Annotated in this window: 57 protein-coding genes, 1 pseudogene and 1 riboswitch (1 of these 59 cut by a window edge); of the genes and pseudogenes, 33 read left to right on the forward strand and 25 right to left on the reverse strand. The window is 70.9% G+C overall.

The genetic code is table 11. The features are described 5' to 3' along the window. Positions 1-147 carry the 5' portion of a LysR family transcriptional regulator gene (locus tag ABZ904_RS11400; RefSeq protein WP_361822617.1) on the reverse strand. Its footprint begins 777 nt before the window's first position, so 147 of the gene's 924 nt are visible here — the first part of the coding sequence; the start codon lies at positions 145-147; its stop codon lies off the left edge, out of view. A gap of 70 nt (positions 148-217) precedes the next feature. Here ABZ904_RS11400 and ABZ904_RS11405 point away from each other — a divergent pair, with 70 nt between their 5' ends. The 5 genes from ABZ904_RS11405 to ABZ904_RS11425 all read left to right on the forward strand — a co-directional run bounded on the left by ABZ904_RS11405 (position 218) and on the right by ABZ904_RS11425 (position 3,046). After that, positions 218-1,105, forward strand: a complete 888-nt coding sequence (locus ABZ904_RS11405) for an SDR family NAD(P)-dependent oxidoreductase (protein ID WP_361822620.1) — start codon at positions 218-220, stop codon at positions 1,103-1,105. 176 nt (positions 1,106-1,281) lie between these two features. Further along, positions 1,282-1,704, forward strand: a complete 423-nt coding sequence (locus tag ABZ904_RS11410) for a hypothetical protein (protein ID WP_361822623.1) — start codon at positions 1,282-1,284, stop codon at positions 1,702-1,704. Positions 1,705-1,905: 201 nt separating this feature from the next. Then, entirely contained in the window at positions 1,906-2,157 is a 252-nt protein-coding gene (locus ABZ904_RS11415) for a hypothetical protein (RefSeq protein WP_361822624.1), read from the forward strand. A gap of 204 nt (positions 2,158-2,361) precedes the next feature. Then, positions 2,362-2,766, forward strand: coding sequence for an SHOCT domain-containing protein (locus ABZ904_RS11420; protein WP_359391377.1), 405 nt, complete (start codon positions 2,362-2,364; stop codon positions 2,764-2,766). Positions 2,767-2,848: 82 nt separating this feature from the next. Then, positions 2,849-3,046, forward strand: a complete 198-nt coding sequence (locus tag ABZ904_RS11425) for a hypothetical protein (RefSeq protein ID WP_359391375.1) — start codon at positions 2,849-2,851, stop codon at positions 3,044-3,046. Between the two features lie 40 nt (positions 3,047-3,086). Here ABZ904_RS11425 and ABZ904_RS11430 read toward each other — a convergent pair whose 3' ends face one another. Further along, entirely contained in the window at positions 3,087-5,777 is a 2,691-nt protein-coding gene (locus ABZ904_RS11430; RefSeq protein WP_360998265.1) for a LuxR C-terminal-related transcriptional regulator, read from the reverse strand. Between the two features lie 839 nt (positions 5,778-6,616). Here ABZ904_RS11430 and ABZ904_RS11435 point away from each other — a divergent pair. Together ABZ904_RS11435 and ABZ904_RS11440 are read left to right on the forward strand one after the other, a co-directional pair. Next, positions 6,617-6,973, forward strand: coding sequence for a DUF779 domain-containing protein (locus ABZ904_RS11435; protein ID WP_360998297.1), 357 nt, complete (start codon positions 6,617-6,619; stop codon positions 6,971-6,973). Between the two features lie 76 nt (positions 6,974-7,049). Beyond that, entirely contained in the window at positions 7,050-8,279 is a 1,230-nt protein-coding gene (locus ABZ904_RS11440) for a phosphodiester glycosidase family protein (protein ID WP_361822627.1), read from the forward strand. A gap of 2 nt (positions 8,280-8,281) precedes the next feature. Here ABZ904_RS11440 and ABZ904_RS11445 read toward each other — a convergent pair whose 3' ends face one another. From ABZ904_RS11445 to ABZ904_RS11465, 5 genes are all read right to left on the reverse strand, one after another. Continuing rightward, positions 8,282-8,476: a hypothetical protein gene (locus tag ABZ904_RS11445; RefSeq protein ID WP_361822629.1), complete on the reverse strand. Its 195-nt coding sequence runs from the start codon at positions 8,474-8,476 to the stop codon at positions 8,282-8,284. Positions 8,477-8,847: 371 nt separating this feature from the next. Beyond that, positions 8,848-9,957 carry an acyl-CoA dehydrogenase family protein gene (locus tag ABZ904_RS11450; RefSeq protein WP_361822632.1) on the reverse strand — a complete coding sequence of 370 codons (1,110 nt, stop codon included), beginning with the start codon at positions 9,955-9,957 and terminating at the stop codon, positions 8,848-8,850. Next, positions 9,954-11,135, reverse strand: a complete 1,182-nt coding sequence (locus ABZ904_RS11455; protein ID WP_360998271.1) for an acyl-CoA dehydrogenase family protein — start codon at positions 11,133-11,135, stop codon at positions 9,954-9,956. Before ABZ904_RS11455 ends, ABZ904_RS11450 begins: the two co-directional genes overlap by 4 nt. Then, entirely contained in the window at positions 11,132-12,103 is a 972-nt protein-coding gene (locus tag ABZ904_RS11460) for an NADPH:quinone oxidoreductase family protein (RefSeq protein WP_359391363.1), read from the reverse strand. The genes ABZ904_RS11455 and ABZ904_RS11460 overlap by 4 nt, the downstream gene beginning before the upstream one ends. 202 nt (positions 12,104-12,305) lie before the next feature. Further along, positions 12,306-12,878 (reverse strand): XRE family transcriptional regulator, encoded by a 573-nt coding sequence (locus ABZ904_RS11465; protein WP_359391361.1) that lies wholly within the window; start codon positions 12,876-12,878, stop codon positions 12,306-12,308. 91 nt (positions 12,879-12,969) lie between these two features. Between ABZ904_RS11465 and ABZ904_RS11470 the strand changes: the two genes are divergently transcribed. The 8 genes and pseudogenes from ABZ904_RS11470 to ABZ904_RS11505 all read left to right on the forward strand — a co-directional run bounded on the left by ABZ904_RS11470 (position 12,970) and on the right by ABZ904_RS11505 (position 20,743). Next, complete coding sequence (locus tag ABZ904_RS11470; RefSeq protein ID WP_361822637.1) at positions 12,970-13,905, forward strand: NAD(P)/FAD-dependent oxidoreductase; 936 nt, start codon at positions 12,970-12,972, stop codon at positions 13,903-13,905. Positions 13,906-13,934: 29 nt separating this feature from the next. Continuing rightward, entirely contained in the window at positions 13,935-15,473 is a 1,539-nt protein-coding gene (locus ABZ904_RS11475) for an ATP-dependent DNA ligase (RefSeq protein ID WP_361822640.1), read from the forward strand. Next, positions 15,470-15,940, forward strand: coding sequence for an NUDIX domain-containing protein (locus ABZ904_RS11480; protein WP_361822643.1), 471 nt, complete (start codon positions 15,470-15,472; stop codon positions 15,938-15,940). Before ABZ904_RS11475 ends, ABZ904_RS11480 begins: the two co-directional genes overlap by 4 nt. A 72-nt stretch (positions 15,941-16,012) precedes the next feature. After that, positions 16,013-17,398 (forward strand): NADP-dependent succinic semialdehyde dehydrogenase, encoded by a 1,386-nt coding sequence (locus ABZ904_RS11485; protein ID WP_361822646.1) that lies wholly within the window; start codon positions 16,013-16,015, stop codon positions 17,396-17,398. A gap of 25 nt (positions 17,399-17,423) precedes the next feature. Continuing rightward, entirely contained in the window at positions 17,424-17,654 is a 231-nt protein-coding gene (locus ABZ904_RS11490) for a DUF6213 family protein (protein ID WP_359391349.1), read from the forward strand. Between the two features lie 197 nt (positions 17,655-17,851). Then, a pseudogene (locus tag ABZ904_RS11495) lies at positions 17,852-18,928 on the forward strand (type III polyketide synthase); the annotation flags it as partial. 35 nt (positions 18,929-18,963) lie between these two features. After that, complete coding sequence (locus ABZ904_RS11500) at positions 18,964-20,178, forward strand: cytochrome P450 (protein WP_359391346.1); 1,215 nt, start codon at positions 18,964-18,966, stop codon at positions 20,176-20,178. Between the two features lie 7 nt (positions 20,179-20,185). Continuing rightward, entirely contained in the window at positions 20,186-20,743 is a 558-nt protein-coding gene (locus ABZ904_RS11505) for a cupin domain-containing protein (RefSeq protein WP_359391344.1), read from the forward strand. Positions 20,744-20,767: 24 nt separating this feature from the next. On the opposite strand, the gene ABZ904_RS11510 is transcribed toward ABZ904_RS11505, so the two are convergent. Continuing rightward, the gene (locus ABZ904_RS11510) at positions 20,768-22,000 is read right to left on the reverse strand and encodes an acyl-CoA dehydrogenase family protein (RefSeq protein ID WP_359391342.1); all 1,233 of its coding nucleotides are present in this window, start codon (positions 21,998-22,000) and stop codon (positions 20,768-20,770) included. A 189-nt stretch (positions 22,001-22,189) separates the two neighbouring features. Here ABZ904_RS11510 and ABZ904_RS11515 point away from each other — a divergent pair, with 189 nt between their 5' ends. Continuing rightward, the gene (locus ABZ904_RS11515) at positions 22,190-22,846 is read left to right on the forward strand and encodes a TetR family transcriptional regulator (RefSeq protein ID WP_359391340.1); all 657 of its coding nucleotides are present in this window, start codon (positions 22,190-22,192) and stop codon (positions 22,844-22,846) included. Between the two features lie 69 nt (positions 22,847-22,915). Here ABZ904_RS11515 and def read toward each other — a convergent pair whose 3' ends face one another. Then, a complete protein-coding gene (gene def / locus ABZ904_RS11520) occupies positions 22,916-23,455 on the reverse strand; it encodes a peptide deformylase (protein WP_359391338.1) in 540 nt (179 codons plus the stop codon). Between the two features lie 143 nt (positions 23,456-23,598). Between def and ABZ904_RS11525 the strand changes: the two genes are divergently transcribed. The 4 genes from ABZ904_RS11525 to ABZ904_RS11540 all read left to right on the forward strand — a co-directional run bounded on the left by ABZ904_RS11525 (position 23,599) and on the right by ABZ904_RS11540 (position 27,929). Next, on the forward strand, positions 23,599-24,837 hold the full coding sequence (locus tag ABZ904_RS11525) for a MurT ligase domain-containing protein (protein ID WP_359391336.1): 1,239 nt from the start codon (positions 23,599-23,601) through the stop codon (positions 24,835-24,837). Between the two features lie 19 nt (positions 24,838-24,856). Next, positions 24,857-25,585: a glutamine amidotransferase gene (locus ABZ904_RS11530; protein WP_359391333.1), complete on the forward strand. Its 729-nt coding sequence runs from the start codon at positions 24,857-24,859 to the stop codon at positions 25,583-25,585. Between the two features lie 234 nt (positions 25,586-25,819). After that, positions 25,820-26,845 carry a 6-phosphofructokinase gene (locus ABZ904_RS11535; protein WP_359391331.1) on the forward strand — a complete coding sequence of 342 codons (1,026 nt, stop codon included), beginning with the start codon at positions 25,820-25,822 and terminating at the stop codon, positions 26,843-26,845. A 133-nt stretch (positions 26,846-26,978) separates the two neighbouring features. Further along, positions 26,979-27,929, forward strand: coding sequence for a cytochrome c oxidase assembly protein (locus ABZ904_RS11540; RefSeq protein WP_361822655.1), 951 nt, complete (start codon positions 26,979-26,981; stop codon positions 27,927-27,929). A gap of 8 nt (positions 27,930-27,937) precedes the next feature. Here ABZ904_RS11540 and ABZ904_RS11545 read toward each other — a convergent pair whose 3' ends face one another. Further along, positions 27,938-28,147, reverse strand: a complete 210-nt coding sequence (locus ABZ904_RS11545; protein ID WP_360998283.1) for a hypothetical protein — start codon at positions 28,145-28,147, stop codon at positions 27,938-27,940. Positions 28,148-28,297: 150 nt separating this feature from the next. Here ABZ904_RS11545 and ABZ904_RS11550 point away from each other — a divergent pair, with 150 nt between their 5' ends. Then, positions 28,298-28,456: a hypothetical protein gene (locus tag ABZ904_RS11550; RefSeq protein WP_359391325.1), complete on the forward strand. Its 159-nt coding sequence runs from the start codon at positions 28,298-28,300 to the stop codon at positions 28,454-28,456. A 3-nt stretch (positions 28,457-28,459) separates the two neighbouring features. Here ABZ904_RS11550 and ABZ904_RS11555 read toward each other — a convergent pair whose 3' ends face one another. From ABZ904_RS11555 to ABZ904_RS11570, 4 genes are read right to left on the reverse strand one after another with little or no spacing between them, the layout of a single operon-like run. Next, the gene (locus tag ABZ904_RS11555) at positions 28,460-29,665 is read right to left on the reverse strand and encodes a histidine kinase (protein ID WP_359391323.1); all 1,206 of its coding nucleotides are present in this window, start codon (positions 29,663-29,665) and stop codon (positions 28,460-28,462) included. Then, complete coding sequence (locus tag ABZ904_RS11560; protein ID WP_361822659.1) at positions 29,662-31,380, reverse strand: cation acetate symporter; 1,719 nt, start codon at positions 31,378-31,380, stop codon at positions 29,662-29,664. The genes ABZ904_RS11555 and ABZ904_RS11560 overlap by 4 nt, the downstream gene beginning before the upstream one ends. Before the next feature lie 9 nt (positions 31,381-31,389). Further along, a complete protein-coding gene (locus ABZ904_RS11565) occupies positions 31,390-31,746 on the reverse strand; it encodes a hypothetical protein (protein ID WP_359391319.1) in 357 nt (118 codons plus the stop codon). Positions 31,747-31,754: 8 nt separating this feature from the next. Next, entirely contained in the window at positions 31,755-32,513 is a 759-nt protein-coding gene (locus ABZ904_RS11570) for a LytTR family DNA-binding domain-containing protein (RefSeq protein ID WP_359391317.1), read from the reverse strand. 77 nt (positions 32,514-32,590) lie between these two features. Here ABZ904_RS11570 and ABZ904_RS11575 point away from each other — a divergent pair, with 77 nt between their 5' ends. The 3 genes from ABZ904_RS11575 to rocD all read left to right on the forward strand — a co-directional run bounded on the left by ABZ904_RS11575 (position 32,591) and on the right by rocD (position 35,250). Further along, positions 32,591-33,094, forward strand: coding sequence for an Lrp/AsnC family transcriptional regulator (locus ABZ904_RS11575; protein ID WP_359391315.1), 504 nt, complete (start codon positions 32,591-32,593; stop codon positions 33,092-33,094). Between the two features lie 126 nt (positions 33,095-33,220). Continuing rightward, positions 33,221-34,033: a dimethylargininase gene (ddaH, locus tag ABZ904_RS11580; protein WP_359391313.1), complete on the forward strand. Its 813-nt coding sequence runs from the start codon at positions 33,221-33,223 to the stop codon at positions 34,031-34,033. Then, the gene (gene rocD / locus ABZ904_RS11585) at positions 34,030-35,250 is read left to right on the forward strand and encodes an ornithine--oxo-acid transaminase (protein ID WP_360998289.1); all 1,221 of its coding nucleotides are present in this window, start codon (positions 34,030-34,032) and stop codon (positions 35,248-35,250) included. Before ddaH ends, rocD begins: the two co-directional genes overlap by 4 nt. 170 nt (positions 35,251-35,420) lie before the next feature. Here rocD and ABZ904_RS11590 read toward each other — a convergent pair whose 3' ends face one another. After that, the gene (locus ABZ904_RS11590) at positions 35,421-35,897 is read right to left on the reverse strand and encodes a TIGR00725 family protein (protein ID WP_361822663.1); all 477 of its coding nucleotides are present in this window, start codon (positions 35,895-35,897) and stop codon (positions 35,421-35,423) included. Between the two features lie 283 nt (positions 35,898-36,180). Here ABZ904_RS11590 and ABZ904_RS11595 point away from each other — a divergent pair, with 283 nt between their 5' ends. The 3 genes from ABZ904_RS11595 to ABZ904_RS11605 all read left to right on the forward strand — a co-directional run bounded on the left by ABZ904_RS11595 (position 36,181) and on the right by ABZ904_RS11605 (position 38,719). Beyond that, positions 36,181-36,369 carry a hypothetical protein gene (locus ABZ904_RS11595; RefSeq protein WP_359391307.1) on the forward strand — a complete coding sequence of 63 codons (189 nt, stop codon included), beginning with the start codon at positions 36,181-36,183 and terminating at the stop codon, positions 36,367-36,369. 239 nt (positions 36,370-36,608) lie between these two features. Then, positions 36,609-37,334, forward strand: a complete 726-nt coding sequence (locus ABZ904_RS11600) for a lysophospholipid acyltransferase family protein (RefSeq protein ID WP_361000329.1) — start codon at positions 36,609-36,611, stop codon at positions 37,332-37,334. 509 nt (positions 37,335-37,843) lie between these two features. Then, a complete protein-coding gene (locus tag ABZ904_RS11605; protein ID WP_361000326.1) occupies positions 37,844-38,719 on the forward strand; it encodes a LysM peptidoglycan-binding domain-containing protein in 876 nt (291 codons plus the stop codon). A 117-nt stretch (positions 38,720-38,836) separates the two neighbouring features. Here ABZ904_RS11605 and ABZ904_RS11610 read toward each other — a convergent pair whose 3' ends face one another. The 8 genes from ABZ904_RS11610 to ABZ904_RS11645 all read right to left on the reverse strand — a co-directional run bounded on the left by ABZ904_RS11610 (position 38,837) and on the right by ABZ904_RS11645 (position 45,680). Beyond that, positions 38,837-40,435 carry an alpha/beta hydrolase gene (locus ABZ904_RS11610; protein WP_359391301.1) on the reverse strand — a complete coding sequence of 533 codons (1,599 nt, stop codon included), beginning with the start codon at positions 40,433-40,435 and terminating at the stop codon, positions 38,837-38,839. 138 nt (positions 40,436-40,573) lie between these two features. Next, positions 40,574-41,338, reverse strand: a complete 765-nt coding sequence (locus ABZ904_RS11615) for an urease accessory protein UreD (RefSeq protein ID WP_359391474.1) — start codon at positions 41,336-41,338, stop codon at positions 40,574-40,576. Continuing rightward, positions 41,326-42,003 (reverse strand): urease accessory protein UreG, encoded by a 678-nt coding sequence (gene ureG / locus ABZ904_RS11620; RefSeq protein ID WP_361822668.1) that lies wholly within the window; start codon positions 42,001-42,003, stop codon positions 41,326-41,328. The genes ABZ904_RS11615 and ureG overlap by 13 nt, the downstream gene beginning before the upstream one ends. A 130-nt stretch (positions 42,004-42,133) precedes the next feature. After that, positions 42,134-42,808 (reverse strand): urease accessory UreF family protein, encoded by a 675-nt coding sequence (locus tag ABZ904_RS11625; protein WP_361822671.1) that lies wholly within the window; start codon positions 42,806-42,808, stop codon positions 42,134-42,136. Further along, complete coding sequence (locus tag ABZ904_RS11630) at positions 42,808-44,529, reverse strand: urease subunit alpha (protein WP_361000318.1); 1,722 nt, start codon at positions 44,527-44,529, stop codon at positions 42,808-42,810. Before ABZ904_RS11630 ends, ABZ904_RS11625 begins: the two co-directional genes overlap by 1 nt. Next, positions 44,522-44,833, reverse strand: a complete 312-nt coding sequence (locus ABZ904_RS11635; RefSeq protein WP_359391292.1) for an urease subunit beta — start codon at positions 44,831-44,833, stop codon at positions 44,522-44,524. The genes ABZ904_RS11630 and ABZ904_RS11635 overlap by 8 nt, the downstream gene beginning before the upstream one ends. 11 nt (positions 44,834-44,844) lie before the next feature. Continuing rightward, positions 44,845-45,147: an urease subunit gamma gene (locus ABZ904_RS11640; protein ID WP_361000315.1), complete on the reverse strand. Its 303-nt coding sequence runs from the start codon at positions 45,145-45,147 to the stop codon at positions 44,845-44,847. 257 nt (positions 45,148-45,404) lie between these two features. Continuing rightward, positions 45,405-45,680 carry a type II toxin-antitoxin system Phd/YefM family antitoxin gene (locus ABZ904_RS11645; RefSeq protein ID WP_361822676.1) on the reverse strand — a complete coding sequence of 92 codons (276 nt, stop codon included), beginning with the start codon at positions 45,678-45,680 and terminating at the stop codon, positions 45,405-45,407. A 153-nt stretch (positions 45,681-45,833) separates the two neighbouring features. On the opposite strand from ABZ904_RS11645, the gene ABZ904_RS11650 reads away from it, so the two are divergent. From ABZ904_RS11650 to ABZ904_RS11665, 4 genes are all read left to right on the forward strand, one after another. Next, on the forward strand, positions 45,834-46,469 hold the full coding sequence (locus tag ABZ904_RS11650) for an ATP-dependent Clp protease proteolytic subunit (protein ID WP_359391285.1): 636 nt from the start codon (positions 45,834-45,836) through the stop codon (positions 46,467-46,469). A gap of 7 nt (positions 46,470-46,476) precedes the next feature. Further along, positions 46,477-46,785, forward strand: coding sequence for a hypothetical protein (locus tag ABZ904_RS11655; protein ID WP_359391283.1), 309 nt, complete (start codon positions 46,477-46,479; stop codon positions 46,783-46,785). A gap of 454 nt (positions 46,786-47,239) precedes the next feature. Continuing rightward, a riboswitch (cyclic di-AMP (ydaO/yuaA leader) is annotated at positions 47,240-47,435 on the forward strand. A 3-nt stretch (positions 47,436-47,438) separates the two neighbouring features. Next, entirely contained in the window at positions 47,439-47,912 is a 474-nt protein-coding gene (locus ABZ904_RS11660; RefSeq protein WP_359391281.1) for a C40 family peptidase, read from the forward strand. Positions 47,913-47,991: 79 nt separating this feature from the next. Further along, entirely contained in the window at positions 47,992-48,525 is a 534-nt protein-coding gene (locus tag ABZ904_RS11665; RefSeq protein ID WP_361000310.1) for a DUF6328 family protein, read from the forward strand. Between the two features lie 64 nt (positions 48,526-48,589). On the opposite strand, the gene ABZ904_RS11670 is transcribed toward ABZ904_RS11665, so the two are convergent. Continuing rightward, entirely contained in the window at positions 48,590-49,048 is a 459-nt protein-coding gene (locus tag ABZ904_RS11670; protein ID WP_359391277.1) for an ATP-binding protein, read from the reverse strand. A 249-nt stretch (positions 49,049-49,297) separates the two neighbouring features. Here ABZ904_RS11670 and ABZ904_RS11675 point away from each other — a divergent pair, with 249 nt between their 5' ends. Continuing rightward, entirely contained in the window at positions 49,298-50,158 is an 861-nt protein-coding gene (locus ABZ904_RS11675; protein ID WP_359391275.1) for a helix-turn-helix transcriptional regulator, read from the forward strand. Positions 50,159-50,167: 9 nt separating this feature from the next. Further along, the gene (locus ABZ904_RS11680) at positions 50,168-50,392 is read left to right on the forward strand and encodes a DUF397 domain-containing protein (RefSeq protein WP_359391273.1); all 225 of its coding nucleotides are present in this window, start codon (positions 50,168-50,170) and stop codon (positions 50,390-50,392) included. A 143-nt stretch (positions 50,393-50,535) separates the two neighbouring features. Here the strand turns inward: ABZ904_RS11680 and ABZ904_RS11685 are convergent. After that, positions 50,536-50,862, reverse strand: a 327-nt coding sequence (locus tag ABZ904_RS11685; protein ID WP_361822682.1) for an aminotransferase class I/II-fold pyridoxal phosphate-dependent enzyme, incomplete at its 5' end; no start/stop codon positions are given.

The following is a 50,862-nucleotide window of genomic DNA, read 5'->3' on the forward strand; positions in this document are numbered from 1 at the left end:
GCCGGCGGCTCGTTCCAGCGACGCGATCTGCCGGGAGACCGCGGACTGGGTGTAGCCGAGGGCCGTCGCCGCCGCGGTGAGCGTGCCGCGTTCGGCGACCTCCCGGAAGACACGCAGTTCGACGAGGGAGACATCGGTGAAGTCCATGAGTTTTACGCATACCAGAGGTGAGGGACTTTCGTTGGACTCATGGTCGGACCGTTCCTAGCGTGGACGCATGACTTCTCCGCGCATCGCCCTTGTCACCGGCGCCAACCAGGGCCTCGGCCGTGCCCTCGTAGCGGGCCTGGCCGCTCGCCTCGGGCCGGACGACCTCGTCCTGCTGACCGGACGCAACCCCGAGCGGGTGGCCGAGGCCACGGCTCGCATCACCGCGGACCCCGCCACCCGGAGCCGGGTCGAGGGCCGGGTCCTCGACGTCACCGACGCCGGCGCCGTCACCCGTCTCGCCACCGGGCTCGACGAACGGTTCGGCGGGGTGGACTTCGTGGTGTCCAACGCCAGTGCCATGCTCACCCCGGACCGTTCCCAGTCCGAGCAGGCGGACGACTTCATCGATGTCGCCAACGGCGGCGCTCGCGCCGTACTGCGCTCGTTCCCGCCGGTGCTGCGCCCCGGTGGGCGATTGCTGGTGGTCGCCAGCTCCCTGGGCACGCTCGGGAATCTCACCCCCGGGCTGCGGCCCCTGTTCGACGGTGCCTCGCTCGACGAGGTCGAGAAGGCCGTCGAGTCCTGGCGGACGGCCCTGCACGCCGGTACGGCCGAGGAACTGGGCTGGCCGCGCTGGATCAACGTACCGTCGAAGGTCGCCCAGGTCGCGGCCGTGCGGGCGGTCGCGGCCGAGCGCCGGGCCGTGGACCTGCCGGCGGACCGGCTGATCGCCGCGGTCTGCCCCGGCCTGATCGACACGCCTCTGTCCCGGCCGTGGTTCACGGACTTCAGCGGGGCGCAGACGCCCGGACAGGCGGCCGTCGCCGTACTCGACCTGCTGCTCACCGAGGAGACGAACCCCGCAACGTACGGCGAACTAGTCCGGTTCGGCCAGGTCCTGGGCCGCTACGACGGGACACCGCCACGGCTTCCGGAGGGACTACTGATCCCGTAGCCGGATCGGGTCGCCGGCGGGGCAGGGGGACCCGAAAGGAGCCGCCGGCTTAGTCGATCGGGTGTGCGAGCCCGGCGTCGTCACCCTTCCCGGGTGAGGAACACGGCGCCCGTCCGGTGCACGCTCACTGGTGAACGGCTGTAGGCAGCAGCCGGGCACCGAATGGAGGTCCACTCATGGCCACCACCCCGTCGCACGACCGCTCGCCCGGCACCCTGGCGGCCGCGACCGGTCTGACCCTGTTCGCCGCCGTGATGCTCTTCATCTCCGGCATCCTCGACATCTTCCGGGGCATCATGGGCATCGCCCGGGACGACGTCTTCATCACCACCCCCAACTACGTCTTCAAGTTCGACCTCATGGGCTGGGGCTGGGTCCACCTGGTGCTGGGGGCGGTCGCCGCGGCAGTGGGCATCGGCCTGTTCGCGCTGTCCCCCTGGGCGCGGGTCCTCGGGGTGGTGATCGCGTCCCTGCTGATCATCTCCAACTTCCTGTCCATCCCGTACTACCCCGTGTGGTCGCTCACGCTGATCGCGCTGTACGGGTTCATCATCTGGGCGCTGTGCGTCGCGCCGAGGGACGCCACCACGCCGCGGTAGGCCGGGCCTGGTTCGCCCAGAGGGACGCTCCCGGGGTGCCGACCGCCCGGCGTACGGCCGCAATGGGAGGAACGGATCCCAAGGAGCGGGAGACCCCATGAGCGCCGTCCAGGACCCCAGCTCCCCCGAACCGGCACAGGAGTGCGAAGGCCCGGTCGGCCCGCGGCGAGAACGCGGGCGCGGCGCGGCACGGATCGCGCGGTGCACGGTCTCGGCGGTCCTGGCCGTGCTCGCCTGTGTGCTGGTGCCGGTCGCCGGTGGCTCACGATCGCGGCGCTGCTGGTCGTCGCGCTGGTCTTCGCGCTGTGGAACCACTCCACCGTGCTGACGGTCGTGCTCCTGGTGCTCGTCCTGCCGGCCGTCCTCGCCCTGGTCGCGCTGCTGGCCGCAAGCGGCAGGGCCACGGCCGACGCACTGACGCGAGGGCCACCCCCGACCAGGGACGCCCGCTGATCGGCCCTCACCCTCCGCAGGTGATGCCCGCACGGACGAGCCACCTCAGCCTGGGCGGCCTCCTCGTGCCCATCCTCACCTGAGGCCTACGGCCACCCGCACCGGGTGATGCCGGCGCTCCACGGCGGACCGACCGTTGGGTGCGTCAGAAGTCACCCCCCCGTCCGCGCCGTCGCACGGACGGGCCGGCGCCCGGAGGTCGTCGTGAGCAATTACCCCCTGCTCAACGCGTTCCTGACCATGCTGTGGTTCTTCCTGTGGGTCCTGTGGTTCATGCTCCTGTTCAGGGTCATCCACGACGTCTTCAGCGACGACGGCCTCAGCGGCTGGGCCAAGGCGGGCTGGACGGTGTTCGTGTGCGTGCTGCCGTTCCTGGGCGTCCTGGCCTATCTGGTCGCCAGGGGCCGGGGCATGGGCGAACGGTCCATGCGACGGGCGCAGGCCCAGGAGCAGGCGTTCCGTTCGTACGTGCGGGAGGCGGCCGCCTCCGGCCCCGCGGCCGGCACGAGCAAGGCCGACGAGCTGGCCCAGCTGGCCGGCCTCCACGACCACGGTGACATCACCGACGCGGAGTACGAGGCGGCCAAGGCCAAGGTGCTGGTCTCCTGAACGGCCGGTCCGGGCCGGCCCGCGGTGCCGTCCGCGGAGGCTGCCGGGGGCACGAGGAGCCGTACGATCGCAAGGGGTTCTCATGCGCTACGAGATCCGCGTCGACGGGCAGATGTCGGAGACGCTGACCAATGCGTTCCCGGAACTGGAGAGCGTCGTGGTGCCCCACCAGACCGTGCTGTTCGGCCAGGTCGTCGACGAGGCACAGCTGTACGGCCTGCTGGCGCGCTGCCAGGCGCTCGGACTGCACGTGGTGGAGATGCGGCGCCTCCCCGAGTGATCCGGGCACCCGGCGACCGGGCAGGCGCACGACGGGCGCGTCAGAGCAGATGCAGTTCGCGGGCCCGGCGCACCGCCTCGCCGCGGCGGGTCGCCGCCAGCTTGCGGTACAGGCTCTTCAGGTGCGTCTTGACGGTGTTCACCGACAGATACAGGTCGGCGGCGATCTCCTCCGTCGACATCATCTGCGCCAGCCGTTCCAGTACCTCGTGCTCGCGCTCACTGAGCGGCTCGGTCACCGGCGCGGAACCGCACTCGGCCGGGTCCGCCACCGGGGCGTGCCCGAACAGCGAGGACGGCAGCCAGTCGTGGCCCTGCGCCAGGTCGGGCCGGTGGCGCACCAGCCGGCGCAGCCACGGACCCGACTCCAGGAACGGCCGCCGCAGGTTCTCCGGCCGCGCCGCGGCGAGGGCCCGGGCGACGAGCTGCTGCGCCTGAGCCGCGTCGCCCAGAGCGTCGGCGATCTGGGCCCGGGCCAGCAGCGTCCGTACCGTGATGGCCGGTCCCTCGCCATGCCCGGCGGGGAGGGCCGCGAGCAGGTCATGTGCCGCTTCGCCGTCACCGGCGGCCAGCCGGGCACGGGCCGCGGCGACGACACTCTCCGGTCCGGCGGCCCGGTCCTCCTCGAGGACCTCGCGCGCGGCCTGTGGACGGCCCTCGGCGAGGTAGGCGCCGGCCATGGTGAGGGCCGTGCGGTCGTCGACCCACGGCGAGGGCTCGGTCAGGGCCGGTAGTCCCTCCTGGTCCTCGAGGAGACGGAGCGCCGCCTGCGGATGCCCCCGTGCGAGCAGGAGACGGGAACGCAGCAGCGCCAGGCCCACGCTGACCAGGGGGTCGCGGGGCAGCGTCGAGGAGGCGGCGTGGTCGAGGTGGGCGCGTGCCACGTCGAGGTCGTCGCGGTCGATGGCGACGGCGGCCAGCACGAGCTGGGCGATTCCGGTGCGGGCGTCGGGCGTCAGTCCCGAGCGCTCGGCTTCCGCGACCGCCTCCCGGGCATGTGCCTCGGCTCGGCCCGGCCAGCCACGCAGGAAGTCGATCAGGGCGAGCCGGCTGAGGCACTCGTGCCGCGGCAACGCCGTCTCCGGTCCCGCGTCCACCTTCGCGGCGGCGGACAGCGAGGACTGGGCGGCGTCGAACCGGCCCGCCCACAGCTGTGCCGAGCCCAGGTCGGTGAGCATCAGTGCGGGCAGTTCCGGGTGCTGGGCCAGCCGCTCGGCGGGCAGGGTGCTTTCCGCCGCCTCCACGTCATCGGCGGCCGCCTCGGCCAGGTCGGCCGAACCGGTCATCCGCGCTGCCAGGACGCGCAGCAGGGCGCAGCTCAGGCGCAGCGGCGCGCACTCGGAGGACTCCTCGGCGGGGAGGTTCTCCTCGACGCGGCGGAGGTGGGCAAGGCCGCGGTCGACGTCGTGGCGGGCCAGTTCACGGGCGGCGCGCACCAGGTCGGCGGCCGGCCCTGAGGCGTCGGGAGGCATCCGTGCGAAGAGGGCGTCGAGCTGCTCGGCGTCCAGTCCGGTCAGCAGCCGCCCGATCGCCAGCTCGTCGACGAACCGGGTGGCGGCCAGCTCCCAGTCGCCCGCGTCCGCCGCGTGCGGGAGGGCTTCGGTGAGCAGCCCTGTCTCGCTCAGCCAGTGCGCCGCCCTGCGGTGGAGCTCGGGTTCAAGCCCGGGGTGCCGGACGCGCAGATGGACCCGGAGGATCTCGGCGAACAGAGGGTGCAGCCGGTACCACGAATGGCCGATGGCCTCGACGAAGGCGTTGGCGCGCTGGAGTCCCGCCAGGATCGCTTCCGCGTCGTCCCGGCCGGTGAGGGCGTTGGCGAGCCCGGGGTGGATCTGTTCGAGGATGCTCGTGCGCAGCAGGAGGTCCTGGGTCTCGGCGGGCTGGGTGTCGAGGACCTCGGCCAGCAGGAAGTCGGCGAGCGTGCTCTGGCCGGCCTCGAAGTCCTTGAGGAAGGCCTCGGGGTCACCGGCGCCCTGCGCGGCCAGGGTGCCGAGTCGCAGTCCGGCCGCCCAGCCGCCGGTGCGCTCCGTCAGGGCCCGGGTCCCGTCCTCCGACAGGTGCAGGCCGTGGCGGCTCAGCAGCTCGGCCGTCTCCTTCGGGCGGAAGGCCAGGTCGGCGCCCCGGATGTCGGTGACCTCGCCGGCCGCCCGGTAGCGGTGCAGCGGCAGCAGGGGTTCCGTACGGCTGATGACGATCAGACGCAGTCCCTGGCCCGCGTGGCGGAGCACGAACTGGAGTTCTTCGGCGACCTCCGCCGAGGTGCCCACCCGGTCGAACTCGTCGAGGACCAGGACCAGGGGCTCCTCCCGCAGACTGAGCTGCGCGGCGAGCCTGGTCAGCAGCGAGTGGTCCACCTCGCCCGGGCGGGCCGGGCTGCCGATGTCGTCCCGGGCCGCCAGCCCGTGTCTCCACAGGGACTCCAGCACATAGGTCCAGAAGACACCGGGCCCGTTGTCCTCGGGCGCCACCGTCAGCCACGCCACCTGCCCGGGGGCTGCTCCCGACGCGAGCCAGTCGGCGACGAGCAGGGTCTTGCCGGCTCCCGCGGGCCCGTTGACCAGCGTGAGAGGCCCGCGCACGCCTTGCGTGAGCCGGTCCGTGAGACGGGGCCTGCGGACGAAGGCCTGTGGTGGGACGGGCACGCTGAAGCGCGCGGCGAGGACCGGATCCCCGTTCGGGGCGACGGGCCCTGCCGGAGGGTCCCGGTGGCCGCCGGATGTCGGACGAGGCATGGCACCCACCACGCACCCCAGCTCGTGTATCGGACAAATCCCCTTTGATCTTCGCCCCATGCCCGCGAAGCCGCAACGGAAGGGGTCCGCGCAGCGCGGACCGGCCTCGCGGGTCGTCGCGTCGGCGGACTCTCGGGCCGCGCCCCCTGTGCGACGGGCGGAAGCTGCACACGCGGGCCCCGTCTCGCGCACGGCGTGTGATGTTCGGGCCCTTGACCGGCAAACAGGCTGGTGAGAAGGGTGACCAGGGCCACCCGCATCCACGGCCGGACCGAGCGCGCCCCCTGTGGCACCACGCCCGGCCGGTGCGCCGGTGTGAAGCGCGGACCCGCGACGAACGCGCGGGTAGGACATCCAGCAAGTCCATGCAGGGCCCCGTCGCGCCTGGCTTCCCGACCTGGCACGCGACGGAGCCCGCCTCAGGCGAACCTGAAAGGAGGAGCGCGTGGCTGCGTCTCCGTCTGAGATGTGCCCGAACCACAGGAGCCCACACTCCCGGTGGGTTGTTGCCCTCGCGGTCACGGTGATCGTGCTGACCGCGTCGGGAACGACCCCGCAATGGATCGCCGTCGCGATCGAACTCTGGGCCTCCGGCCTGCTGCACCGCGACTGACGAACCGCCGTGCCCTCGTCCGCGCACCAGGACGGGGGCACAACCTTCCCGGTACGCAACCTGCGCTCCGCCCCGGGCAGTCGGGGAACGTCCCACATCAGCCGATACGCAACGTGCGCTTCCCCCACACCAGTTGCGCAACGACCCACGCCCCCTTCGCCCGGCCTGCGTGTCCGGACGCGCAACGTCGTTGCAACGTGGCCCGTGCTGGACTCACTGCGTGACCATGGACATGATCCCGCGCGTGGAGCTGACCCCCGCGGCCGCCGAACTGGTGCGGCGGCTGCGGGAGGCCCACGGGCCGCTGATGTTCCACCAGTCCGGCGGCTGCTGCGACGGCAGCGCCCCGATGTGCTACCCCGAGGGCGAGTTCCGCACCGGCGGTTCGGACGTGCTGCTCGCGGAGCTCGATGTGGACGGCGTCGACGAGCCGGTGCGCTTCTGGATGTCCCGGAGCCAGTACGAGGCATGGAGCCACACCCGGCTGATCGTCGACGTCGTGCCGGGCCGGGGCAGCGGCTTCTCGCTGGAAGCACCCGAAGGAGTGCGTTTTCTCATCCGTTCCCGCGTCGTCCAAGCCTGAACACCGTACGAGGCACCACGGTCTGGTGCACTGCCCCTGAGTCCCGAGCAAGTTGACGAGACATCAGGGGGGTACCGTGCGGCGTCGCGACCGACGGTTCAGAACGGCACTGACAGTTCTCGCGGCCTGGAGCGCGCTGGCCGGAGCGGCGCTCACGGGGGCCGCACCGGCCGACGGAGCGCCGAGAACCCGGACGGTCGCGCCCGGCATCCAGTACAGCCAGTTCGACATCCCCGCGGCCCACGGGACGACGCGCGCCCACCTGCTCACCGTCGACCTGCGCAACAAGCACGTACGGGTCGACCTGCTGTATCCGGGGGCCGTCGCGGCGCGGGCCTCGGTGTCACGGCTGGCGGACGCGCAGGGCGCGGTGGCGGGCATCAACGGCGACTTCTTCAACATCTCCGAGACCCAGCGCCCGGGGGTCGAGGCGACCGGCTCGGCCGTGGGGTCCGCCATCACGGACGGGCACACCCTCAAGGCCGCGGTGCCGCGCGGACAGCGCTTCGGACCCGCGCTGCCACCCGGTACGAGCACCGAGGACGTCCTGGGGGTGGGGACCGACCGCACGGCGCGCCTCGACCGGCTGTCCCTCACCGGTTCGCTCATCACACCGGAAGGACGGCTGCCGCTTCGCGGGCTCAACCAGTACGCGCTGCCGCAGGGTTCGATCGGGGCGTACACCGCGGACTGGGGCAGCGCATCACGGGTGCGGGCCACCTGCGGCACCGACACGAACCGGGGCGGCCCGTGCAGCCGCGACACCTACGAGGTGACGATCAAGAACGAGCAGGTCGTCGCCACCGCCGACGCACCGGGCAAGGGTCCCATCGCGCCGGGCACCACGGTGCTGCTGGGCCGTGAGGCGGGCGCGCAGCAGTTGCGCAAGCTGTTCCAGGGCGAGGAGGTTCAGGTGGAGCAGCGCCTGGTGGCCGCCTCGTCCGGCGTTCCCTACCTCTTCGCCATCGGCGGCTTTCCGGTGCTGCGGCACGGCGCACCGGTCTCCGGTCTGGACGGCGCGACATCTGCCGTACGCACCGCGGTCGGCATCCGGGACGGGGGCCGTCGCCTGCTGCTGCTCGCCACCGACGGAGCGGCGCCTTACCGCAGCGGTCTCACCCTCGCCGAAGTCGCTGGAACACTGCGGAAGCTGGGCGCCACGGAGGGCTTCAACCTCGACGGTGGCGGCTCCACGACCCTGGTCACCAGGTCGCCGGGCGCCAGTACGGCGACGGTCCGCAACCACCCCAGCGGAGGCGTGGAACGGTCGGTCGCGGACGGTATCGGCGTTTTCGCCGACTCCTGAGGTCAGGGGCGCAGACCGCCGACGATCTGAGCTGTCGCCGCCAGCCCCTGGTGGATGGTCGGAGCCATGCTCGAGCTGGCCAGAAAGAAGCCGAGCAGCATGCAGATGATGGCGTGCGAGATCTTCAACGCGCCGTTGCGCATGTAGATCACCGCAATGATCAGAAGCAACAGCACCACTGAGATGGAAACGGCCATCGTCAACCTCCTCCGCCACACCCACGGCGCGGCCTTCGGCCGCAAGTTTGGCGTAGCGGAGGGTTCATCCGGGCGGCTGACGTGTCCCCCGAACGTGTGGTTCTCGGTCCGATGACGGGAGTTGGGGAAATCCTCCAGGACCTGCGGAATCGCGCACGGCCCGGAAGCGCACCTTCTGCCGGTGCGCGTACGCCTGTTCGAGGATGCGGCGCGGCTTATTCCGCTCCGTCTCGGGGACCGGCCGTTCCCGAGCCGGTGGCCAAGTGGCGCGATTCGGGCGGAAGTCGGCCGGCCCGCCGCCCCGCGTTCGCTTCCTCGGGGTTGCGGGCACGGGGAAGGCCCGCCCGGCGGCGGACCTTCCCCGGCGGGGTCTACGACGGCGGCTGGAGGTCGACCAGCCCTGCCAGCGCCTGCCGGTGGTCGCCGGCGGTCCCGTACGCGATCGAATCCGCCTTCGCCCGCTTCAGATACAGATGAGCCGGGTGCTCCCAGGTCATGCCGATGCCGCCGTGCAGTTGGAGGGCCTCCTCTGCGGCGTGGACGGCGACGGGCGCCGCGTACGCCGCGGCGACGGCCACCGCGATGTCCGTGTCGCCGTCGCCCGTGGCGAGCGCGTCCGCGGCGTTGCGCGCGGCCGCCCGCAGACTCGCCACCTCCAGCCACTGCTGGGCCAGGCGGTGCTTGAGCGCCTGGAACCCGCCGACGGCCCGGTTGAACTGCTTGCGCTCCTTCAGGTAGCGCACGGTCTCCGTCAGGCACCAGTCGGCGACGCCGAGTTGCTCGGAGGCGAGCAGTCCGGCTCCGGCGCGCAGGGCCCGCCGCACGGCCGCCGGTGCGTCCTCCGTGAGCCGGTGCCCGGCCGCCCCGTCGAAGGTGACGGTGGCGACCGGCCGGGTGAGGTCGAAGGACACCTGCGGGGTGACGGTCACGGCGGGCGTGTCCGTGGTGCGCACCGCGTACAGGGCTCCGTCCCCGGCCGGGACCAGCAGTACGTCGGCCGCGGCCGCGTCGGCGACCGCGGTCACCGTGCCGTGCAGGGTGCCGCCTTCCTGCCGTACGACGCGGTGCACGCCACCCGGCCGGGCGGACAGCCCGACCGCGAGCGCGGCCACGGTCCGCCCGGACGCCAGCTCCGCCAGCAGCTTCACGGCGTCCTCGCCCTCGCAGGCGAGCAGGGCCTCGGTCGCCACGACGGCGCTCGTGAGATACATAACCGGGGCGACCGCGCGTCCCAGCTCCTCCAGCACGACGGCGGCTTCGCGGTGGGAGGCGCCCTGGCCGCCCATGGACTCCGGCACGAGGAGCCCGGCGAGGCCCATGCTCTGCGCGAGCGCCTTCCACAGCGCGAGGTCGTGCGGGGCGTTTGACTCGACGCGCGCGATCACGGCGGCCGCGTCGCAGTGGTCGGTGAGGAGGTCGCGGACGGCCGAGCGCAGCGCCTCTTCCTCCTCGGAGTAGAGCAGGTCCGGCTGCGTCGTCATCGGGCCAGGTCCTTCCATGCGACGTCCTTGTCGGTACGCGGCTCGGCGGGCAGGCCGAGGACCCGCTCGGCGATGATGTTCAGCAGCACCTCACTGGTCCCGCCCTCGATGCTGTTGCCCTTGGAGCGGAGGTACCGGTAGCCCGCCTCGCGGCCGGTGAAGTCGACGAGTTCGGGGCGGCGCATGGTCCAGTCGTCGTACAACAGGCCCTCCTCGCCGAGGAGTTCGACCTCCAGACCGCTGATCTCCTGGTTCAGCCGGGCGAAGGCCAGCTTCATGCCGGAGCCCTCGGGGCCCGGCTGGCCGGCGACGAGCTGCTGTCGCAGGCGCTCGCCGGTGAGCCGGGTGACCTCGGCCTCGACCCACAGCCGGAGCAGTCTCTGGTGCAGGTCGTGGGTGCGCAGTGCGGGGCGCTCGCGCCACGTCCTCGCGACCGGGCCGATCATGCCGCCCTCGCGCGGGATGCGCATACCGCCGATGGACACGCGCTCGTTCATCAGCGTGGTCTGCGCGACACGCCAGCCGTCGCCGATCTCCCCGAGCCGGCGGGAGTCGGGAATGCGGACGCCGGTGAGGAACACCTCGTTGAACTCGGCCTCGCCGGTGATCTGGCGCAGGGGCCGGACCTCGACACCGGGGTCGGTCATGTCGCAGATGAAGTAGGTGATGCCCTGGTGCTTGGGCACGTCCGGGTCGGTGCGGGCGATGAGGATGGCCCAGCGGGCGAGATGGGCGCTGGAGGTCCACACCTTCTGCCCGTTGACCACCCAGTCCTCGCCGTCCCTGACGGCCCGGGTGCCGAGCGCCGCGAGGTCGGAACCGGCGCCGGGCTCGCTGAACAGCTGGCACCACACCTCCTCGCCGGTCCACAGGGGCCTGAGGAAGCGCTCCTTCTGCTCCTCGGTGCCGTAGCGGAGGATCGTCGGCGCCGCCATGCCGAGGCCGATGCCGATGCGCCGCGGGTCGTTGTCGGGGGCGTCGGCGGCCCCCAGTTCGGCGTCCACGACGGCCTGGAGCGAGCGCGGGGCGCCGAGGCCGCCGAGGCCCTCCGGGTAGTGCACCCAGGCGAGTCCGGCGTCGAAGCGGGCCTTGAGGAAGTCGAGGCGGCCGGTGCCGGCAGGCGGGTGCGCGGCCAGCAACTCGCGGGTGCGGCGGCGTAGTTCGGCTGCGTCGGTCATGCGGCTGCTCCGTTCTGCGGTACGACCGCGATCCGGCCGGTGGTCACGCCGTCCGCGACGCGCTGTACGGCGGACGCGGCCTCGCCGAGCGGCACCCGCTCGCTCACCAGGGGCTTGACGGCGCCCCGGGCCGCCAGTTCGGTGAGCTGCTCGTGGCAGTGCTGGATCAGCTTCGGGTTCTTGGTGTTGTACAGGCCCCAGTGCAGGCCGAGGATCGCGTAGTTCTTGATCAGGGCGTGGTTGAGCGCGGGGCTGGGAATGGACCCGCTGGCGAAGCCCACGACGACGATCCGCCCCTCGAAGGCGACGGTCTTCGCGGACTGTGCGTACGCCTCGCCGCCGACCGGGTCGTAGATCACATCGGCGCCCCGGCCGCCGGTGGCCTCCTTCACGGCCGCGACGACATCCTGCGCGCGCCGGTCGATCACGACGTCGCAGCCCAGTTCCCGGGCCACGGCGGCCTTGCCTGCGCCGCCGACGACACCGATGACGGTGGCGCCCGCCGCCTTGCCGAGCTGCACGGCCGCGCTGCCGACCCCTCCGGCGGCGGCGTGGACGAGCAGCGTCTCGCCCGCCTCCAGACGGGCCCGGCGGTGCAGGCCGAACCAGCCCGTCTGGTAGCCGATGTGCAGGGCCGCGGCCTCCGCGTCGTCGAGGGAGTCGGGGGCGGGCAGCACGGCCGCGGCATCCGCGAGGGTGTACTCGGCGAAACCGCCGTACGGCAGCGCGGGATTGGCGATCACCCGGCGGCCGTCCTCGGTCTCGCCGCAGATCTCCACACCCGGGGTGAACGGCAGTGGGGGCCTGACCTGGTACTGGCCGCGGCACAGCAGCGCGTCCGGGAAGTTGATGTTCGCGGCCCGCACCTTGAGCAGGACCTGGCCGTCGCCCGGCGTGGGCCGGTCCACCTCGTTCAGCCGCATCACCTCGCCCGGCTCGCCGTTCTCGTGCACTTGCCATGCCTGCATGCGGGGCCTCCAGCTTGTTCTGTTCGCCTCGGGAGCGCCTCGGCCGGTGCCGGGAGACCTCGCCCGCGCTCAGCCGGGGGACCCCGGGCTCTCTCGCCTCCGACGCGCCCCTTCGGCTCACATCGTGTCCGACCGGGCTCGGACGCATACTAAGCGGTCGCTTGCCGATCAGGGAACAGCCGCGTGCGTCACGGCAGAGGTGTCACGGACGGCTCGGCCGCGCCCGCACATGCATCCGCTCCCCCTGCGGCCCGAAGAGGCTGAGGAACTCCACCGGCCCCTCTCCCGTCGACCCGAACCAGTGCGGCACCCGTGTGTCGAACTCGGCCGCCTCACCCGCCGTGAGCACCACGTCGTGCTCCCCCAGCACAAGCCGCAGCCGGCCCGAGAGCACATACACCCACTCGTAGCCCTCGTGTGTCCGCGGGTCCGGTTCGAGCTTCCGCTTCGGTTCGAGCACCTTGAAGGCCTGCAGGCCGCCGGGCTGCCGGGTGAGCGGCCAGTGTGTGCGCCCGTGCCGCACGATCGGCCTGGCCCGCACGCGCGGGTCGCCGACCGGCGGAACACCCACCAGCTCGTCCAGCGGCACCTGGTGGGCCTGGGCGATCGGCAGCAGCAGTTCGAGGCTGGGCTTGCGCAGGCCGGACTCCAGGCGCGAGAGGGTGCTGACGGAGATGCCTGTCGCCTCGGCGAGCGCCGCCAGGGTCACCTCCCGCTCCTTGCGAATCCGCCGCAGGCGCGGGCCCACGTCGGCCAGAACGTCATCGGTGCTCATGGCCGTATTGTCGCGCGCCTTGCTGAATCAGCAAAGAAGTTTGTCGATTCGGCACCGTCCGGGCGACCTTCTCCTCGGAGGTGGTCAACCCATGACCGAGAAGTACGAAGTGGTTGTCGTCGGAGGCGGCGCGGCCGGACTGTCGGCGGCTCTGGTCCTCGGGCGGGCACGGCGCCGCACGCTCGTGGTGGACGCCGGTGAGCCGCGCAACGCGCCCGCTGCCCATATGCACGGCTATCTGTCGCGTGACGGCATGCCGCCGGCCGAGTTCCTCGCCGTGGGGCGTGAGGAGATCGCCCGGTACGGCGTGGACCTGGTCCGGGACCGGGCGATGAACGCCGTCCGGGACGCGGACGGCGAGTTCGGCGTGACGCTCGCCTCGGGGCGGACCGTGCACGCCCGGCGTCTGGTGGTCGCGACCGGACTGAAGGACGAACTGCCCGCGGTGCCCGGCGTCGCCGAGCGCTTCGGACGCGATGTGCTGCACTGCCCGTACTGCCATGGCTGGGAGGTGCGCGACCTGCCGTTCGGTGTGCTCGCCTCGACTCCGATGAGCGTCCACCAGGCCCTGATGGTCTCCCAGTGGTCGAAGGACGTGACCCTGTTCCTGCACACGGTCGCCGAGGACGACATCCCGGACCAGGACCTGCGCAGGCTCGCCGCCGCCGGGGTGGCGGTGGTGCCCGGTGAGGTCGCCGGGCTCGAGGTGGACGACGACCGGCTCACCGGGGTGCGGCTCGCGGACGGTACGGCCCACGAGCGCTCGGTGCTGTTCGTGGCGCCGCGTGCCGTGCCGCAGACCGCTCTGTTCGAGCAGCTGGGCGCCGAGCTGAGCGAGACCCCGTTCGGCACCTATCCCGTGGTCGACGAGAGGGGTCTGACGACCGTGCCCGGTCTGTGGGCGGCGGGCAACGCCAGCGGGTTCGCCGAGCAGGTGGTGAACGCCGCCAGCCGGGGATACCGGGCCGGTGCCGCGATCAACGGCGAGCTGCTCATGACCCACCTGGACGCGACCGCGGGGGTGTAGACCGAGCCTCGTCGGTGCACCATGACTGCATGCTGCTGAGCCGGCTCGCCCGTGTGTCCCGGGAGGTCGCCGCCACGTCGGCGCGGTCCAGGAAGATCGCGCTGCTCGGCGAGCTGTTCCGGGTCGCCGACGCGGAGGACGTCCCGGTCGTCATCCCGTATCTGGCCGGGCGCCTGCCGCAGGGGCGGCTCGGCATCGGCTGGAAGCTGCTCGGTCAGCCGGTGGCACCCGCCGCCGAGCCGAGCCTCACCGTCCGCGACGTGGACGCCCGGCTGACCCGGATCGGTGGGGTCACCGGCACCGGCTCGCAGTCCGAACGCAAGCGGCTGGTCGGCGAGCTGATGGCGACGGCCACCGAGGACGAGCAGCGGTTCCTGGTCGGGCTGCTCACCGGTGAGGTGCGGCAGGGCGCGCTCGACGCCCTCGCCGTCGAAGGGCTGGCCGAGGCGACGGGGGCGGATCCGGTGGACGTGCGCCGGGCCGTCATGCTCACCGGATCGCTGCAGACCGTGGCGCAGACACTGCTCGAGCAGGGGCCGGCCGCCCTGGACCGGTTCCGGCTCACAGTGGGCCGCCCGGTCCTGCCGATGCTCGCGCAGACCGCGTCGTCGGTCGCCGAGGCCGTGGAGAAGCTGGGCGCGTGCGCCGTCGAGGAGAAGCTCGACGGCATCCGCGTCCAGGTCCACCGGGACGGCGCCGAGGTCCGCGTCCACACCCGGACCCTCGACGACATCACCGACCGACTGCCGGAGGTGACCTCGGCCGCCCTGGAACTGGCCGGCGAGCGGTTCATCCTGGACGGCGAGGTCATCGCCCTGGACGAGCAGGGGCGGCCGCGCTCGTTCCAGCAGACCGCCGGGCGGGTCGGCTCCCGGGTGGACGTGCCGACCGCCGCCGCGGCCGTCCCCGTCTCCCCTGTCTTCTTCGACGCGCTGTCCGTGGACGGCCGGGACCTGCTGGACCTGCCGTTCCGCGACCGCCACGCCGAGCTGGCCCGGCTCGCACCGGAGCCGATGCGGGTGCGGCGCACGGTGGTGGACGGGCCCGGGGATGTCGCCGCCGCGGAGGACTTCCTCGCCGAGACCCTTGAGCGGGGCCACGAAGGCGTGGTGGTCAAGGCGCTCGGCGCCCCCTACGGCGCGGGCCGGCGCGGTGCCTCCTGGCTCAAGGTGAAGCCGGTGCACACCCTCGACCTGGTGGTGCTGGCCGCGGAGTGGGGCCACGGCCGGCGCACCGGCAAGCTCTCCAACCTGCACCTGGGCGCGCGCAACCCGGACGGCTCCTTCGCCATGCTCGGCAAGACGTTCAAAGGCATGACGGACGCGATGCTCACCTGGCAGACCGAGCGGCTGAAGGAACTGGCGGTGGACGACAACGGCTGGGTGGTGACCGTACGCCCCGAACTCGTGGTCGAGATCGCGTACGACGGACTGCAGCGGTCGAGCCGCTACCCGGCGGGCGTGACCCTGCGGTTCGCCCGGGTCGTGCGCTACCGGGAGGACAAGCGGCCGGAGGAGGCCGACACCGTGCGGACTCTGCTGGACGCCCACCCGGGCGTGGCACCGTGAGCGAACGGGCCAGGCGCAGCGCGGGTCTGCTGTTGTTCCGGCGCGGCGACCAGCATCTGGAGGTCCTGCTCGGTCATATGGGCGGCCCGTTCTTCGCCCGCCGCGACGCCGGGGCGTGGACGATGCCCAAGGGCGAGTACGAGCCCGGGGAATCCCCCTGGGAGGCCGCGCGCCGCGAGTTCCAGGAGGAGCTCGGGCTGCCGCCGCCCGACGGGCAGGCCGTCTCTCTGGGCGAGGTGCGGCAGGCGGGCGGCAAGCTCGTCACGGCATGGGCGATCGAGGCGGACCTGGATCCCGCGATCATCGAGCCGGGCACCTTCACCATGGAGTGGCCGCCGAGGTCGGGGCGCCTGCGGGAGTTCCCCGAACTGGACCGCGTGGCGTGGTTCGCTCTGGACCGGGCCCGGGACGTGATCGTGAAGGCACAGGCCGCGTTTCTCGACCGGCTGATGGAGCACTCGGGCTGAACACGGCCCGCGTTGCGGGAGTCACCGCCCCGCGGGAAGGTCGGAACAGACCCTGTTCTCAGGAGGTCAGCCATGCCCATCGCCACCGTGAACCCGGCGACCGGCGAGACGCTCAAGACGTACGACGCCCTGGGCGAGGAGGAGATCGAGCGCAGGCTCGCCGCCGCCGACGCCGCGTTCCGCACGCACCGCACGACCACGTTCGCCGAACGGGCGCTGCGCATGCACAAGGCTGCCGACCTGCTCGACGAGGATCAGCAGCAGATCGCCCGCATCATGACCACCGAGATGGGCAAGCCGATCAAGCAGGCCCGCGCCGAGGCCGCGAAGTGCGCGAAGGCGATGCACTGGTACGCCGACCACGCCGAGGAACTGCTCGCCGACGAAGAGCCCGCCGAGCAGGACGTGAAGGACTCCGGCGCCTCCTGGGTGCTCGTGCGCTACCGGCCGCTCGGCCCGGTGCTCGCCGTGATGCCCTGGAACTTCCCGATGTGGCAGGTGGTGCGGTTCGCGGCGCCCGCCCTGATGGCGGGCAACGTGGGCCTGCTCAAGCACGCCTCAAACGTCCCGCAGACCGCGCTCTACCTGGAGGACCTGTTCCGCCGGGCGGGATTCGCCGAGGGCTGCTTCCAGACCCTCCTGATCGGCTCGGGCGCGGTCGAGCGGGTCCTGCGCGATCCGCGGGTCAAGGCGGCGACGCTCACCGGCAGCGAGCCCGCGGGCCGGTCCGTGGCCTCGGTCGCCGGTGACGAGATCAAGAAGACGGTCCTGGAACTGGGCGGCAGCGACCCGTTCGTGGTCATGCCGTCGGCGGACCTCGTCAAGGCCGCCGAGGTCGCGGTGACGGCGCGGGTACAGAACAACGGGCAGTCGTGCATCGCGGCCAAGCGGTTCATCGTGCACGCGGACGTGTTCGACGCCTTCGCGGAGCGGTTCACGGCCGGGATGAAGTCGCTGAGGATGGGCGACCCGATGGAGGAGGACACCGAGGTGGGGCCGGTCTCCAGCGAGCGAGGCCTCGCGGACCTCGAGGAACTCGTCGACGACGCGGTCGGCGCCGGCGCGCGCGTGCTGTGCGGCGGCGAGCGCCCCGACGGGCCGGGCTGGTTCTACCCGCCGACGGTCCTCACCGACATCACCCCGGGGATGCGGATCCACCACGAGGAGGCGTTCGGGCCCGTCGCCACGCTCTACCGGGCCGCGGACCTCGACGAGGCGGTGGCCCTCGCGAACGACTCGCCGTTCGGGCTGAGTTCCAACGTATGGACGCACAACGGGATCGAGGTGGACCGCTTTGTGCAGGACCTTCAGGCCGGCGGGGTGTACATCAACGGGATGACGGCATCGCACCCGGCGTTCCCCTTCGGCGGCGTCAAGCGTTCGGGATACGGGCGTGAGCTGTCCGGGCACGGGATCCGCGAGTTCTGCAACATCACCACGGTATGGCACGGGGCGTGAGCGTTCCGCGGCTACGATCCGTTGTGTGAACCGCGATGTGACCCTGCCTCTGATCGTCGACGACCGCGGCACGTTGCAGGTTGCTGCCGCGGACGTCAGCAAGCTCCTGCGCACGCTCGGCGGCCGGTGGCTGCGGCTGGTCGAGGCCGGTGAGGACGGGCTCGACGAGGACACGGTGGCAACGCTGACGATCGAACTCGCCAAGCTCGCGGACCGCATCGACGTGGCGTGCATCGCGCACAGTTCGCGTCGATGAGTCGTGCCGGAGGCGGCTTCGCGACCAGCGTTTATCGCTTTGCGTAAGCGAATAATTACTGTGCGTTCGTCACTGAAGTGGAGTAGGCCGACGCGATATCCCCACGTCGCCGGGTGATCGTGGGTGGGCACCCCGCGTACGGGTGAACCCGCTTCCGCCGGGGGACCGCAAGTCCCCCGCCAAGGCGAAAGAAGGCGCGCTCCATGGCGACTCTGTGCAGACCCGCGGTCTCGGTTCCGGAATACGTGATCACAATGGAGGAGACGCTCGAACTGGCGCGCTCCCACCACCCTGACCACCCCCAACTTCCGCTGGCACTGCGACTGATCGAGAACACCGGGGTCCGCACCCGGCACATCGTGCAGCCCATCGAGGAGACCCTCAAACACCCGGGCTTCCAGGAGCGCAACAACCTCTACGAGGCGGAGGCGAAGGCTCGCGTCCCCGCGGTCATCCAGCGTGCACTGGACGACGCCGAACTGCTGACCACCGACATCGACGTGATCATCTATGTGTCGTGTACCGGGTTCATGATGCCCTCACTGACCGCATGGCTGATCAACACGATGAATTTCAAGACCGACACCCGGCAGATACCCATCGCCCAGTTGGGCTGCGCCGCGGGCGGCGCAGCCATCAACCGGGCGCACGACTTCTGCACGGCCTACCCGGAGGCCAACGCGCTGATCGTGGCCTGCGAGTTCTGTTCGCTGTGTTATCAGCCGACCGACCTGGGCGTCGGCTCCCTGTTGTCCAACGGCCTGTTCGGCGACGGCATCGCGGCCGCGGCCGTCCGCGGCAAGGGCGGCACCGGGATCAAGCTGGAACGCAACGGCTCGTACCTGATCCCCAAGACGGAGGAGTGGATCGCGTACGACGTCCGGGCCACCGGCTTCCACTTCCTGCTGGACAAGCGGGTGCCGACGACGATGGAACCGCTCGCCCCGGCGCTGCAGGGCCTGGCGCGGCAGCACGGCTGGGACGCCTCGGAACTGGACTTCTACATCATCCACGCGGGCGGCCCGCGGATCCTGGACGACCTGTGCAAGTTCCTGCAGGTCGCACCCGAGGCCTTCCGCTTCAGCCGGGCCACGCTCACCGAGTACGGCAACATCGCGAGCGCCGTCGTCCTGGACGCGCTGCGCCGGCTCTTCGAGGCGGGCGGGGCCGAGCACACGGCGCGCGGGCTGCTGGCCGGGTTCGGACCGGGCATCACCGCGGAGATGGCCCTGGGCCGCTGGCACATCGCCGGCAACGGCATCAAGTCCGGATGACATGACGGGCGGCACGGGCAGGGAGGCGGCATGAGATGACCGAAGAGACGATCACCGGCGCCATGCCGCCGGTCCACCGGTGGCCCGCCGTCGACCCGACGGGCGTGGACTTCGACCCGGTCCTGACCGAGTTGATGCACGAGGGCCCGATCACCCGGATCCAGCTGTCCGACGGCAGGGGCTGGGCCTGGCTCGTGACCCGCTACGACGATGTGCGGACGGTCACGAAAGACCCTCGCTTCAGCCGCGAGGCGGTCCTGGACCGGCTGGGCACCCGGCCGGCTCCGCATCTGGTCGCGCCGCGGGGCGCGATCGGCTTCCTCGATCCGCCCGACCACACCCGGCTGCGCCGGGCGGTGGCCGCGGCCTTCACGGCCCGCGGCGTGGAGCGGGTGCGCGAGACGTCACGGCGGATACTCGACGAACTCGTCGACGAACTCCTCCAGGACGGGCCGCCGGCCGATCTCGTCGCCGTCGTGCTCAGTCCCTTTCCCATCGCCGTGATCTGCGAGCTCATGGGCGTGCCGGCCGCGGACCGGCGGAACCTGCACACCTGGACCCAGCTCGTCCTCACCCCGGCGGACGGCCCGGCGGACAGTGAGCGGGCCAAGGCAGCGCTGCGGGCGTACTTCGCCGAGCTGATCCATGGCCGTGAGGGCAGCATCGACGAGGACGTCACCTCCCTGCTCGGCGCCGCCGTCGGCCGCGGTGAGGTGACGCTGGACGAGGCGGTGGGTCTCGCCGTCCTGCTCCAGGTCGACGGGGAGGCGGTCACCGAGAACAGCGGGCAGTTGTTCTACATCCTGCTGACCCGCCCCGACCTGGTTCGGCGGCTGCGGGCCGAGCCGGAGATCCGGCCGCAGGCCGTGGACGAGCTGCTGCGCTTCATCCCGCACCGCAGCGCGGTGGGCTTGTCCCGCATCGCGACGGAGGACGTGGAGGTCCAGGGGGTGCGGATCCGGGCGGGTGAGGCGGTCTACGTGTCGTATCCGGCCGCGAACCGCGACCCGAGCGTGTTTCCCGAGCCGGGGACGATCGACTTCGCGCGATACCCGAACGCTCATGTGACGTTCGGCTTCGGCCCGCACCACTGCCCGGGCGGGATGGTGGCCAGGCTGGAGTCCGGACTGCTGGTGGACGCCCTCCTCGACCGGGTGCCGGGAATGCGGCTCGCGGTGCCGCCCGACCGGGTGCCGTTCAGCAAGGGCCCGTCGATCCGCGGGCCCGAGGCCCTGCCCGTGACGTGGTGAGCCGCTCATGACGACGACCGAGGGAGTAGTGCCCGCCGAGGGAGCGGGAGCCGTCGAAGGGCTGCTCGTGCCACCGGGCCACGGCCGGGTGGTGCGCACGCCGGCCCAGCACGTGACGTTCAAGGTGACGGGCAGGCACTCGCGTACGGCCTCCACGTTCGAGGTCGTCGTACCGCCGGGGTTCGACGTCGGCGCGCATCTGCACACCCGCAGCGAGGAGCTGTTCTACGTGCTCGAGGGCGAGCTGGACGTGCTGGCCTTCGAGCCCCGCATCCGGACTCCCGACCACTGGCAGAAGTGGGAGTCCCGATCGGGCAGCCGGGTGGTACGGGCGACGCCCGGCACCGTCATCGTGGTGCCGCCGGGCTGCCCGCACGCCTTCGCCAACCCGACGGAGGCCCCGACGAAGATGCTCTTCCAGGCGTCCCCGCCGCCCGATCACGAACGCTACTTCGAGGAACTCCTCGAGATCCTCGGCGAGGACGGCCCGCCGGATCACGAGGCGATCGAAGAGCTGCGCAGGCGGTACGACATCGAGCAGCTGACGCCCCTGAAGCATCGCTGACCCGGGCCGCACCGCCCCCGCCGCCTAGCGAATGGGCATCCCCGCCAGCGTACGGGCGATCACCAGCCGCTGGATCTCGCTCGTCCCCTCGAAGATCGTGTAGATGGCCGCATCGCGGTGCATCCGCTCCACCGGGTACTCCCGTGTGTAGCCGTTGCCGCCGAGGATCTGTATCGCCTGGGCCGTGACCTTCTTGGCCGTCTCGCTCGCGAACAGCTTCGACATGGAGCCCTCGGCCGCCGTGAACTGCTTGCCGCTGATCGCCATCCACGAGGCCCGCCACACCAGCAGACGAGCGGCGTCGATCTGCGTCCGCATGTCCGCGAGCTGGAAGGCGACGCCCTGGTTGTCGATGATCGGACGCCCGAACTGCTCACGCGTCTTCGCGTAGTCGAGTGCCACCTCGTAGGCGGCCCGGGCGGTGCCCACGGCCATCGCGCCCACGGCGGGCCGGGACGCCTCGAACGTGGCCATGGCCGCGTTCTTCACCCTCTCCCCCGTCCCGCCCGCCTTCGCCTTCTCCCGGGCCCTGGCGAGCCGCTCGTCCAGCTTCGCCTTGCCGCCGAGCAGGCAGGAGCCGGGGACGCGCACGTTGTCGAGGATCACCTCGGCGGTGTGCGAGGCACGGATGCCGTGCTTCTTGAACTTCTGACCCTGGGCGAGTCCGGGGGTGTTCGGCGGGACGATGAACGAGGCGTGGCCCTTGGAGCCCAGCTCCGGATCGACGACGGCGACGACGACGTGGACGTTGGCTATGCCGCCGTTCGTCGCCCACGTCTTTGTGCCGTTGATCACCCACTCGTCCTTGGCCTCGTCGTACACGGCCCGGGTGCGCATGGAGGCCACGTCGGAGCCGGCGTCGGGCTCCGACGAGCAGAAGGCGGCCACCTTGACATCGTTGACATCGCCGTACATCTGGGGGATCCAGGTCCCGATCTGCTCCTCGGTGCCGTTGGCGATGACGCCCACGGCGGCGAGGCCGGTGCCGACGATGGAGAGCGCGATACCCGCGTCGCCCCAGAAGAGCTCCTCCATGGCCATCGGGATGCCGAGACCTGTGGGATCGAAGTACTGCTGAGCGTAGAAGTCCAGGGAGTAGATTCCGACCTTCGCTGCCTCCTGGATGACCGGCCAGGGAGTCTCCTCACGCTCGTCCCATTCGGCGGCCGCGGGGCGGATCACATCGGCGGCGAAACCGTGCAACCAGTCCCTGACCTCCTTCTGTTCGTCGTTGAGCTCCATGGTGAACTCGGCCATGTCCCCTCCAGCACTGCGCTAGCGTGTTACTTGCGGTAACCGCAGTCTGTTACTCACCAGTAGGAAAGTCAACTCCCTGGCCGGAGCGGCACAGCTTCACCGGGCGGTCGGCAGCTCGTTCGATACCGACCTGCGTTTCAGTGTTAGTTTGCGCAGGCGTCACCGATACAGCACGGGTGGGGAGAGATCATGGACACCACGCAGCGGGCCGATCAGCAGCGGTCCGCCGACCGCCGACGGCGCGAGCTGCTGGAGGCCGCCGACCGGGTCGTGCTGCGCGACGGCCCTGGGGCCTCGATGAACGCCATCGCCGCGGAAGCCGGCATCACCAAGCCGATCCTCTACCGCCACTTCGGCGACAAGGGCGGCCTCTACGCCGCACTGGCCAAACGGCACACGGACGCGCTGCTCGCATCCCTGCGCGCGGCGCTGGACGCGCCCTCCGACCGACGGGAGCGGGTCGAGTCCACGCTGGACACCTATCTCGCGGCCATCGAGGCACGGCCCCAGGTCTACCGCTTCCTGATGCATCCGGCGGAGGGCGCCTCGCAGAGCGACCAGACCAGCGACCAGGGCTTCGACACGGGACGGCACTCCATTCCGGTGCTGCGCCGGATGGGTGAGGAGCTGGCCGTCTTCATCGAGGAGCGGCTGGACCTCGGGCCGGGCAGCCACCAGCTCGCCCGGGTCTGGGGACACGGCATCGTCGGCATGATGCACGCGGCCGGAGACTGGTGGCTGGGAGAACGTCCTTGTTCCCGCGCCGAGTTGGTACGGAGTCTGGCGGATCTGCTGTGGGGCCGGCTGGCCGCTGCCGGGGACCGCATCGGAGGCCCCGGGTTCTGAACCGCCCCGAAAGAGGCGCGGAGCCGTGCCGGTGTGCGGCTCCGCCGCATGGGGCGAGCGGCCACGGCCCTAGCGGCTCCAGGGCGCCCGGGCGGCCTGCCGCATCACCTTGCGGTGCCGCCGGCCGGTGAGCCGGTCCACGTACAGGCCTCCGTCGAGGTGGTCGCACTCGTGCTGCAGGCACCGGGCGAACCACCCGGTGCCGTGCACGGTGACCGGCTCGCCGTCCACCGTGAACCCCTCGACGACCGCGTGGTCGTACCGCTGTGTCCCCGCTTCGAGCCCCGGCAGCGACAAGCACCCCTCGGGTCCGCGCAGCACCAGGCCGTCGGCCTCGACGAGCCGCGGGTTCACCACATGCCCCAGATGCCGGACGTCCTCGTCGTCCTCGCAGTCGTACACGAACACCCGCAGGGACTCCCCGACCTGATTCGCGGCCAGGCCCACGCCCTGGGCGGCGTACATCGTGGCGAACATGTCCTCGACCAGCCGGGCGAGTTCGGGACCGAAGTCGGTGACCGGCTCGCAGGATGTGTGGAGCACACTGTCACCGAGCAGGGTGACGGGCCTCACGCGCCCTCGCGCGCCCGGGATCGAGCCTTGTCGCATGGCGGCAAGGGTACGGTCCAAAAAGCCGTGCAGGTGCCGGGACGGTGCCGCGATTCGGGTGCGTGAATGGATCTCGATAGGCTGAGGTCCAGACGTTGCCCGGGACAGCGCGCGGCGCCGTACGCAAGGAGGATCGAGAACTGATGGCAGGCAACTCGGACCCGCTGACGCCGCGGGCCAAGCTGGCCGTGACCGCGGGCAAGGCGGTCGCTGCGGCATCGCGGGCCGCGGGGCGCGGCAGCGGATCGGTGATCGGTGGCCGAGTCGCGCTCAGACTCGACCCCGACCTCCTCGCCCGGCTCGCCCAGAACCTGGACGTCATCCTGGTCTCCGCCACCAACGGCAAGACCACGACCACCCGGCTGATCGCGGAGGCGCTGCGCGCCGCGGGCCCGGTCGTCTCCAACGCGCTCGGCGCCAACATGCCCGCCGGTATCACCTCGGCGCTGGCCGGCGGCTCGGAGGCCAAGTTCGGCGTGATCGAGGTCGACGAGAAGTACCTCGCCGGGGTCGCCCGGGACACCGACCCGAAGTGCATCGCGCTGCTCAACCTCTCCCGCGACCAGCTCGACCGGGCCGCCGAGACCCGGATGCTGGCCGAGAACTGGCGTGAGGGCCTGGCCGGTTCCAAGGCCGTCATCGTCGCCAACGCGGACGACCCGCTGGTCGTGTGGGCCGCCTCCTCCTCGCCCAACGTGATCTGGGTCGCCGCCGGCCAGATGTGGAAGGACGACGCCTGGTCCTGCCCGAACTGCGGCGGTGTGATGCAGCGCCCCGGCGACGACTGGTACTGCGGCGCGTGCGGTTTCCGCCGGCCCACCCCGTCCTGGGCCCTGTCCGGCGACCACGTGCTCGACCCGCACGGCTCCGCCTGGCCGATCCACCTCCAGCTGCCCGGCCGCGCCAACAAGGCCAACGCCACCACCTCGGCCGCCGTCGCCGCCGTCTTCGGCGTCCCCCCGCAGGTCGCCCTCGAGCGCATGTACCAGGTCCAGGCGGTGGCCGGGCGCTACGACGTCGTCCAGTTCCAGGGCCGCGACCTGCGCCTGCTGCTCGCCAAGAACCCGGCCGGCTGGCTGGAGACGTTCTCGCTGATCGACCCGCCGCCGGCCCCGGTGATCCTCTCGGTGAACGCGCGCGGCGCGGACGGCACCGACACCTCCTGGCTGTGGGACGTCGACTACACACGGCTGACCGGCCACCCGATCTTCGTCATCGGCGACCGGAAGCTGGACCTGGCCGTCCGCCTGGAGGTCGCCAACCAGTCCTTCCAGGTCTGCGAGAACCTCGACCAGGCGGTCCAGCAGGCCCCGCCGGGCCGGATCGAGGTCATCGCGAACTACACCGCGTTCCAGGACCTGCGCCGCCGCGTCGGCAACTGACCACGAAGGACGATCATCGATGAGTGACAACAGCCTGCGTCTGGTGTGGATCTACCCGGACCTGCTGAGCACCTACGGCGACCAGGGCAACGCGCTCGTCGTGGAGCGCCGGGCCCGCCAGCGCGGCCTCGACGTGGCGCGGCTCGACGTGCGCAGCGACCAGCCGATCCCCACCTCCGGCGACATCTACCTGATCGGCGGCGGCGAGGACCGTCCGCAGCGGCTCGCGGCCGAGCGGCTGCGCCGCGACGGCGGCCTCTACCGGGCCGTGGAGAACGGCGCGATCGTCTTCTCCGTCTGCGCCGGTTACCAGATCCTGGGCCATGAGTTCATCAACGACCTCGGGCAGCGGGAGCCGGGCCTCGGCCTGCTGGACGTGGTCTCGGGACGCGGCGAGGGCGAGCGGTGCGTCGGCGACGTGCTCGCTGACATCGACCCGCGCCTCGGCCTCCCCCAGCTCACCGGCTTCGAGAACCATCAGGGCGTCACCCACGTGGGCCCGACCGCCCGCCCGTTCGCGCAGGTGCGGTTCGGCAATGGCAACGGCACGGGCGACGGCACGGAGGGCGCGTACAACGACACGGTCTTCGGCACGTACATGCACGGTCCCGTCCTCGCGCGCAACCCGCAGATCGCGGATCTGCTGCTGAAGCTGGCGCTCGACGTGAACGCGCTCCCGCCCGTCGACGACCGCTGGTACGAGGCGCTGCGCAACGAGCGCATCACCGCTGCCCAGCAGCCTGCCTAGGCCCTTCACGCCACGGCCCCGAAACGGTTCCTCAGGGCCCGCCGGGCGCGCGTCGACCCGCCGGACGACCCGGTACGGCGGGCCCGTCTGACGGCCTGTCCGCACAGGTGAGCGGGCACGTCCAGCAGGCGGACGCACGGTGCCTCCCCGCCCGCTGTCGCCGGTAGGGTGGCGGGGATCGAACCGGACAGCGTGGTCCGGTCCCCGGCCCACGTTGAGAAGGTATTTCGGGCTATGCGCATTGGTGTCCTCACGTCCGGCGGCGACTGCCCCGGCCTGAACGCCGTCATCCGGTCCGTCGTGCACCGCGCCGTCGTCGACCACGGCGACGAGGTCATCGGCTTCCGGGACGGCTGGAAGGGTCTCCTGGAGTGCGACTACCTCAAGCTCGACCTCGACGCGGTGAGCGGCATCCTGGCTCGCGGCGGCACCATCCTCGGCTCCTCCCGGGTCCGTCCCGAGCACCTGCGGGACGGTGTGGAGCGGGCCAGGGGCCATGTCGAGGAGCTGGGTCTCGACGCGATCATCCCGATCGGCGGTGAGGGCACGCTCAAGGCGGCCCGGCTGCTCTCCGACAACGGCCTGCCGATCGTCGGCGTGCCGAAGACCATCGACAACGACATCGCTGTCACGGACGTCACCTTCGGGTTCGACACTGCCGTGGGCGTGGCCACCGAGGCCCTCGACCGGCTGAAGACCACCGCCGAGTCCCACCAGCGGGTGCTGATCGTGGAGGTCATGGGCCGCCACACCGGCTGGATCGCGCTGCACTCCGGCATGGCCGCCGGCGCCCACGCCATCGTCGTGCCCGAACGCCCCTTCGACATCGAAGAGTTGGCAGCCCGGGTGGGCGAGCGGTTCGACGCCGGCAAGCGGTTCGCGATCGTCGTCGCCGCCGAGGGCGCCAAGCCGAAGGCGGGCACCATGGACTTCGACGAGGGCGGCAAGGACGTCTACGGCCACGAGCGCTTCGCGGGCATCGCCCGACAGCTCTCCCTGGAGCTGGAGCAGCGGCTCGGCAAGGAGGCGCGCCCGGTGATCCTCGGCCATGTCCAGCGCGGCGGTACGCCGACGGCGTACGACCGCGTGCTCGCCACCCGCTTCGGCTGGCACGCCGTCGAGGCGGTGCACCGCGGCGAGTTCGGGAACATGACCGCGCTGCGCGGCACCGACATCGTGATGGTGTCGCTGGCGGAGGCGGTGGAGACGCTGAAGACGGTGCCGTCGGAGCGCTACGCCGAGGCGGAGTGCGTCCTGTAATGCGGTACTGATCCCGTAGGGGCCTGAAAGTCCGCCCCCGGTCGCAGCGGCGACCGGGGGCGGTTCTACTCTGGGTGCGGACAGACAGCTGTGGACAGACAGCGCGCAACCCCCACGAACCAGGAGCCGGCGGATGGATCACGGCGGGCACGGTATGACCATGGATCTGCCGCCCTTCACGCTGGGGCGGGGGCTCGAGTGGTCGGCGGACCCGTTCTTCCTGGTCGCCTGCCTGGCCGGGCTCGCGCTGTACGGCTGGGGTGTCGCACGGCTCGTCCGCCGCGGCGACAAGTGGCCCGTGGGACGCACCGTCGCGTATGTCATCGGTGTGCTCACCGTGATGCTGGTCATGTGCACCGAGCTCAACGACTACGGCATGGTCATGTTCAGCGTGCACATGGTGCAGCACATGGTGATCAGCATGCTGTCCCCGATCCTGATCCTGCTCGGCGCGCCGATCACTCTGGCGCTGCGCGCGCTGCCGACCGCGGGCCGCGGCCGCAAGGGGCCCCGCGAACTGCTGCTGATGCTGCTGCACAGCCGCTACATGCGGATCATCACCCACCCGGCGTTCACGATCCCGCTGTTCATCGCAAGCCTGTACGGGCTCTACTTCAGCCCGATCTTCGACTTCCTGATGGGGTCCAAGGCCGGACACATCACGATGATGGTGCACTTCCTCGCCGTCGGCCTGGTGTTCTTCTGGCCGATCATGGGCATCGACCCCGGCCCGCACCGCCCCGGTCACCTGCTGCGGATGCTGGAGCTGTTCGCGGGCATGCCGTTCCACGCGTTCTTCGGCATCGCACTGATGATGGCGTCCTCGCCCATGGTCGGCACCTACCTGCATCCGCCCGCCTCACTCGGCATCGACCCCCTGTCGGACCAGACCGCGGCCGGCGGCATCGCCTGGGCGTTCAGCGAAATCCCCTCCGTGCTGGTGCTCCTGGCCCTGCTCTTCCAGTGGTACGGCTCCGAGCAGCGGCAGGCCAGGCGTAAGGACCGCGCGGCGGACCGGGACGGCGACAAGGAACTCGAGGCGTACAACGCCTACCTGGCATCACTCAACGCACGCGGCCGCTGAGTTCTGCCTCACCGCTCGACGCCGCCGACGTCCGGTGAGCCGGCATCGTCGCCGGCGGGCGGCGGACGCACCGCGGGCGGCTCCTCCTCACCGCCCGGCAGCACTCGCCCGCCCGTGTCCTGCTCGGCGACCGGCGCCACCGGTGCGCCCTCCACCGGCAAGTCGCCGTCCACGAGCACTGCGGCCGTCAGTTCGGCGCCCGTGACGTCGGCATCCACCCCCAGCGGACGGCGGCCCAAGGACCACGACCGCGACGCCGCCCGCCGGGGTAAGGGTGGCCTGTTCGTCGGAACTCTTCCGTCGTGCACACCGTACTCACGCAGAACGGGGCACCATGGGAGAGGACGAACCATGAGGAGGGTGTCGCGATGCCCGGTTCCACGAAGACGATGGGGGTGCTGACCGTCGGTGGGCTCGTTGTGGTGACGGCCTACACGGTGGCGCTCGGCAGCAGCGGCTGGCTGTGGTTCGGCTGGGTCGTCCTCGGATTGATCACCCTCGGCATGGTGGCCACCCGGGACAGCTGACCGTCACTGCCGGGGCAGTCGTCCCGCCGAGTGCACACCCGGCTGGTACTTCGGCAACCGGGCGGTGATCTTCATGCCCGCTCCCACCGCGGTCTCGATGACGAGCCCGTGGTCGTCGCCGTAGACCTGGCGCAGCCGGTCGTCCACGTTCGACAGGCCGATACCGCCCGACGGACCGGCCTCGCCGGCGAGGATGCGGCGCAGCAACTCCGGCTCCATGCCGACGCCGTCGTCCTCGATGACGACCAGAGCCTCGGCGCCCGCGTCCTGCGCGCTGATGCTGATGTGGCGCTTGTCGGTGGTGCCCTCCAGGCCGTGCTTCACGGCGTTCTCCACCAGCGGCTGAAGGCACAGGAACGGCAGCGCCACCGGCAGCACCTCGGGCGCGATCTGGAGGGTGACCGAGAGCCGGTCGCCGAAGCGGGCCCGCACCAGCGCCAGATAGTGGTCGATGGCGTGGAGTTCGTCGGCGAGGGTGGTGAAGTCGCCGTGCCGCCTGAACGAGTAGCGGGTGAAGTCGGCGAACTGCAGCAGGAGTTCACGGGCGCGCTCGGGGTCGGTGCGGACGAACGAGGCGATCACGGCAAGCGAGTTGAAGATGAAGTGCGGGGAGATCTGGGCACGCAGCGCCCTGATCTCCGCCTCGATGAGCCGGGTGCGGGACCGGTCGAGGTCCGCCAGCTCCAGTTGCACGGAGACCCAGCGGGCGACCTCGCCCGCGGCCCGGACGAGGACCGCGGACTCGCGGGGCGCACAGGCCACCAGCGCCCCGTGCACCCGGTCGTCCACCGTGAGCGGGGCGACGACGGCCCAGCGACATGGGCAGTCCGGCTCGGCGCACCGGAGTCGGAAGGCTTCACCGCGGCCGCTCTCCAACGGGCCTCCGAGCCGGTTCAGCACCTCGTCGCGATGGTGCTCCCCCGCGCCGTCCCAGGCCAGCACGGTCTCCCGGTCGGTCAGGCAGAGGGCGTCGGTGCCGAGCAGGGTACGCAGCCGGCGCGCGGACCTGCGGGCCGTCTCCTCGGTGAGCCCGGCGCGCAGGGGCGGCGCCGCGAGGGAGGCGGTGTGCAGGGTCTGGAAGGTGGCGTGCTCGACGGGCGTACCGAGGCCACCGAGGTTCTCGGGGCGCGCGGTGCGCCGCCCCAGCCAGAAACCGGCGGCGAGCAAAGGGAGTACGGCCACGCACAGCCCGGCGAGGAAGCCGCTCACGACTGCACCTCCGCGCGCAGTTCCTCGGGCAGATGGAACCGGGCCAGGATCGCCGCCGTACCGCTGGGCACCCGGCCGGGTGTGGCCAGGGACACGAGCACCATGGTCAGGAACCCGAGCGGCACCGACCACAGCGCGGGCCAGGCGAGCAGGGCGTACAGGGTGCCGGTCCCGGTGCCGGGATAGCCCGCCATCGTCGCCGCCACCGCGACGAACGCCGAACCGCCCCCGATCAGCATGCCCGCCGCCGCCCCCGGCGGGGTCAGCCGCCGCCACCAGATGCCCAGCACGAGCAACGGGCAGAACGACGACGCGGACACCGCGAACGCGAGCCCCACCGCGTCGGCCACCGGAAGCCCGCCCACCAGGACGCTCGCCGCGAGCGGTACCGCCATCGCCAGCAGGGTGCCGAGGCGGAAGTGCCGTACACCCCGCGACGGCAGCACGTCCTGGGTGAGCACCCCGGCCACGGCCATGGTCAGCCCGGAGGCCGTGGACAGGAAGGCGGCGAAGGCACCGCCCGCGATCAGCGCACCCAGCAGATCCGCGCCGATGCCCCCGATCATCCGGTCGGGCAGCAGCAGCACCGCGGCGTCCGCGTCCCCGCTGAGGGTGAGTTCGGGAGCGTAGAGCCGGCCCAGCGCCCCGTAGACGGGCGGCAGCAGGTAGAAGGCGCCGATCAGCGCCAGCACGGCGACGGTGGTGCGGCGGGCCGCGACGCCGTGGGGGCTGGTGTAGAAGCGGACGACGACATGCGGCAACCCCATGGTGCCGAGGAAGGTGGCGAGGATCAGCCCGTATGTGGCGTACAGCGGACGTTCCTCGCGACCGGAGGCCAGCGAGGTCGACATACCCCCGTTGGAGCCACGGTCGGCGACAGGGACGGGGTCGCCCTTGCCGAAGGTCAGCAGGGTGCCGCGCTCGATGCGGTGGGCACCCGTGGCGAGGTGCGCAGGACCCCCGGTGTACCGGCGGCCGTCGACCGTGCCCGTGACGGTGACGTCGAGCGGGCGGGACAGATTCAGCTCCAGGCCGTCGTCGATCCGCACGACCCGATGGTCACGGAGGGCGGGCGGTTCCGCGAAGGCGTCGCGCGGAGCACCGTCCCCCTGCCAGGCCAGCACGAGGAAGAGCGCAGGGACGAGCAGTGCGGTGAGTTTGAGCCAGTACTGGAAGGCCTGGACGAAGGTGATGCTGCGCATGCCGCCGGCCGCGACGGTCGCGACCACCACGATGGCGACGATGACACAGCCCAGCGCGTCGGGCGCGCCGGTGAGCACGGTCAAGGTGAGCCCGGCGCCCTGGAGTTGGGGCAGCAGATAGAGCCAGCCGACGCCGACCACGAAGGCGCCCGCGAGCCTGCGCACGTGCTGCGAGGCCAGGCGCGCCTCGGCGAAGTCGGGGAGCGTGTAGGCGCCCGAGCGACGCAGCGGGGCGGCGACGAACAGGAGCAGGACGAGATAGCCCGCGGTGTAGCCGACCGGGTACCACAGCATGTCGGGGCCCTGGACGAGGACGAGCCCCGCGATGCCCAGGAAGGAGGCGGCGGACAGGTACTCGCCGCTGATCGCGGCCGCGTTGAGCCGAGGCCCCACGGTGCGGGAGGCGACGTAGAAGTCGGAGGTGGTGCGCGAGATGCGCAGACCGAACGCGCCGACGAAGACGGTGGCGAGGACGACGAGGGCGACCGCCGGGATCGAGTAGTTCTGGTTCACGACGGCACCTCAGCGGTCCTCGACGAGACGGACGAAGTCCTTCTCGTTGCGCTCGGCGCGGCGTACGTACCAGCGAGCGAGCAGGACCAGCGGTGGATAGAGGCAGAAGCCCAGTACGGCCCATTCCAGGTCGGCTTTGCGCGTGGTGGCGAAGACCAGGGGCAGGGGGCCCACCAGGAGCACGAGCACCGTGAGGACGACGAGTGCGGCCCTGAGCTGGCTGCGCATCAGCGAGCGGACATAGGTGTGACCGAGGGTGGTCTGCTCGTCGATCTCGGTACGCGGGCGGTAGTACCCGGAGGCCGGGCGGGTGCGCCGGGGCGGCCCGGTGACGACGACGCGGCGCTCGGCGGGGTCCTGGGGCACGTCTCCCCTCACCGTCCCGTGGTCCGGCGCATCAGCAGCTCCCGCAGTTCGCGGGCGTGCCGTCGGCTGACCTGGAGTTCCACGGACTCGACGAGGACGCTCACCGTGCCCGCGTCCAGGCGGAACTCGTCGATGTGGCGCAGCGCCACGAGGTGACTGCGGTGGATGCGGACGAATCCGCGCGAGCGCCAGCGCTCCTCCAGGGTGGACAACGGGATCCGCACGAGATGGCTGCCCTGGGCGGTGTGCAGACGGGCGTAGTCGCCCTGCGCCTCCACATGGGTGATGTCCTCGACGGGCACGAACCGCATCACGCCGCCGAGCTCCACGGATATGTGGTCGGGGTCGGGCTCGTGCAGGGGTATCAGCGGCGCGGTCTCCCGCTGCTGCGCGGCCCGGCGCACGGCCTCGGCGAGCCGCTCCCGGCGTACCGGCTTCAGAACGTAGTCGACGGCCTTGAGGTCGAAGGCCTGTACGGCGAAGCCCTCGTGGGCGGTGACGAACACGACGAGCGGCGGCCGGGCGAAACCGGTCAGCAGTCTGGCCATCTCCAGACCGTCGAGTCCGGGCATATGGATGTCGAGGAAGACGACGTCGACCGCGTCGGGGCCGCCGGGACCCGACTCCAGGGCGCGGTTGATGTGACGCAGAGCCTCGGTCGCGTCGCTCGCACCCTCCACGCTGCCGATCCGCGGATCCGCGCGCAGCAGATACAGGAGTTCCTCCAGAGAGGGGCGTTCGTCGTCGACGGCGAGAGCGCGCAGCATGAACGAGGAGTGTAGGTGGATTCCGTACGCCTGCCCATGTGCGGAGCATGGACGTTCCCGCTGGATACAGTGCCCGCATGAACAGCAGGCCGGCGCCGTTCGACGAGCTCGACCGGAAGATCGTCACCGCACTCGTGGCGAACGCGAGAACCAGTTTCGCCGAGATCGGCGCCGCCGTCGGCCTGTCGTCGACCGCGGTCAAACGCCGCGTCGACCGGCTGCGCGAGACCGGTGTGATCACCGGGTTCACGGCCACGGTGAAGCCGGCGGCACTGGGCTGGCGCACCGAGGCGTACGTGGAGGTGTACTGCGAGGGCGCGGCGCCGCCCCGGCGCCTGGCGGAAGTGGTGCGCAACCACCCGGAGATCGTCGCGGCGATGACCGTGACCGGTGGCGCCGACGCGCTGCTGCACGTACGGGCGCGGGACGTCGAGCACTTCGAGGAGGTGCTGGAGCGCATCCGTACGGAGCCGTTCATCCGGAAGACGATCAGCGTGATGGTCCTGTCCCACCTGCTGCCGGAGAGTCCGGAGGCCGGAGCCAGCCTTGCTGCCCCGGATGGCGCAACAGACATGCGCTGACCAGCTCGAAGACGCAGTATTGCTGCGCGGACGCGCAGTCTTCGTTTCTTGTCGCCCGTCTGCGTCACTTCCTACCTTGGTGCCAACTCTCAGTTCGACACCCCCAGGAAGCGGAGGAACCCCTCTGTGCCCGACATCCGTGTGCCGCGGCGGCGGCGCTTCCTCGTCTGCGAACCCAGACATTTCGCCGTGCAGTACGCGATCAATCCCTGGATGCATCCTGACACCAAGGTCGACGTCGATCTGGCTCAGGAGCAGTGGCTGGCGCTGATGGACACCTACCGTGCCCACGGCCACAGCGTCGACGCGGTGGACCCGGTCGCCGGACTCCCGGACATGGTGTTCGCCGCGAACTCAGCGGTCGTCGTCGACGGCCGCGTCTTCGGATCCCTGTTCCACGCGCCCGAGCGGCGCCCCGAGTCCGTCCACTACGAGACGTGGTTCAAGGCGGCCGGCTTCGACGTCCATCGCCCCGAGTCGGTCTGCGAGGGCGAGGGCGACCTGGTCTGGACGGGACGGTACGTCCTGGCAGGCACCGGATTCCGCACGACCCGTGAGGCGCACCGCGAGGTGCAGGAGTTCTTCGGGCACCCGGTGATCAGCCTGACCCTGGTGGACCCGTACTTCTACCACCTCGACACGGCGCTGTTCGTCCTCGACGACGACAACATCGTGTACTACCCGGAGGCGTTCTCACCCGGCAGCCGCGAGGTGCTCGCCCGGCTGTTCCCGGACGCGGTGCTCGCCACCCGCGACGACGCGATGGCCTTCGGGCTCAACTCCGTCTCCGACGGTCGCCACGTCTTCATCGCGCCGAAGGCGGAGGCGCTGGCCACCCGGCTCGCCGACCACGGCTACGACCCCGTCCCCGTCGACCTCTCCGAGTTCCACAAGGCCGGCGGAGGCATCAAGTGCTGCACCCAGGAGATCCGTCCATGACCGCACCCGCCCGCACGCGTTCGTCCGCCGACCTGATCAGCGCCGAGGAGCCGGTCCTCGCGCACAACTACCACCCGCTGCCCGTGGTCGTGGCCCGCGCCGAGGGCGCCTGGGTGGAGGACGTCGAGGGCCGCCGGTACCTGGACATGCTCGCCGGCTACTCGGCCCTCAACTTCGGGCACCGCAACCCGGTGCTCATCGAGGCGGCGCACCGGCAGCTGGACCGGCTGACCCTCACGTCCCGTGCCTTCCACAACGACCAGCTGGCCGAGTTCGCCGAATCCCTCGCCGCCCTGACCGGCCTGGACATGGTGCTGCCCATGAACACGGGCGCGGAGGCGGTGGAGAGCGCCGTCAAGGTGGCCCGCAAGTGGGCGTACGAGGTCAAGGGCGTGCCGGCCGACCGGGCGACGATCGTGGTCGCGGACGGCAACTTCCACGGCCGTACGACGACGATCGTCAGCTTCTCCACGGACGAGACGGCGCGGTCGGGCTTCGGCCCGTTCACGCCGGGCTTCCGGGTCGTCCCCTACAACGACCTGGCCGCGCTGGAGGCGGCGGTCGACGAGACGACGGCGGCCGTGCTGATCGAGCCCATCCAGGGCGAGGCGGGTGTGATCATCCCGGACGAGGGCTATCTCGCCGGGGTGCGCGACCTCACCCGCCGCGCCGGGTGCCTGTTCGTCGCCGACGAGATCCAGTCCGGCCTCGGCCGCACCGGCCGCACGATGGCCGTGGAGCACGAGGGGGTCGTGCCGGACGTCCTGCTGCTCGGCAAGGCGCTCGGCGGCGGCATCGTGCCGGTGTCCGCGGTGGTGGCGCGCCGGGACGTCCTCGGCGTGCTGCGGCCCGGCGAGCACGGCTCGACGTTCGGCGGCAACCCGCTGGCCGCCGCGGTCGGTTCGGCGGTGGTGGGCCTGCTGGAGACGGGTGAGTACCAGCGCCGGGCCGCCGAGCTGGGCGAGGTGCTGCGGGACGAGCTCGCCGCGCTCGTCGGCAGGGGAGTCGTGGGCTTCCGGTCGCGCGGGCTGTGGGCGGGCGTCGACGTGGACCCCGTCATCGGCACGGGCCGTGAGATCAGCGAGCGGCTGATGCGGGAGGGGATCCTGGTCAAGGACACCCACGGGTCGACGATCCGCCTGGCTCCGCCGCTGACGATCACGGAGGAGGAGCTGCGCTCCGCGCTGCGGACCCTGGAGAAGGCCCTGACGGCCTGACACGACGCGCACCCGGGGGGCCGCCACGCCTGTCCCCCGGGTACCGTCCGTCGGTCATCAGTCCAACAGCCCGCTGAGGTCCCGTACCGCGGCGGGCACACGCGCGTGCCGAGCCCCGGGCGGATCCGGTCCCTCCGCACCAACGAGCCCCAGCCCTCACCGAGCCGGTGTCAGTCCCACAGCCCGGTGAGCTCCAGCGCCTCGGCAGGCGTTCTCGCGCGCCGGACACCAGGCGGTTCCCGCCCGTCCCGGTCCACGAGCCGCCACCCCTCCCCCAGCTGGACCACGGGCACCCCGCCCCGGCGCACGGCCAGGGCCAGCTCGGAGAGCGTGCCCCAGGATCCGCCCACCACGATGACGGCGTCCCCGCTGTGCACGATCACGCTGTTGCGCGCCTGCCCGAGGCCGGTGGCGATCGCGACGCTCAGATCCGGAGCGGCACCGGCGCGATCGGCCCCCGGCAGCACTCCGACCACGAGGCCGTCGCGCGACCGCGCGCCCGCCGCCACCGCGGCCATGACCCCGCCGTGCCCGCCGCAGATCACCGCGGCCCCGCGCTCCGCCAGCAACCGGCCCAGCTCGTAGGCGAGGGCTCGTTCCCGTTCGCCGCACTGCGCCGGCCCGCACACCGCAACCTGCACCGCCATGCAGCCCCACCTCCGGCGCGCACGATACTGGCGAAACCGGCGCCGGGGCCGCAGCCTCGCCGCCCCGGGCCGCCCGGCAGGGCGCCTGGGGGAGCTCCAGGAGGCCTTGAAGGCACTCCACGCGGTCTCTGTACCCGGTGAGCGCCGAGGCACCTCACGGTGGGCCCGGCACCCCGCAGACGCGTCGCGGAGCCGATATGCGGGTGAATACGACGCGTGCCACGCTGATCGAGAGGGGCGGAGAGCTGCGCCCTTCCCTCACCTCATCGAGGAGTGAGCCGACATGACCGACCGGGGACGCGACCCGTACGCGGATGAATCGGGTCACCTCAGGGACATGACCGAGGAGACCCTCGGCGCCCAGGAGCAGGCACGTCAGGAACGCCAGCACCGGCAGGAGCAGCAGCAGCGCGGCCGCCCGACGGACGACGAGAGTGCCCACCCCGAGCAGGGAGACGACGAATATCTGTGATCATCCACCGCGCAGTGTCACTGTCCGTTTCGTGCGGTCCGCCCCTCGCGGACCGCACGAAACGGTTTCGGGGCTCTGTTTTTCCTGTCGATCCGTCAGGAAGGTTCCCATCAGGCCGAGTACAGCCGCACATGGTTCCGGCGGCCCCCGCCTGAGCCTAGACTTGCGCCCCACAACAGGCCGGTTGAGCTGCTGGAACGCGACGGTTGAGCCGATCCGCCGGAGTGAGGAGCGCCCCCTTGTTCTACTACCTGCTCAAATACGTCCTTCTCGGACCGCTGCTCAGGTTGGCCTTCCGGCCGCGCATCGAGGGACTGGAACACGTTCCTGCGGACGGCCCGGCGATCGTCGCCGGCAATCACCTCTCCTTCGCCGACCACTTCTTGATGCCCGCAATTCTCAAGCGGCGCATCACGTTTCTCGCGAAGGCCGAGTACTTCACGGGCCCGGGAATCAAAGGCCGTCTCACCGCAGCGTTCTTCCGAAGCGCAGGACAGATTCCCGTTGATCGCTCCGGCAAAGAGGCCGGGCAAGCCGCGCTCCGAGAAGGTCTCCGCGTGCTGCACAAAGGCGAGTTGCTGGGCATCTACCCGGAAGGCACCCGCTCTCACGACGGCCGCCTCTACAAAGGCAAGGTGGGCGTCGCGGCAATGGCACTCAAGGCCCGGGTCCCGGTGATCCCCTGCGCGATGATCGGCACCTTCGAGGCCCAGCCGCCGGGTCAGGTCGTTCCGCGCATCCACCCGGTGGTGATCCGGTTCGGCAAGCCCCTGGACTTCTCCCGCTACGCCGGCATGGAGAACGAGAAGGCCATCCTGCGCGCGGTCACCGACGAGATCATGTACGCCATCCTGACCCTCTCCGAGCAGGAGTACGTCGACCAGTACGCGGCCGTCGTCAAGGCGCAGGAGTCCGAGGAGAAGGCGGAACGGACCCGCAAACTCCCCCGCCTGCCGCTGAGTTGACGGCGCACGGCGGAACGGGACACGCCCGCCCCACTCGGCGAATGACAGCTACATGTCCGTTTTAATGCGCTAAATACCTAAACGCCGATTAGTCAGTTTTTGGGCGATTAGGGAATTTAACTGCCATTGCTCACTAAAATCCGAGCATGACATGTATTCCCCCCTGCGCGCCACCGGTAATCCCGCAAGGCGGGGTGACGCAATTCACTTACGAAGGCGCTTAGTGCCTTACGGATCTTTTAATTACCCCGAATTCCTGGGGTAAACACGGTGATCGCCATGCAGGACAACTATCCGACTTAGTTGGCAAAGCAATTGTCCTGTTATTTGCGGCGGCTAAGAATGACTCCGCCGCAGCGCACCGCTAAACGAAATGCGGGGCTGTCTGTCGAGGGAACCGGCAGCTGCGGGCAAGTAATCCCCAGAACGAGGTCCGCACCATGCCTATTCCCGCATCCCATCGACGGCCCAGGGCTCGCCGACTCGGGGGTCGCACGACCGTCGTCGGCATGTTCGCCTTGGCCTGCACGGCCCTGCTGAGCACAGTCCAGTCCGCCAGCGCCGCACCCGCCGCCAAGACGCTCGGAACCACCCACACCGTCCAGGACGGCGAAACCCTGTACAGGATCGCCCGGGCCGAGAACGTGCCCGGCGGCTGGCAGGCCCTCGCATCGGCGAACAAGATCTCCAGCCCGTACACCCTGATGGCCGGCCAGGTCCTGACCCTGCCGTCGGACACCAGCCCCTCCGCGCCCACCAAGGCGTCCCCCTCCACCTACACCGTCCAGCCGGGCGACACGCTGTACCGGATCGCCCACAAGTACCAGGTGCCGGGTGGCTGGCAGGCCCTCGCGGACGCCAACGACGTCTACCGCTTCGACCGCCTCGCGATCGGTCAGGTCCTGGTCCTTCCCGACGGCTCGTCCTCGCCCGCCGGGGACACCACCACCACGAAGGCCACCACCACGAAGGCCGCCACCCCGGCCAAGGCCGCCACCACCACGAAGGCCGCCACTCCGGCCAAGGCCACCACCACGAAGGCCGCCACCCCGGCCAAGACCTACGCCAACAACCTGGACGGCTGGATCAAGGAGTCGCTGGACGTCATGGCCCAGCACGGCATTCCGGGGTCCTACAACGGCATCTACCGCAACCTGATGCGTGAGTCCTCCGGCAACCCCAAGGCCATCAACCTGTGGGACTCCAACGCTGCGAAGGGCATCCCCTCCAAGGGCCTGCTCCAGGTGATCGACCCGACCTTCCAGGCCTACCACGTCCCCGGCACCTCGTGGGACATCTACGACCCGGTCGCCAACATCACCGCCGCGTGCAACTACGCGTACCACCGCTACGGCTCGATCGACAACGTCAACGGCCCCTACTAAGGGTTCCCAGGGCCGCTGCAGCGCGTCCAACACCTCCCCGGTGCTCCTGACGGCACCAGGGACGACGAGGGGGCGGCCGGGATTCCGGCCGCCCCCTCGCGTTGCGTTGCCCTGCGGCTACGGCTTCGGGGTGGCGTGCGGAGTGCACGTCACGTCGGCGCCGTCCGTCTTGCCGGTCAGCAGGTACGTGTCGACCCGGCTGTTGATGCACGGGTTGACCAGACCGGTCACGCCGTGGGAGCCCGCGTCCTTCTCGATGATCAGACGGGAGCCCTTGAAACGCTTGTGCAGTTCGACCGCGCCGTCGAACGGCGTCGCGGCGTCACGGGTGGACTGCACGATCAGGACGGTCGGCAGGCCCTTGCCGGTCGTCACGTTCAGCGGGGTCTGCTGCTTGACCGGCCAGGTGGCGCACGGCAGGTTCATCCAGGCGTTCGCCCACGTCATGAACGGGTAGTCCTTGTTGAGCCGGGTGTTGTCCCGGTCCCACTTCTGCCAGCTCGTCGGCCACTTGGCGTCGGTGCACTCGACGGCCGTGTAGACGGCGTTGCCGTTCTCCGACGCGATGTTCCCGGCCGTGTCCGACAGGTCGGGCGCGGCAGCGTCCACGAGGGCCTGGGTGTCACCGGCGACGTACTTGCTGAAGACGGTGGCCACCGGCACCCACGAGGAGTCGTAGTACGGGGCGCTCTGGAAGAAGGAGATCAGCTCGGCCGGGCCCACGACCCCGCCGATGGGGCTCTTCTTCGCGGTGGCCCGCAGCTCGAGCCACTTCGCCTGCACCGCGGCCCGGGTGGTGCCGAGGTGGAAGGCCGCGTCGTTGGCCGCGACCCAGTCCTCCCAGTCCTTCCAGCGGCCCTCGAACGCGACGTCCTGGTCCAGGTTGGCCTGGTACCAGATCTTCTCGCGCGACGGGTTGACCACGCTGTCGACGATCATGCGGCGCAGGTGACCCGGGAAGAGCGTGCCGTAGACGGCGCCGATGTACGTACCGTACGAGACGCCCAGGTAGTTGAGCTTCTTCTCGCCCAGGGCGGCGCGGATGACGTCCAGGTCACGCACCGTGTTGGGCGTGGTCATCTGCTGCAGCATCGCGCGGCCGGTGCGCTCGAGGCACCCCTCCGCGTACTCACCGGCGAGCTTGCGCTGAGCAAGCTTGTCCGCCTCGGAGTCGGGGACCGGGTCCGCCTTGGGAGCCTTCACGAACTCCTGGGGGTCCGCGCAGGAGATGGGCGCCGAGTGGCCGACACCGCGGGGGTCGAAGCCCACGAAGTCGTAGGCCTTCGCCACATTGGCCCAGATCGGGTTCTTGTTGGTCACCCGGGTGGGGAAGCGCAGCCCCGAGCCGCCGGGGCCGCCCGGGTTGTAGACGAGAGCGCCCTGGCGCTCGTCCTTGGTGCCCGTGCTCCCGATACGGTCGACAGCGAGCTTGATCTGCTTGCCGCCCGGGTGGGCGTAGTCGAGTGGAACGGTGACCCAACCGCACTGGATGGGCTTCGCCAGACCCCAGTCGGCCGGGCAGTCCTGCCAGTTGATTCCGGTCTTGGCGGCGCGCGCCGCGGCGATCGCGGCCCCGCGCGCTTCCCGGTCCTGGCCGTGGCGCGTGTCAGCGGTGGCCGACGGTGCCCCCACGGCGCCGGCTATCAGCGTCGCCGTGACGAGCGCCCCCGCGGAACCGAGCGCGGTGACTCGTCTCGTCGGTCTGATTCCCCTCAAGTGGGACCTCCCCGTGCCTTGTTCCGAATTGGTACGGGGATCTTGTCGGCTGTGAGCCACCTGAGAATAGGGGTTGCTTGACTTTCTTTACCAATCCGATAACCGGTACGTCACTCTCCGTTGAGCGGAGAGGTTTCGTCAGCCCAGGTCGCGCAGCGCCTCGTCCAGCACCCGGCGCAGCCGCAGGGCATCGGGCGCAACAGCGGTGACCAGGACGGCGGGTCCGGCCAGGGGGGTGAGCGCGGCGTAGTCGCCGAGCATCCTCGCACCCACGGGAGAGGGGCCGAACTCGGGCCGGACGACGACCAGTTGTCCGAGGGCCCGATGGCCGGCGAGGACGGCCGGCCCGTCCCAACCGCCGGGGGCGCCCGGGCCGCACGACACCTCCTGGTCGAGCAGCGGCCGTCCGTCCAGCCGTACGGTGAGACGGCTGGTGAGCCGGCCGGGTTCCTCACCGAAGCGCCCGAGGACCTGTTCCTCCCGGTGGACGAGCCGGGCGCCCGCCGCGAGGTCGATGCGTGAGGAGACGCGCAGGTCACTGCCTCGCGCCGAGATCAACTGTTCCGGCAGCCAGCGCAGTTCGGCTCCGGCGGCCACGTCCAGCCGGACGTCGTAGCGGGCCTCGCCCTTCGCCTGCCCGGGCAGCGCGAGGGTGGCGGCGGCCGATCCCACCTCGAGCCGGGCGCCGCTCGCCACCTCGGCCAGGACCGTGAAGTGGTCGCCGCCGAGTGGCCCGCTCATCGCGCCGACGAGCAGCACGCGCGCCCCGTCACCGCTCGCCCGGGTGCGGCGCAGCGCCAGCGGGCCTTGGCCCGCCAGCACCGGCAGGGACGTACCGCCCCGGCCGTCGTCCTGGGCCACGATCCGCGCGGTGGCCCGCACCCCCGTGGTCACGCCGTCCACGCGGCGAGTCGCGTCCGCACCCACGCGGCGACACTCCCGACGCCCTCCTCGGCCCGCAGCGACTGGAAGACGACGGGCAGCCCCGCCCGCTGCGCCTTCGCGTCGGCGGCCATCCGGGCGAGATCGGAGCCGACGTACGGCGCGAGGTCGGTCTTGTTGACGACGAGCAGATCGGCGGTGGTGACACCGGGACCGCCCTTGCGCGGGATGTCGTCCCCGCCAGCGACGTCGATGACGAAGATCTGGGCGTCGACGAGTCCTTTGGAGAACGTGGCCGTGAGGTTGTCGCCACCGGACTCCACGAGAACGAGATCGAGCGGCCCGACCGTGTACTCCAGGTCCTCCACGGCTTCGAGATTTGCGGAGATGTCGTCCCGGATGGCGGTGTGCGGGCAGGCTCCCGTCTCGACGGCGGTGATCCGCTCGGGCGGCAGTACGGCCTCGCGCAGCAGGAACTCGGCGTCCTCACGGGTGTAGATGTCGTTGGTGACGACGGCGAGCGACAACTCGTCCCGCAGGGCCCGGCAGAGCGCGGCCACGGTGGCGGTCTTGCCGGACCCGACGGGGCCGCCGAGCCCGATCCGCAGGGCACGGCGGGAGCCGTCGGGGCGGTGGGCGTCGGCGCTGAAGGCGGCGGGGCCCTCGTGGGTGTGGTCGAGATGCATGCTACGGCTCCAGATCGGTCCGCCGGTGGTCGCCGGCGCGGGCGGTGATCAAGGACGAGGCCGTTCAGGCCGAACCGGGGGCTGAAAGCCCCCGGGGACGGAAGGACAGGGGCGGCGCGGCGGATCCCTCCTACGACGCGAACAGACGCACGGGCCAGGCGGCATGCGCCTCCGCACCGATCTCCAGCAGCGGAGCTGAGGCCGCGGGCAGAGCGTCGGTCCCGTCGTCGAGCACCCTGCTCGCCGCCAGGACCGCCCGGTCGGCCAACCGGTCCGTCTCCGGCGCCAGGCGGGCCAGCACGGCCGTCGCGGCGAAGGGGTCCAGACTCAGCAGCCGCACCGTCGCGGTCGCCGGCCCGCTGACGCTCTCGTAGGCCGCGCAGTGCGCCGCGTCCTGCGGCCCGAGCCCCGCGGCCCGGGCGGCGAGCCCCAGCACGACCGGCTGGTGCGTCCCCTTGGGAAACTCCCGTGCCATCGCGTTGAGTTCGGCGGAGGGCCAGGCCGCCCGGGCCGCTCGCATCAACTGCCGGCCGAGTCTGCGCGCGGCGAGGCGCAGCGCGGGCGACGGGGTACGGGCGTCCGCGGCGGCGTCCAGCACGGCCGGGTCCACGCCGAGCGCGGCGGCCGCCGCGAGCGAGGCGGACACCAGCCCCGCCGTGTGCAGCCGCCCGCGGCAGAACTCCTCCAGGGTCGCGGCCCCGGTGATCCGCCCCGCGTGCACAGCCGCCTCGGCCCCGCCGGAGTGCGCGTGCCCTCCGGCGGGGAAGCGGCCGTCGGCCAGTACGAGAAGCGCTGCGCGGGACATCAGAAGAGGAAGTAACGCTGGGCCATGGGAAGTTCGGCGGCAGGTGTCGCCTCGACCAGCTCCCCGTCGATATGGACGGCGAAGCTGTCGGGGTCGACCCGCACCCGTGGACGGGCGTCGTTCTCCCGCATGTCCGCCTTGGTGACACCGCGCGTGGACTCGATGGCCACGAACCGCTTCCCCAGTGAGAGCCGCTCCGGCAGACCGTCCTCGATCGCGAGCGGGGCCGCGAAGTTGACGGAGTTCGCCGCCGGTGCTCGCCCGATCGCCCCGAACATCGGCCGCGGCAGGATCGGCTGCGGGGTCGGGATGGACGCGTTGGCGTCGCCCATCTGCGCATAGGCGATCTGTCCGCCCTTGATCACCAAGTGCGGCTTGACCCCGAAGAACGCGGGCTCCCACAGCACGAGGTCGGCGAGCTTCCCGGTCTCGACGGAGCCGATCTCATGGGCGAGGCCCTGGGCCAGCGCCGGATTGATCGTGTATTTGGCGACATAGCGACGTACCCGGTGGTTGTCGGCGCGGCCGTCACCGGGCAATGCGCCCCGCCGCCGCTTCATCACATGTGCGGTCTGCCAGGTCCGGATGACGACCTCGCCGACCCGGCCCATGGCCTGGGAGTCGGAGGAGATGATCGAGATCGCGCCCAGATCGTGAAGTATGTCCTCCGCGCCGATCGTGGACGGCCTGATCCTCGACTCGGCGAACGCCAGGTCCTCCGGAACGGCCGGGTTCAGATGGTGGCAGACCATCAGCATGTCGAGGTGTTCCTCGGCCGTGTTGACGGTTAAGGGCCTGGTGGGGTTGGTGGAACTGGGCAGGACGTACGGCTCGGACACCACGGTCATGATGTCCGGCGCGTGCCCGCCGCCGGCGCCCTCGGTGTGGTACGCGTGGATGCCGCGGCCGTCGATCGCGGCGAGCGTGTCGCCCACGAAACCGGCTTCGTTGAGCGTGTCCGTGTGGATGGCGATCTGGATGCCGGTCCGGTCGGCGACGGTGAGGGCCGTGTCGATGACGGCGGGCGTGGAGCCCCAGTCCTCGTGCAGCTTCAGACCGAGTGCGCCGCCGCGGATCTGGGAGAGCATCGCGTCCTGGGAGACCGTGTTGCCCTTGCCGAGGAGCCCGAAGTTGACCGGGTACTGCTCCATCGCCTCGAACATCCGCGCCAGGTGCCAGGGGCCGGGCGTGACGGTGGTCGCCTTGGATCCCTCGGCCGGTCCGGTGCCGCCGCCGATCAGCGTGGTGATGCCCGAGGCGAGCGCCTCGTCGGCGATCTGCGGGCAGATGAAGTGGACGTGCGCGTCGATGGCGCCGGCGGTGACGATCCGGCCGTTGCCCGCGATGATCTCGGTCTCGGGGCCGATCACCAGATCCGGGTGGACGCCGTCCATCGTGTCCGGGTTGCCGGCCTTGCCGATCGCGCTGATCCGGCCGTCGCGGATGCCGACGTCGGCCTTGACGATGCCCCAGTGGTCGATGACGACGACACCGGTGATCACGGTGTCGGGGGTTCCGTCGGCGCGCGTGGCCCGTGACTGGCCCATGGATTCGCGGATGACCTTGCCACCGCCGAAGACGGCCTCGTCACCGGCGAGTCCGGGCCCGCCGCAGCGGTCCTCCTCGATCTCGACGAGCAGATCGGTGTCGGCGAGCCGGATGCGGTCCCCGGTGGTCGGTCCGAACAGGTCGGCGTACGCGGCGCGCGCGATCTCAGGCATCGAGGGCGCCTCCGGTCTCCCCGCGCAGTCCGGGCACGATACGGGCCCCGGCGAGCGGCACGAGTTCCACGTCCACGGGGATGCCGGGCTCGAAGCGCACGGCGGTGCCGGCGGCGATGTTCAGGCGTTTGCCGTGCGCGGCCGCGCGGTCGAAGCGCAGCCCGGGGTTCGCCTCGGCGAAGTGGTAGTGGGAGCCGACCTGGACGGGCCGGTCGGCGGCGTTGAGCACGGTCAGCGGGGTGACCTCGCGACCCTCGTTGAAGACGACCGGGTCGCCCGCGAACAGGATCTCTCCGGGAATCATGCGGCTCCCCGTCAGACGATCGGGTCGTGGACGGTGACGAGCTTGGTGCCGTCCGGGAAGGTCGCCTCGACCTGGACGTCGTGGATCAGCTCGGGGATGCCCTCCATCACGTCGTCCCGGGTGAGCAGTGTGCGCCCGGAGGCCATCAGCTCGGCCACCGCCCGGCCGTCACGCGCGCCTTCGAGGATGTGCGACGTGATGAGCGCGACCGCCTCCGGGTGGTTCAGCCTGAGTCCGCGGGCCCTTCGCTTCCCGGCCACGTCGGCAGCGACGTGGATGAGCAGCCTCTCTTGCTCGTGCGGGGTCAGTTGCACGTCCCACCTCACAGTCCTCGCTCCGGACCGTGCGGGGCCCGGTTGCCGCGGCCACAGGGAAAAGTCCCTGATGGTGTGGTGGGGCAGGCTAGTTGGACCGGGTTTCGCCCACGTTAACCGAGCTGTGATCCGGCCGTGCCGCAGAGTGCGGCTGCCGCAGCCTGATCAGCGCATGGCCCTCGCGGTCCACGCTTCGTTCCGGCGCTCGGCCACCGCGTCGGGATGGGATACGGGCTGACGGCCGCGTCCGGCGGCCGTCAGGACGCGTCGGACCCCCGGTGCTCGGCCGTGATGCCGAAGCGGCGGGGCTCCCGCGGGGCCGAGGAGACGTCGCGGACGCTGGAGACCGAGCTGATCACCTGCTCTTCGGCTGCATCCAGCTCGGCGAGCCGTTCGAGGTCAGCGGCGGAGACCAGGGCGACGAGAGGCTTTCCGTGCCGCGTCACGACGACCCGCTCGCCGCCGTACACCACGCGGTTGATCAGATCGGCCAGCTCAGCCCTGGCTTGCGTCACCGGAATCTCGTAGGCCATGTGTTCCAGCTTAGACCGAGGGCCTGACGGTCCTCTTCGAACGAAAGATCCGCCACTGGTCCCCTCGTTTTTCGCTCTCAGCATGCTCACCTCCAGACCCAGCGTACGTCCTGTACATTTTGTACGGAAGCCGATTCCGAGGAGGCGCGTGCCATGAACCGACCGTCCGCCCGCTATGTCCTGCCGGAGTTCACCGAACGCACCGGCTACGGGCAGCGGACCCTCGACCCGTACTCCAAACTGCTGGACGAGCGGATCATCTTTCTGGGAACGCCCATCGACGACACCTCGGCCAATGACGTGATGGCGCAGTTCATGCATCTCGAGTACCTGGATCCGGACCGGGACATCTCGCTGTACATCAACTCCCCCGGCGGATCGTTCAGCGCGATGACGGCCGTCTACGACACGATCCAGTACGTCGGCTGCGATGTGGAGACGATCTGTCTCGGCCAGGCGGCGTCCGCCGCGGCCGTTCTGCTCGCCGCGGGCACGCCGGGCAAGCGGTTCGCGCTGCCGGGCGCACGCGTACTGATCCACCAGCCGTCCCTGCCGGAGCCCATCCAGGGACAGGCCACCGATCTGGCCATCCAGGCCGAGGAGCTCATCCGCACGCGCAGGCGGCTGGAGGAGATGCTCGCGCGGCACACCGGGCAGAGTCCCGAGCGGATCGCAGCCGACATCGAGCGGGACAAGATCCTCGACGCCCCGGCTGCGGTGGAGTACGGGCTGGTCGATCGCATCATCCCGAGCCGCAAGGCGTCGCGCACCGCGCCCGGCGCGAGGTGAGCCGTCGATGCTGCCGCCCGAACTGCCTCCGCTGCCCCCGCTGACCCGTGCGGAAGCCGAACTGATCGACCGTTACCTCGACGTGGTCGACCTCGTCGGCCGCATCAACCCCGCGCACTCCGGGGACACCTACGGCTCACTGCGCGCCGCCCAGGCCCTGGTCGGCAAAGCGGTGGCCCTGCGCGAGGCCCTGGCGCTGATGCACCAGCGCGGGGAGAGCGAACTGCACGGCCGCACGCTCGCCCGGGCGCTGCGCGTCCTGGACGGCGAACGCCGCGCGGCCCGTGTCACGGTGCCTCCCGGACCGGACGACTGAGCTGATGGATCGGTGCGGATGCGGGGCCGGCCTGAGCGACGGCTCCGCCGTCCTCCACCGCCGCGCGGGACGGCTGGCTGACGGGTAGTGACTGGTGCGCGGGGGCGGGGCAGTTGACTGGACGGTCGCCGCGCACCGCGCATCGGGCGGCGACCCCTACCCCTTTACCGCGGCTCAAACGCGCCGAACGGGTTACCCACACTCGGAGTAGACGTCCATGATCCCAAGGGCCCGCGAGGCATGCGCAACGCGCTTGCCCTTGGGCCAGGATGAGGTGTTCCACCGCAGGTCCGGGCCTCGTCCCACCCCTCAACGCGGCCCGAACAAAGGGCTGTCCAGCCGAACGGGTGAGTGGTGAGTAATGCCACAAACCACCGGTTCCATTGTGTTTTTTGGACACTCGTGAGTGAAGATCCCTTGCTGACGACAAGCCCCCGCCACCACGGCGGGGCGGTCCGGGCGGACGCCGAATCCTGCCGCCGCCCGGATGACGGGTCGACAGAAATGGATCGGCAGGAGTGGAGGACCCAGCAAGGCGGGCCGCCGGAGAGATCCGGGCGGTCCTTGGGGTGAAGCCGCGTGAGCGGCCGGGCTACTTCGCCAGCCCGAATCCGACAGGACATCCTTCACAGGCGGCTGACGAAGGGTTGCGCATGACTGCGCTCAATCGTGTCCCGTCGCTGCTGACCCGGGCCGGCACGGCCTCGGCTCTCACTCTCGCCGCCGTCGGCGGCAGCATCGTGGCCCCCGGCCTCGCAACCGACGCCGCCGCCGCGGCTCCGGCTACCAAGGCGCTGCAGATCGCGGCGTCCAAGAAGGGATCGCCGTACCAGTACGGTGCCACCGGCCCGCGCCGCTTCGACTGCTCGGGGCTCACGGTGTACGCGTTCAACAAGGCCGGCAAGAAGCTGCCCCGCACCGCCGCGGCACAGTACAACAAGACGCGCCACATCTCCGCGTCGCACCGCAGGGCGGGAGACCTGGTGTTCTTCCACTGGGGCCGCAGCGTCTACCACGTCGGCATCTACGCCGGGAAGGGAAGGATCTGGCACTCCCCGAGGACCGGGGACGTAGTGAGGCTCCAGAAGATCTGGACGAAGAGCGTGTGGTACGGACGGGTCAGCTGATTCGACCTGCGGGGTGGCGGCACGGCGCGCCGCCACCCCGCCGGGGCGTGCGCCGGGTCGAATCGGTTACTTGTTCACCATGGCCGACCCACTACCTCACCAGGATCGGAACGAGACACCCCTGGAGCGCGCCGACCGCAACTTCTCCGAGTTGCTTCAGGAGCTGCGGGTCACCCAGACCGGGGTGCAGATCCTCTTCGCGTTCCTGCTGACCCTCGCCTTCACCTCGCGCTTCCCGTCCCTCGACACGGTCCAGCGCATCACGTACGTCACCACCCTCCTGCTGGCCGTGTTGGCCGCAGCCCTGTTCACCTCGCCCGCGGCGCTGCACCGCACCCTCTTCCAGCAGCGTGTGAAGCCCTCCGTGGTGCGGATCTCGTCCCGCCTCGCCGCGCTCGGGCTTGTGGTCCTGACGCTGGCGTTCACCGGGTCGGTGCTGCTGGTGGTGGACGTGGCCATGGGTCGCATCGCCGGTATCGCCGCCAGTGCGAGCACCTTCCTGGTCTACGTCGGCCTGTGGCGTGTCATGCCGCGGATGGTCCAGCGCACGATCACCGATCACCGGACGACGGACCAGGCGGACGGCCGGGACACCCCCGGGCCCTCTCGCTGACGTGCGGCCGCCGGTCCCGCCCGGGGCGACGAGACGACACGGCGCCGAGTGCGCCGGCCGGGTCTCAGGGGCCCTGCTGGCCGCCCGCCGCGACCGGCTCCACGGGTGCGGCCCACGGCAGTTCGATCGCGACCGTCTTGCCGCCCTCGCGGGTGGGCCGCACGCTCAGCTTGCCGCCGTACTCCGCGGCGAGCCAGCGGATGATCACCATTCCGCGGCCGTTGTCCTGTTGCACGGCCGCGGGCAGGCGTTTGGGGAAACGCGGGTGGCTGTCGGTGACGGCGATGCGCAATAACTCGTCCCGGTCGAGGACGACGTCCACCGTGAACGTGGGTGACTGCCCCAGGGTGTGCTGGACGGCGTTCGTGGCGAGTTCGGACACGATCAGCCGTACGGTGTCGGCGACTTCGGCGTCGCCCGGCAGTCCCCATTCGATGAGAATGTCGGAGACATATTTCCGGGCGGCGGAGACCGAGGCGGGATCGCTCGGCAGAGTGACGGATGCTTCCTGATGATCTGCCATGGCGACGTCGTCCCTTTCCCACGGGACCGGAGTCCGACACGAGGGGTTGGTTCGAGTAACGGTTCCGGACTTGGTGCTGCTCGCCAGCCTGCCATCACCTGGCCCCTGTCGGGTGCGATCCCCCGAGATATGCATATATCTGTCGCCCAAAGCGGTGAACTCTCCGACGACCGACCGTATTTGGGCGACCCCGGGGCTCATCCTCTACCGTCGCCGTGAAAACCGCGCGCCATGCGGAGGGAGTCGGCCATGCAGTACGGACCAGCGGTGCGCCGCCGCAAACTCGGCGCCGAATTGCGCGACCTGCGCGCCCGGACGAGGCTCACGAGCGGTGAGGCAGCCGCCCTGGTCGGCTGGCACCAGTCCAAGGTGAGCCGGATCGAGACGGGTGCCAGCGGGGTCAAACCGGCCGACGTGGGCCGGCTGCTGGACGCGTACGGTGTCGAGGAGCCCGAGCTGCGGGAGCTGCTGCTCATGCTCGCGGGCTCGGAGGACGGCGGCGGGCGGCAGAACTGGTGGAACGCCTACCGCGGGGTGTTGCCGCCGACCTACCGCGATTTCATCAGCCTGGAGTCACAGGCGAGCGGGATACGCACGCTGGAGACCTCCGTGGTGCCGGGGCTGCTCCAGACGCCCGAGTACGCCCGGGCCGTGACCTGGGCCGCCGTCGGCGGCCTGGAGGACGACAAGCTGGACGCCCTGGTGGAGGTGCGGCTGGCCCGGCAGGACGTGCTGCGCGCCGATCCGCCGCTGAGCCTGTGGGCGGTTCTGGACGAGGCGGTGCTGCACCGGGAGGTCGGGGGTCCGAAGGTCATGGCGCGCCAGCTGCAACGGCTCCTGGACGCGGCCAGACTGCCCCAGGTCCGGCTCCAGGTCCTGCCGTTCGCCGCCGGGGCGCATATCGGCGTTACCGGACCTTTCGTTATCTTCTCATTTCCGAGCAGATCTGATCTGGATGTAGTTGTTCTCGACCACTTGACGAGTAGCCTCTACCTGGAGCGGAAAGAAGACCTCCAGGCCTACAGCGAGGCCTTCAACTCCCTTCGGATCCACGCCCTTTCCCCCGAGGACACGTTGGATTACATCGCCGCGTTGGCCGGCGACGCATAAGGAGTCACCATGTCAGCACTGCCTCGACACATCCCTTCCAGCACCTTGCTGCACGGAGTGCGGTGGCTGCGCAGCAGTCGCAGCACGGGAATGAACAACTGCGTCGAGACCGCTCTGCCCGGCCCCGGACGCTGGTCCGGCCTGGTGGCCGTGCGCGACTCGAAGAACGTGAGCGGACCCGCCCTGGTCTTCGGCCCCGACGCCTGGAAGGAGTTCCTGACCGAACTGAGGTGATCACGTTCCTGCGACTCGGTAGCAAATCGGCCAATTTCGAACCGCTTTCCGAGTCACTTCCGTAGCAATTCCTCCCCCACTCTCTTCGTACGAGCTCGTAGGCATCACCCGTACGGCGCGCGAGGCACGGCCGTTTCGCCGACTCACGGTCGCGTTTCGCCGATCACCCCCACGGCGTGCTCGATCTGACCGTCGGTGAGGTCGGCACGAGCGGTCAGCCGCAGCCGTGAGATGCCGTCGGGCACCGAGGGCGGACGGAAGCAGCCGACGGCGACCCCCGCCGCCCGGCACCCGGCCGCCCACTGTACGGCCAGTTCGGGGGAGGCTGCCCGCACGGAGACCACGGCGGCGTCCGGACGCACCGCCTCATGGCCCTTCTCGGTCTCGTCCGGTGTCAGCGTCGAGACGGTGATCCGCATACCGGGCGGCGCGCTCATCCGGTAGCGGGCGCCGGGGGCGACGGCCCATCC

Source organism: Streptomyces sp. NPDC046900, assembly GCF_040644975.1.
Taxonomy (GTDB): Bacteria; Actinomycetota; Actinomycetes; order Streptomycetales; family Streptomycetaceae; genus Streptomyces.

Excerpts from the sequence above, each read along its gene's own strand:
- ABZ904_RS11630 (WP_361000318.1), bottom strand. The coding sequence starts at position 44,529 with ATGCCTGAGATCGCGCGCGCCGCGTACGCCGACCTGTTCGGACCGACC.
- ABZ904_RS11575 (WP_359391315.1), top strand. The coding sequence starts at position 32,591 with ATGAACAGCAGGCCGGCGCCGTTCGACGAGCTCGACCGGAAGATCGTC.
- ABZ904_RS11570 (WP_359391317.1), bottom strand. The coding sequence starts at position 32,513 with ATGCTGCGCGCTCTCGCCGTCGACGACGAACGCCCCTCTCTGGAGGAA.
- ABZ904_RS11405 (WP_361822620.1), top strand. The coding sequence starts at position 218 with ATGACTTCTCCGCGCATCGCCCTTGTCACCGGCGCCAACCAGGGCCTC.
- ABZ904_RS11515 (WP_359391340.1), top strand. The coding sequence starts at position 22,190 with ATGGACACCACGCAGCGGGCCGATCAGCAGCGGTCCGCCGACCGCCGA.
- ABZ904_RS11475 (WP_361822640.1), top strand. The coding sequence starts at position 13,935 with ATGCTGCTGAGCCGGCTCGCCCGTGTGTCCCGGGAGGTCGCCGCCACG.
- ABZ904_RS11635 (WP_359391292.1), bottom strand. The coding sequence starts at position 44,833 with ATGATTCCCGGAGAGATCCTGTTCGCGGGCGACCCGGTCGTCTTCAAC.
- ABZ904_RS11550 (WP_359391325.1), top strand. The coding sequence starts at position 28,298 with ATGCCCGGTTCCACGAAGACGATGGGGGTGCTGACCGTCGGTGGGCTC.
- ABZ904_RS11655 (WP_359391283.1), top strand. The coding sequence starts at position 46,477 with ATGCTGCCGCCCGAACTGCCTCCGCTGCCCCCGCTGACCCGTGCGGAA.
- ABZ904_RS11410 (WP_361822623.1), top strand. The coding sequence starts at position 1,282 with ATGGCCACCACCCCGTCGCACGACCGCTCGCCCGGCACCCTGGCGGCC.
- ABZ904_RS11425 (WP_359391375.1), top strand. The coding sequence starts at position 2,849 with ATGCGCTACGAGATCCGCGTCGACGGGCAGATGTCGGAGACGCTGACC.
- ABZ904_RS11470 (WP_361822637.1), top strand. The coding sequence starts at position 12,970 with ATGACCGAGAAGTACGAAGTGGTTGTCGTCGGAGGCGGCGCGGCCGGA.
- ABZ904_RS11595 (WP_359391307.1), top strand. The coding sequence starts at position 36,181 with ATGACCGACCGGGGACGCGACCCGTACGCGGATGAATCGGGTCACCTC.
- ABZ904_RS11605 (WP_361000326.1), top strand. The coding sequence starts at position 37,844 with ATGTTCGCCTTGGCCTGCACGGCCCTGCTGAGCACAGTCCAGTCCGCC.
- ABZ904_RS11455 (WP_360998271.1), bottom strand. The coding sequence starts at position 11,135 with ATGACCGACGCAGCCGAACTACGCCGCCGCACCCGCGAGTTGCTGGCC.
- ABZ904_RS11590 (WP_361822663.1), bottom strand. The coding sequence starts at position 35,897 with ATGGCGGTGCAGGTTGCGGTGTGCGGGCCGGCGCAGTGCGGCGAACGG.
- rocD (WP_360998289.1), top strand. The coding sequence starts at position 34,030 with ATGACCGCACCCGCCCGCACGCGTTCGTCCGCCGACCTGATCAGCGCC.
- ABZ904_RS11625 (WP_361822671.1), bottom strand. The coding sequence starts at position 42,808 with ATGTCCCGCGCAGCGCTTCTCGTACTGGCCGACGGCCGCTTCCCCGCC.
- ureG (WP_361822668.1), bottom strand. The coding sequence starts at position 42,003 with ATGCATCTCGACCACACCCACGAGGGCCCCGCCGCCTTCAGCGCCGAC.
- ABZ904_RS11675 (WP_359391275.1), top strand. The coding sequence starts at position 49,298 with ATGCAGTACGGACCAGCGGTGCGCCGCCGCAAACTCGGCGCCGAATTG.
- ABZ904_RS11510 (WP_359391342.1), bottom strand. The coding sequence starts at position 22,000 with ATGGCCGAGTTCACCATGGAGCTCAACGACGAACAGAAGGAGGTCAGG.
- ABZ904_RS11450 (WP_361822632.1), bottom strand. The coding sequence starts at position 9,957 with ATGACGACGCAGCCGGACCTGCTCTACTCCGAGGAGGAAGAGGCGCTG.
- ABZ904_RS11680 (WP_359391273.1), top strand. The coding sequence starts at position 50,168 with ATGTCAGCACTGCCTCGACACATCCCTTCCAGCACCTTGCTGCACGGA.
- ABZ904_RS11500 (WP_359391346.1), top strand. The coding sequence starts at position 18,964 with ATGACCGAAGAGACGATCACCGGCGCCATGCCGCCGGTCCACCGGTGG.
- ABZ904_RS11445 (WP_361822629.1), bottom strand. The coding sequence starts at position 8,476 with ATGGCCGTTTCCATCTCAGTGGTGCTGTTGCTTCTGATCATTGCGGTG.
- ABZ904_RS11430 (WP_360998265.1), bottom strand. The coding sequence starts at position 5,777 with ATGCCTCGTCCGACATCCGGCGGCCACCGGGACCCTCCGGCAGGGCCC.
- ABZ904_RS11435 (WP_360998297.1), top strand. The coding sequence starts at position 6,617 with ATGGACATGATCCCGCGCGTGGAGCTGACCCCCGCGGCCGCCGAACTG.
- ABZ904_RS11670 (WP_359391277.1), bottom strand. The coding sequence starts at position 49,048 with ATGGCAGATCATCAGGAAGCATCCGTCACTCTGCCGAGCGATCCCGCC.
- ABZ904_RS11660 (WP_359391281.1), top strand. The coding sequence starts at position 47,439 with ATGACTGCGCTCAATCGTGTCCCGTCGCTGCTGACCCGGGCCGGCACG.
- ABZ904_RS11485 (WP_361822646.1), top strand. The coding sequence starts at position 16,013 with ATGCCCATCGCCACCGTGAACCCGGCGACCGGCGAGACGCTCAAGACG.
- ABZ904_RS11465 (WP_359391361.1), bottom strand. The coding sequence starts at position 12,878 with ATGAGCACCGATGACGTTCTGGCCGACGTGGGCCCGCGCCTGCGGCGG.
- ABZ904_RS11665 (WP_361000310.1), top strand. The coding sequence starts at position 47,992 with ATGGCCGACCCACTACCTCACCAGGATCGGAACGAGACACCCCTGGAG.
- ABZ904_RS11525 (WP_359391336.1), top strand. The coding sequence starts at position 23,599 with ATGGCAGGCAACTCGGACCCGCTGACGCCGCGGGCCAAGCTGGCCGTG.
- def (WP_359391338.1), bottom strand. The coding sequence starts at position 23,455 with ATGCGACAAGGCTCGATCCCGGGCGCGCGAGGGCGCGTGAGGCCCGTC.
- ABZ904_RS11645 (WP_361822676.1), bottom strand. The coding sequence starts at position 45,680 with ATGGCCTACGAGATTCCGGTGACGCAAGCCAGGGCTGAGCTGGCCGAT.
- ABZ904_RS11650 (WP_359391285.1), top strand. The coding sequence starts at position 45,834 with ATGAACCGACCGTCCGCCCGCTATGTCCTGCCGGAGTTCACCGAACGC.
- ABZ904_RS11460 (WP_359391363.1), bottom strand. The coding sequence starts at position 12,103 with ATGCAGGCATGGCAAGTGCACGAGAACGGCGAGCCGGGCGAGGTGATG.
- ABZ904_RS11505 (WP_359391344.1), top strand. The coding sequence starts at position 20,186 with ATGACGACGACCGAGGGAGTAGTGCCCGCCGAGGGAGCGGGAGCCGTC.
- ABZ904_RS11530 (WP_359391333.1), top strand. The coding sequence starts at position 24,857 with ATGAGTGACAACAGCCTGCGTCTGGTGTGGATCTACCCGGACCTGCTG.
- ABZ904_RS11535 (WP_359391331.1), top strand. The coding sequence starts at position 25,820 with ATGCGCATTGGTGTCCTCACGTCCGGCGGCGACTGCCCCGGCCTGAAC.
- ABZ904_RS11540 (WP_361822655.1), top strand. The coding sequence starts at position 26,979 with ATGGATCACGGCGGGCACGGTATGACCATGGATCTGCCGCCCTTCACG.